Annotated in this window: 46 protein-coding genes and 2 pseudogenes; 24 read left to right on the forward strand and 24 right to left on the reverse strand. The window is 67.9% G+C overall.

Translation table 11 applies throughout. The features are described 5' to 3' along the window. Positions 1–1625 (reverse strand): type VI secretion system Vgr family protein (locus tag ACCC97_RS16870; RefSeq protein WP_413333986.1); only part of this gene is annotated, 1625 nt, incomplete at its 3' end. Between the two features lie 268 nt (positions 1626–1893). Beyond that, complete coding sequence (locus ACCC97_RS16875; protein WP_413333988.1) at positions 1894–2847, reverse strand: SMP-30/gluconolactonase/LRE family protein; 954 nt, start codon at positions 2845–2847, stop codon at positions 1894–1896. A 132-nt stretch (positions 2848–2979) separates the two neighbouring features. On the opposite strand from ACCC97_RS16875, the gene ACCC97_RS16880 reads away from it, so the two are divergent. Next, positions 2980–3753 (forward strand): SDR family NAD(P)-dependent oxidoreductase, encoded by a 774-nt coding sequence (locus ACCC97_RS16880; protein ID WP_413333990.1) that lies wholly within the window; start codon positions 2980–2982, stop codon positions 3751–3753. A gap of 108 nt (positions 3754–3861) precedes the next feature. On the opposite strand, the gene ACCC97_RS16885 is transcribed toward ACCC97_RS16880, so the two are convergent. After that, a complete protein-coding gene (locus ACCC97_RS16885) occupies positions 3862–4821 on the reverse strand; it encodes a LysR family transcriptional regulator (protein ID WP_007831791.1) in 960 nt (319 codons plus the stop codon). 148 nt (positions 4822–4969) lie between these two features. Between ACCC97_RS16885 and ACCC97_RS16890 the strand changes: the two genes are divergently transcribed. From ACCC97_RS16890 to ACCC97_RS16935, 10 genes are all read left to right on the forward strand, one after another. After that, positions 4970–6424 (forward strand): aldehyde dehydrogenase family protein, encoded by a 1455-nt coding sequence (locus ACCC97_RS16890; RefSeq protein ID WP_007831789.1) that lies wholly within the window; start codon positions 4970–4972, stop codon positions 6422–6424. A 50-nt stretch (positions 6425–6474) separates the two neighbouring features. After that, complete coding sequence (locus tag ACCC97_RS16895) at positions 6475–7440, forward strand: ABC transporter substrate-binding protein (protein ID WP_056509196.1); 966 nt, start codon at positions 6475–6477, stop codon at positions 7438–7440. Between the two features lie 12 nt (positions 7441–7452). Then, positions 7453–8523, forward strand: a complete 1071-nt coding sequence (gene chvE, locus ACCC97_RS16900) for a multiple monosaccharide ABC transporter substrate-binding protein (RefSeq protein WP_007831785.1) — start codon at positions 7453–7455, stop codon at positions 8521–8523. A gap of 26 nt (positions 8524–8549) precedes the next feature. Further along, on the forward strand, positions 8550–10076 hold the full coding sequence (gene mmsA / locus ACCC97_RS16905; protein ID WP_042673160.1) for a multiple monosaccharide ABC transporter ATP-binding protein: 1527 nt from the start codon (positions 8550–8552) through the stop codon (positions 10074–10076). Next, complete coding sequence (gene mmsB, locus ACCC97_RS16910; protein WP_007831782.1) at positions 10063–11274, forward strand: multiple monosaccharide ABC transporter permease; 1212 nt, start codon at positions 10063–10065, stop codon at positions 11272–11274. The genes mmsA and mmsB overlap by 14 nt, the downstream gene beginning before the upstream one ends. Positions 11275–11280: 6 nt before the next feature. Beyond that, positions 11281–12804, forward strand: a complete 1524-nt coding sequence (locus ACCC97_RS16915; protein ID WP_413333993.1) for a sugar ABC transporter ATP-binding protein — start codon at positions 11281–11283, stop codon at positions 12802–12804. A gap of 117 nt (positions 12805–12921) precedes the next feature. After that, positions 12922–13956 (forward strand): ABC transporter permease, encoded by a 1035-nt coding sequence (locus ACCC97_RS16920; RefSeq protein WP_413333995.1) that lies wholly within the window; start codon positions 12922–12924, stop codon positions 13954–13956. Continuing rightward, complete coding sequence (gene yjfF, locus ACCC97_RS16925) at positions 13953–14984, forward strand: galactofuranose ABC transporter, permease protein YjfF (RefSeq protein ID WP_413333997.1); 1032 nt, start codon at positions 13953–13955, stop codon at positions 14982–14984. Before ACCC97_RS16920 ends, yjfF begins: the two co-directional genes overlap by 4 nt. 4 nt (positions 14985–14988) lie before the next feature. Continuing rightward, complete coding sequence (locus ACCC97_RS16930; protein ID WP_007831767.1) at positions 14989–16725, forward strand: IlvD/Edd family dehydratase; 1737 nt, start codon at positions 14989–14991, stop codon at positions 16723–16725. A 23-nt stretch (positions 16726–16748) separates the two neighbouring features. Further along, the gene (locus tag ACCC97_RS16935) at positions 16749–17666 is read left to right on the forward strand and encodes a dihydrodipicolinate synthase family protein (protein WP_007831766.1); all 918 of its coding nucleotides are present in this window, start codon (positions 16749–16751) and stop codon (positions 17664–17666) included. A gap of 94 nt (positions 17667–17760) precedes the next feature. Here the strand turns inward: ACCC97_RS16935 and ACCC97_RS16940 are convergent. Then, positions 17761–18015, reverse strand: a pseudogene (locus ACCC97_RS16940) (LysR family transcriptional regulator); the annotation flags it as partial. 38 nt (positions 18016–18053) lie between these two features. Here ACCC97_RS16940 and ACCC97_RS16945 point away from each other — a divergent pair. After that, a pseudogene (locus tag ACCC97_RS16945) lies at positions 18054–18197 on the forward strand (short-chain dehydrogenase); the annotation flags it as partial. Between the two features lie 26 nt (positions 18198–18223). Here ACCC97_RS16945 and ACCC97_RS16950 read toward each other — a convergent pair. The 5 genes from ACCC97_RS16950 to cphA (ACCC97_RS16970) form a co-directional block, all read right to left on the reverse strand. Next, positions 18224–18478 carry a hypothetical protein gene (locus ACCC97_RS16950; RefSeq protein ID WP_007831762.1) on the reverse strand — a complete coding sequence of 85 codons (255 nt, stop codon included), beginning with the start codon at positions 18476–18478 and terminating at the stop codon, positions 18224–18226. Between the two features lie 133 nt (positions 18479–18611). Then, positions 18612–19091: a hypothetical protein gene (locus ACCC97_RS16955; RefSeq protein ID WP_007831761.1), complete on the reverse strand. Its 480-nt coding sequence runs from the start codon at positions 19089–19091 to the stop codon at positions 18612–18614. 68 nt (positions 19092–19159) lie between these two features. Beyond that, on the reverse strand, positions 19160–19570 hold the full coding sequence (locus ACCC97_RS16960) for a hypothetical protein (protein WP_007831760.1): 411 nt from the start codon (positions 19568–19570) through the stop codon (positions 19160–19162). Positions 19571–19727: 157 nt separating this feature from the next. Beyond that, the gene (gene cphA / locus ACCC97_RS16965) at positions 19728–22295 is read right to left on the reverse strand and encodes a cyanophycin synthetase (protein WP_007831759.1); all 2568 of its coding nucleotides are present in this window, start codon (positions 22293–22295) and stop codon (positions 19728–19730) included. Next, the gene (cphA, locus tag ACCC97_RS16970; protein ID WP_237726067.1) at positions 22292–24544 is read right to left on the reverse strand and encodes a cyanophycin synthetase; all 2253 of its coding nucleotides are present in this window, start codon (positions 24542–24544) and stop codon (positions 22292–22294) included. Before cphA (ACCC97_RS16970) ends, cphA (ACCC97_RS16965) begins: the two co-directional genes overlap by 4 nt. A 139-nt stretch (positions 24545–24683) precedes the next feature. Between cphA (ACCC97_RS16970) and ACCC97_RS16975 the strand changes: the two genes are divergently transcribed. Together ACCC97_RS16975 and ACCC97_RS16980 are read left to right on the forward strand one after the other, a co-directional pair. After that, a complete protein-coding gene (locus ACCC97_RS16975; RefSeq protein ID WP_042673152.1) occupies positions 24684–26999 on the forward strand; it encodes an ABC transporter ATP-binding protein in 2316 nt (771 codons plus the stop codon). Further along, on the forward strand, positions 26996–27475 hold the full coding sequence (locus tag ACCC97_RS16980) for a DUF1854 domain-containing protein (protein ID WP_007831749.1): 480 nt from the start codon (positions 26996–26998) through the stop codon (positions 27473–27475). The genes ACCC97_RS16975 and ACCC97_RS16980 overlap by 4 nt, the downstream gene beginning before the upstream one ends. Before the next feature lie 3 nt (positions 27476–27478). Here the strand turns inward: ACCC97_RS16980 and ACCC97_RS16985 are convergent, their stop codons facing one another. From ACCC97_RS16985 to ACCC97_RS16995, 3 genes are all read right to left on the reverse strand, one after another. Continuing rightward, positions 27479–28150: a hypothetical protein gene (locus ACCC97_RS16985; protein WP_237726066.1), complete on the reverse strand. Its 672-nt coding sequence runs from the start codon at positions 28148–28150 to the stop codon at positions 27479–27481. 113 nt (positions 28151–28263) lie between these two features. Further along, positions 28264–29784, reverse strand: coding sequence for an alkaline phosphatase (locus tag ACCC97_RS16990; protein WP_042673159.1), 1521 nt, complete (start codon positions 29782–29784; stop codon positions 28264–28266). 44 nt (positions 29785–29828) lie between these two features. Beyond that, the gene (locus ACCC97_RS16995) at positions 29829–31307 is read right to left on the reverse strand and encodes an alkaline phosphatase (protein WP_007831746.1); all 1479 of its coding nucleotides are present in this window, start codon (positions 31305–31307) and stop codon (positions 29829–29831) included. 233 nt (positions 31308–31540) lie between these two features. On the opposite strand from ACCC97_RS16995, the gene queC reads away from it, so the two are divergent. Further along, a complete protein-coding gene (gene queC, locus ACCC97_RS17000; protein ID WP_007831740.1) occupies positions 31541–32245 on the forward strand; it encodes a 7-cyano-7-deazaguanine synthase QueC in 705 nt (234 codons plus the stop codon). Here queC and ACCC97_RS17005 read toward each other — a convergent pair. Beyond that, the gene (locus tag ACCC97_RS17005; protein WP_413334001.1) at positions 32227–34017 is read right to left on the reverse strand and encodes an ABC transporter ATP-binding protein/permease; all 1791 of its coding nucleotides are present in this window, start codon (positions 34015–34017) and stop codon (positions 32227–32229) included. The genes queC and ACCC97_RS17005 overlap by 19 nt on opposite strands. Before the next feature lie 108 nt (positions 34018–34125). Beyond that, on the reverse strand, positions 34126–34686 hold the full coding sequence (locus ACCC97_RS17010) for a phosphonate degradation HD-domain oxygenase (protein WP_413315394.1): 561 nt from the start codon (positions 34684–34686) through the stop codon (positions 34126–34128). 187 nt (positions 34687–34873) lie between these two features. Between ACCC97_RS17010 and ACCC97_RS17015 the strand changes: the two genes are divergently transcribed. The 6 genes from ACCC97_RS17015 (at position 34874) to ACCC97_RS17040 (ending at position 42219) form a co-directional block, all read left to right on the forward strand. Then, positions 34874–35908, forward strand: coding sequence for a putative 2-aminoethylphosphonate ABC transporter substrate-binding protein (locus ACCC97_RS17015; protein WP_413334003.1), 1035 nt, complete (start codon positions 34874–34876; stop codon positions 35906–35908). Positions 35909–36026: 118 nt separating this feature from the next. Beyond that, a complete protein-coding gene (locus tag ACCC97_RS17020; RefSeq protein WP_007831736.1) occupies positions 36027–37109 on the forward strand; it encodes an ABC transporter ATP-binding protein in 1083 nt (360 codons plus the stop codon). Positions 37110–37112: 3 nt separating this feature from the next. Continuing rightward, positions 37113–38828 (forward strand): putative 2-aminoethylphosphonate ABC transporter permease subunit, encoded by a 1716-nt coding sequence (locus tag ACCC97_RS17025; protein WP_413334005.1) that lies wholly within the window; start codon positions 37113–37115, stop codon positions 38826–38828. Beyond that, positions 38828–39958: a TIGR03364 family FAD-dependent oxidoreductase gene (locus ACCC97_RS17030; protein WP_413334007.1), complete on the forward strand. Its 1131-nt coding sequence runs from the start codon at positions 38828–38830 to the stop codon at positions 39956–39958. The genes ACCC97_RS17025 and ACCC97_RS17030 overlap by 1 nt, the downstream gene beginning before the upstream one ends. A gap of 49 nt (positions 39959–40007) precedes the next feature. Next, complete coding sequence (phnX, locus tag ACCC97_RS17035; protein ID WP_413334009.1) at positions 40008–40841, forward strand: phosphonoacetaldehyde hydrolase; 834 nt, start codon at positions 40008–40010, stop codon at positions 40839–40841. A gap of 112 nt (positions 40842–40953) precedes the next feature. Continuing rightward, the gene (locus ACCC97_RS17040) at positions 40954–42219 is read left to right on the forward strand and encodes an MFS transporter (RefSeq protein ID WP_007831727.1); all 1266 of its coding nucleotides are present in this window, start codon (positions 40954–40956) and stop codon (positions 42217–42219) included. Here ACCC97_RS17040 and ACCC97_RS17045 read toward each other — a convergent pair. Further along, positions 42167–43585, reverse strand: a complete 1419-nt coding sequence (locus ACCC97_RS17045) for a PLP-dependent aminotransferase family protein (RefSeq protein WP_413334011.1) — start codon at positions 43583–43585, stop codon at positions 42167–42169. The genes ACCC97_RS17040 and ACCC97_RS17045 overlap by 53 nt on opposite strands. Before the next feature lie 99 nt (positions 43586–43684). Here ACCC97_RS17045 and ACCC97_RS17050 point away from each other — a divergent pair, with 99 nt between their 5' ends. Genes ACCC97_RS17050 through ACCC97_RS17060 form a run of 3 tightly spaced genes read left to right on the forward strand, consistent with a single transcriptional unit; the run spans position 43685 to position 45883 of the window. Continuing rightward, complete coding sequence (locus tag ACCC97_RS17050) at positions 43685–43873, forward strand: DUF2970 domain-containing protein (protein ID WP_042673158.1); 189 nt, start codon at positions 43685–43687, stop codon at positions 43871–43873. Further along, positions 43870–44586, forward strand: a complete 717-nt coding sequence (locus ACCC97_RS17055; RefSeq protein WP_413334013.1) for a c-type cytochrome — start codon at positions 43870–43872, stop codon at positions 44584–44586. The genes ACCC97_RS17050 and ACCC97_RS17055 overlap by 4 nt, the downstream gene beginning before the upstream one ends. 13 nt (positions 44587–44599) lie before the next feature. Beyond that, positions 44600–45883, forward strand: coding sequence for a c-type cytochrome (locus tag ACCC97_RS17060; RefSeq protein ID WP_413334015.1), 1284 nt, complete (start codon positions 44600–44602; stop codon positions 45881–45883). Between the two features lie 18 nt (positions 45884–45901). Here ACCC97_RS17060 and ACCC97_RS17065 read toward each other — a convergent pair whose 3' ends face one another. From ACCC97_RS17065 to ACCC97_RS17105, 9 genes are all read right to left on the reverse strand, one after another. Further along, positions 45902–47911, reverse strand: coding sequence for a lipoxygenase family protein (locus tag ACCC97_RS17065; protein WP_413334017.1), 2010 nt, complete (start codon positions 47909–47911; stop codon positions 45902–45904). A gap of 174 nt (positions 47912–48085) precedes the next feature. Continuing rightward, a complete protein-coding gene (locus ACCC97_RS17070; RefSeq protein WP_413315403.1) occupies positions 48086–49480 on the reverse strand; it encodes an 8-oxoguanine deaminase in 1395 nt (464 codons plus the stop codon). A 20-nt stretch (positions 49481–49500) separates the two neighbouring features. Further along, positions 49501–51771, reverse strand: a complete 2271-nt coding sequence (locus ACCC97_RS17075; protein ID WP_007831714.1) for a phosphocholine-specific phospholipase C — start codon at positions 51769–51771, stop codon at positions 49501–49503. Between the two features lie 20 nt (positions 51772–51791). Further along, positions 51792–51989 carry a hypothetical protein gene (locus ACCC97_RS17080; protein ID WP_413315404.1) on the reverse strand — a complete coding sequence of 66 codons (198 nt, stop codon included), beginning with the start codon at positions 51987–51989 and terminating at the stop codon, positions 51792–51794. 206 nt (positions 51990–52195) lie between these two features. Next, a complete protein-coding gene (locus ACCC97_RS17085; protein WP_007831710.1) occupies positions 52196–53095 on the reverse strand; it encodes a 5'-nucleotidase in 900 nt (299 codons plus the stop codon). Between the two features lie 15 nt (positions 53096–53110). After that, positions 53111–53686, reverse strand: coding sequence for a hypothetical protein (locus tag ACCC97_RS17090; protein WP_413334019.1), 576 nt, complete (start codon positions 53684–53686; stop codon positions 53111–53113). Positions 53687–53702: 16 nt separating this feature from the next. Then, positions 53703–54941, reverse strand: a complete 1239-nt coding sequence (gene gspF, locus ACCC97_RS17095; RefSeq protein ID WP_007831708.1) for a type II secretion system inner membrane protein GspF — start codon at positions 54939–54941, stop codon at positions 53703–53705. A 14-nt stretch (positions 54942–54955) separates the two neighbouring features. After that, a complete protein-coding gene (locus ACCC97_RS17100; protein ID WP_413334021.1) occupies positions 54956–56347 on the reverse strand; it encodes a GspE/PulE family protein in 1392 nt (463 codons plus the stop codon). Between the two features lie 5 nt (positions 56348–56352). Next, positions 56353–56550: hypothetical protein (locus ACCC97_RS17105; protein ID WP_413334023.1), on the reverse strand; the 198-nt coding region annotated here is incomplete at its 5' end.

Raw genomic sequence — 56550 nt, forward strand, 5'->3', positions numbered from 1 at the left:
GCGCGCACCGCGCCGTGCCCGTCGGTGCGCAGTTCGAAGCCCTGGCCCCGGTCGTCCTTGCGGCCTGCCACGTCCTCGATGCGCGCGATGTGCCCCAGGCTCAGGCTGGAGCTTTGATGGTCGCTCTTGAGCTGGGCCTGGATCTTCCCCGCAAAGTCGTCGAGCACCACATGGTTGCTGCGCCCGCCGCCGAGTTCGCGGCTGCGGAGGCCGGTGAGGTGCTTCTGGCCGGGCAGCTGCCAGGCCGGCATCTCGTCGGCGTTGTGCACACGCCCGGTGACGATGGGGCAGTCCGGATCGCCATTGAGGAAGTCGACGATGACCTCCTGCCCGATGCGCGGCAGCGCGGCCATGCCGAAGGTCGAACCCGCCCAGGCCGTCGACACGCGTACCCAGCAGCTGGCGTGCTCGTTGTCCTCGCCGATGCGGTCCCAGTGGAACTGGACCTTGATGCGGCCGTACCGGTCGGTCCAGATTTCTTCGCCGGCCGGGCCGACCACCTTCGCGGTCTGCGGTCCCTCGGTCCACGGCTTGGGTGTCGTGCGCCGCGGGCGCCAGGCGAAGCTCGTGGGCTGGGCATCGAAGGTGAAGCGCTGCACGGAGCCCTCGGCGCCGTTCTGTCCTTCACTGGCCTGGATGGTCTCTTGCAGGTGATAGCCGACACCGAGCAGCAGGTGCTGCCGGTTCTGGTCGTCGCGCGGGTGGCCGGCGAGGCGGAAGGTGTGGCCCGGCGCCAGTTCGCGCAGGTTGGAGCGGCCCCTGGCCCGGCGGCGTTCGCTCAGTTGCTCCTCCGTGCGGAGGCGCGCGTAGTCCTCGCCGTCGCCGTGCTGGATGAAGCCACCCGGCCACTCGTAGGCTTCATGGCTGTCGTGGTCATGGCCGGGCGGCATTTGCTGGCGGCTCGCCAGGTCGGCCCTCGGCTTTTCGAAGTCGTAGTCGTCGGTGTAGTGGTGGCCGGAGCGAATCTCTTCGGCCTGCTCCCATGCATGAATGCGCTCGCCGGGCTCCAGGCCTCCCGTCATGCCCGAGTGTTCGTGGGGGTGGTAGCGCACCGTCTCGCCGCCAGGCAGGGGGCCGTGCGAGCTGGCGATGTCGTCGGCGAAGACCAGCACGTGCTGCTCGGCTTCATGCCGGAAGAAGAAATAGATGCCTTCGTGCTCGCACAGGCGCGAGACAAAATCGAAGTCGCTCTCGTGGTACTGAACGCAGTAGTTCCAGGTGCGGTAGCTGCGGCTGAGCTTCTGCTCGAGCGGGTGGCCGTAGCGCCCGAGCACCGCGGCAAGGATGTCCGGGACGGTCTGGTCCTGGAAGATGCGGAAGTCGCTTCGGCGGGTGGCGAGCCAGAGCCAGGGACGCAGCCGCATCTTGTAGAAGGACTGTCGCGCGTCTTGCTGCGAAAGGCCGAAGCGCGTGACGATGCCGGCAAGGTGGCGCAGGGCGCCGCTCTCGGTTTCCATCGCGACGGTGGCGGCCTTGCCCAGCAGGGTCTTGGGATCGATGGCGTTGCTGCTGCCCAGCAGATCGATTTCAAAAACGTAAGCCTGGCTGAGTGTCTCTCGACCGACGAGGCGGTGGAATTGCAGTGCCTCGCCCAGAGGCGTCTGGATCGTGACGCGGCGCTTCATGGCTGCCGCAGGCGTGCGAGCACGCCTTCGAAGTTGGACATGGGACTCCCTGAATGCGCCTGCCGCTACGGATGAGGGCAAGCTTTTTCCGGGGATTATGTAAGCCCTTGTACTGGCGCCGTAAGTACACGAAAGTAACAGCGCCCGGAACTAGTGCGCAGTTGATGCTTGGCGCTAAGGGCTTGAAACAAGCGTGATCTCCGCGGCATCGTCCAGTTCTACGGCGCGGGTGCGCACCTGCGTCTCGCGGGCGAGTCTGGCAGCTTCTTCAGCCCGCGAACAGCGCCGCCGGCACCCCCGGGCTGCCGATGCGCACCCTGAACAGCCCACCCGCCAGCGGCTCGGCCGCCTGCTGTTCGGCCGTGAGTCCGTTGCGCGCGGTCGTGATGTAGAGCGTGCACAGGTCGGCGTCGCCGAAGGCGCAGTCGGTGACGTGGCTCGCGGGCAGCGGGATGCGGCACAGCTCGGCCGCGCTCACCGGGTCATGGCAGGTCACGCAGGAGCCGCCCCAGTGCGCGATCCAGAGACGGCCGGCCGCGTCGGTGGTCATGCCGTCGGGCAGGCCATCGGGCTTCGGGAAGCGGTGCCACAGGCGCCGGTTCGACACCGTGCCCGCCTCCACGTCGAAGTCGTAGGCGTAGAGGTTGTTGCGCGCCGTGTTGTTGAAGTACATCGTGCGCCCGTCGGCCGACCATGTCGGGCCGTTGGTCACCTCGAAGCCGTCGTCGTGCCTGGTGCAGCGGCCGTCGGCGTCGTAGCGGTAGAGCGCGCCGGTCGGTGCCTGGCAGTCGAAGTCCATGCTGCCGCCCCAGAAGCGGCCGCGGCTGTCGCACTTGCCGTCGTTGAAGCGGTTGCCGGTGCGCTCGGGCTCGGGCTGGTGCAGGTAGCGCGGCTTCGCGTCGTCGCCGGGCGCGGTGGTGTCGAACAGCGCGAAGCCGCGGCGCAGCGTGACGATGAGGCCTGGCGCCAAGGCGCGCTCGGCGATGGCGGTGATCTCCTCGTCGAAGGTCCAGGTTCGCTGCGCGCCGCTGGCGGGGTCGTAGCGGAACAGGCGCGGCGTGAGGATGTCGATCCAGTAGAGCGCCTGCTCGCGCTGCGACCACATCGTGCCCTCGCCAAGGTTGGCGCCGGCGGCCCAGATGCATTCGAGCTCGCCTGCGACCGACGGCACGGATGCAGATGCGGATGAAGGGGGGAGGACGCCTGTCTCTTGCTTGTTCATTTGTTTTTCCTCGTCATGTCTTCTTGACTCGGCGGATCGTATCAAGGCATATTGATAACGGAAATTTAAAATTCAGGCATTGATTAATATGCATTTTGCAATGTCAGTTGCCGAGCACCCTGGAGACTTTTCTTGAATTCCCCCCCGCATTCCATTTATCCCAGCCTGAAAGACCGCGCCGTTTTCGTCACCGGTGGCGGCAGCGGCATTGGCGCTGCCATCGTCGCAGCGTTCGCAGCCCAGGGTGCGCGCGTCGCCTTCATCGACATTGCCGAGGGTTCCAGCGCGGCGCTCGCACGGCAGATCGAGGAGGCCGGCCACGCGGCGCCGTGGTGGCGCGCCTGCGATGTGCGCGACATCGCCGCGCTGCAAAAGGCCATTTCCGATGCGGCCACCGAACTCGGCGACTTCGCGGTGCTGGTCAACAACGTGGCGAGCGATGACCGCCACACGCTCGAATCGGTCACGCCCGACTACTACGACAACCGCATGGCCATCAACGAGCGGCCGGCGCTGTTCGCGATCCAGTCGGTGGTGCCGGGCATGAAGCGCCTGGGCTTCGGCTCGGTGGTCAACCTGGGCTCCACGGGCTGGCAGACGAAGGGCTCGGGCTACCCCTGCTACGCGATCGCCAAGTCGTCGGTGAACGGCCTCACGCGCGGGCTCGCGGTGGACCTGGGCCGCGACCGCATCCGCATCAACACTGTGTCGCCCGGCTGGGTGATGACGGAGCGCCAGGTGAAGCTGTGGCTCGACGACGAAGGCGAACAGGCGCTCAAGCGCAACCAGTGCCTGCCCGACAAGCTGATGCCGGAAGACATCGCGCGCATGGTGCTGTTCCTGGCATCGGACGACGCGAAGATGTGCACGGCCCAGGAGTTCACCGTGGACGCCGGCTGGACCTGAACGGAATTGCTGTGCGTGGAATGCCGCGGAACCGGCTTTGCCGGGCCGCTGGCGTTGCCCCCTGCAAGGGGGTTGGCGAAGCGACACGAAGTGCGCGAAGACTGGGGGTTAGTCCAGTTCCAGCTTCCGCCCGTACACGCTCACAGCCGCCGTCTTCAGCGCCTTCATCATCACCTTCGCCGCCGGCGACGGCAGCCGGTCGGTGCGCGTGATGATGCCGAAGGCGTCCATGTGGCAGGGCATGTCCAGCGGCAGCAGCGACACGATGCCGTGCGCGGCGTAGTAGCGCGCCACGTCGGTCGCCAGCACCGCCACCATGTCGCTCTGCTGCAGCATGCGCGTGATGAAGAGCAGCGCGGGGCTCTCGATGGTGTTGGTCGGCGGCGCCAGGCCTTCTTCCTGGAACATCAGCTCGAAGCGATGCCGCAGCACGCTGCCCGCGGGCGGCACGATCCAGCCTGCGCTCACCACGTCGCGCAGCGTGAGCCCGCTCACGCCCAGCAGTGGATGGCCCGGCCGCACCAGCGCACACACCGGCTCTTCGCTCAGTGCTTCGTAGCGCAGCTGCGACTTGTCGTGCTCGGCGAAGAGGCGCGCCACCAGGATGTCGAGCTTGCCCTGCTCGAGCCGCTCGATCAGCACCGGGCTGGTCTCGATCTCCAGCGACACGCGCAGATCGGGCTGCTCGCGCTTGACCATGGCCACGGCCGGTGGCAGCAGCGTGAGCCCGGGCGCGGTGATGGCGCCCACGCTCACCTGGCCGAAGCGCCCGGCCTTGAGCGCGGTGAGCTCGTCGTGCGCCTGGTTCAGGCTCGCGAGCGCCACACGGGCGTGGCGGATCATGGTCTCGCCGTACCAGGTGGGGCGCATGCCGCGCGGCAGGCGGTCGAACAGCGGCACCTCCAGCACGTCTTCCAGGTCCTTCAGCAGCTTGGAGGCGGCGGGCTGCGTCATGTTGAGCACCTGCGCCGCGCGGTGGATGTTGCCTTCCTCGGCCAGGGCCACGAGCAGCAACAGCTGCCGGGTCTTGAGGCGGGCGCGGATGAACCAGTGGTTGTAGTTGGTCATGTCTCTTTGACTTGAAACGAAGGACTGATCGGGTTTTCCAGAATCCAATGATCGATATCCATTTTGCTTAAAAAACAATTGGATTGATATCATTTTTGTTTCTAGACTCGCCGCACATCCAGAACTACAGAGACAAGGCCCCCGCCCGGTGATTCACGGCGAGCTCCATCAGAACGTGCGGCAGTACATCAATGGCCGCTGGGAAACCAGCGCGACCACGGGTGTGAGCGCCAATCCCTCGGACACCAGCGAAGTGGTGGCCGAGTACGCACGCGCCGATCGCCGCCAGGCCGAGGCCGCCATCCGGGCGGCCACCGAGGCCTTTCCTCATTGGAGCCACAGCACGCCGCAGCGGCGCGCCGACGTGCTCGACCGCATCGGCGCAGAACTGCTCGCACGCAAGGACGACCTGGGCCTGCTGCTGGCACGCGAGGTGGGCAAGACCCTGCCGGAGGCGGTGGCCGAAGTGGCGCGGGCGGGCCAGATCTTCAAGTTCTTCGCGGGCGAGGCCCTGCGTGGCGGCGGCGGCGAGAACGTCGCCTCGGTACGCGCGGGCGTGCAGGTCGACGTCACGCGCGAGCCGGTCGGCGTGGTCGGGCTCATCACGCCGTGGAACTCGCCGTTCGTCATCCCGGCATGGAAGATCGCGCCCGCGCTGGCCCACGGCAACAGCGTGGTGTTCAAGCCGGCCGAACTGGTGCCGGCCTGCGGCTGGGCGCTGGCCGAGATCATCAGCCGCGCCGCCTTGCCGGCCGGCGCCTTCAACCTCGTGATGGGCAGCGGCCGTGAAGTGGGGCAGGCGCTGGTCGACAGCGCGCTGGTCGATGCGCTGAGCTTCACAGGCTCGATGGCCAACGGCGAGCGCATCCTGCAGGCGGCAGCTTCGCGCCGCGCCAAGGTGCAGCTCGAGACCGGCGGCAAGAACGCGCTGGTGGTGCTGGCCGATGCCGACCTCGACCGCGCCGTCGACTGCGCGGTGCAGGGCGCCTACTTTTCCGCCGGCCAGCGCTGCACCGCGTCGAGCCGGCTCATCGTCGAGGCAGCGGTGCACGACGCCTTCGTGGCCAGGCTGCGCCAGCGGCTCAGGACGCTGAAGATCGGCCATGCGCTGGAGCGCGGCGTCGACATCGGCCCGGTGGCCGACGAGGAGCGCCTCGCGCAGAACCTCGCCTGGGTCGAGGTGGCGCGCGAAGAGGGCGCCGAGCACGTGTGGGGTGGCGAAGCGCTCGAACGCGCCACCGCCGGCCACTACATGAGCCCCGCGCTGTTCCTGGCCAAGCCGGCGCACCGCATCGCGCGCGAGGAAATCTTCGGCCCGCTGGCCTGCGTGCTGCGCGCCGACAACTACGATGAAGCACTCGCGCTGTGCAACGACACGCCCTTCGGCCTGTGCGCGGGCATCTGCACCAATTCGCTGAAGCACGCGATGCATTTCAGGCGCCATGCCGTGGTCGGCATGACGATGGTCAATCTGCCGACCGCAGGGGTGGATTTCCACGTGCCCTTCGGCGGCCGCAAGGGGTCGGGCTACGGGCCGCGCGAACAAGGGCGCCACGCCGCGGAGTTCTACACGACGGTGAAGACCGGCTACATGCTGGCCTGAGCCACAAAAAAACCGTTCTCAACAAGCAAGTCAACAGAAGGAGACATCCCATGACGATGAATCGCCGCACGCTCAACACCGCATTGGCCGCCGCCGCCCTCGGCGGGCTGCTGCCCGTTTCTGCGCTCGCGCAGAAAAAACTCGTGCTCGGCTTCGCGCAGGTGGGCGCCGAGAGCGAATGGCGCACTGCCAACACCGAGTCGATCAAGTCGTCCGCGAAGGACGCCGGCATCGAGCTCAAGTTCTCCGATGCGCAGCAGAAGCAGGAAAACCAGATCAAGGCCATCCGCTCGTACATCGCGCAGAAGGTCGACGTGATCGCGTTCTCGCCCGTGGTCGAGTCGGGCTGGGAAACCGTGCTGCGCGAAGCCAAGGCCGCCAAGATCCCGGTGGTGCTGACCGACCGCTCCGTCAACACCAAGGACGACTCGCTCTACGTGACCTTCATGGGCTCGGACTTCACTGAAGAAGGCCGCAAGGCCGGCCGCTGGCTGGTCGAGAAGATGAAGGACCAGAAGGGCGACGTGAACATCGTCGAGCTGCAGGGCACCGTGGGTTCGGCGCCGGCCATCGACCGCAAGAAGGGCTTCGAGGAAATCATCAAGGCCGACCCGAAGTTCAAGATCATCCGCTCGCAGACCGGCGACTTCACGCGCGCCAAGGGCAAGGAGGTGATGGAAGCTTTCCTGAAGGCCGAGGGCAAGAAGATCAACGTGCTCTTCGCGCACAACGACGACATGGCCATCGGTGCGATCCAGGCCATCGAAGAGGCCGGCCTGAAGCCCGCGAAGGACATCACCATCATCTCCATCGACGGCGTGAAGGGGGCGTTCGAAGCGATGATCGCGGGCAAGCTCAATGTGTCGGTCGAATGCAGCCCGCTGCTCGGCCCGCAACTGATGAGCGCCGTGAAAGACATCAAGGCAGGCAAGACGCTGCCCAAGCGCATCGTGACCGAAGAAAGCATCTTCCCGATGGAAGTCGCTGCCAAGGAATTCCCCAACCGCAAGTATTGAGAGCCCACACCCATGAAACGCAAATTCCTCAAAGCATCGCTCGCGGGCATCGCATTCGCCATCGTCGGCTTCACGCCGCTGGCCAATGCGCAGGACAAGGGCCTGATCGCGATCTCGATGCCCACCAAGTCGTCGGCCCGCTGGATCGCCGATGGCGCCAACATGGTCAAGTACTTCAAGGACAAGGGCTACAAGACCGACCTGCAGTACGCCGACGACGACATCCCCAACCAGCTCGCGCAGATCGAGAACATGGTGACCAAGGGCTCGAAGGTGCTGGTCATCGCGGCCATCGACGGCACCACGCTGTCCGACGTGCTGCAAAAGGCAGCCGACAAGGGCGTGAAGGTCATCGCGTACGACCGGCTCATCAAGGGCTCGAAGAACGTCGACTATTACGCCACCTTCGACAACTTCCAGGTTGGCGTGCTGCAGGCGCAGTCGATCGAGAAGGCGCTCGACCTGAAAAGCGGCAAGGGCCCGTTCAACATCGAGCTGTTCGGCGGCTCGCCGGACGATAACAACGCCTTCTTCTTCTACAACGGCGCGATGTCGGTGCTCGACCCGTACATCAAGAGCGGCAAGCTCGTGGTGCGCAGCAAGCAGATGGGCATGGACAAGGTCGGCACGCTGCGCTGGGACGGCGCGGTGGCGCAGGCGCGCATGGACAACCTGCTGTCGGCCTACTACACCAAGGACCGCGTCGACGCGGTGCTGTCGCCGTACGACGGCCTCTCCATCGGCATCCTCTCGTCGCTCAAGGGCGTGGGCTACGGCTCGGGCTCGCAGCCGATGCCGGTGGTGTCGGGGCAGGACGCCGAGGTGCCTTCGATCAAGTCGATCCTGCGCAAGGAGCAGACCTCGACCGTGTTCAAGGACACGCGCGAGCTGGCCAAGGTGACGGTGGCCATGGCGGACGCCATGCTCTCGGGCAAGCAGCCCGAGGTGAACGACACCAAGACCTACAACAACGGCATCAAGGTCGTGCCCTCGTACCTGCTGAAGCCGGTGAGCGTGGATGCGTCGAACTGGAAGCAGGTGCTGGTCGACAGCGGCTACTACAAGGAAAGCCAAGTCAAGTGAGTCAAGGCGAACGCACGATCCTCGAAATGCGCGGGATCACCAAGACGTTTCCGGGGGTGAAAGCCCTCAGCAACGTCAACCTCGCCGTGCGCGCGGGGGAGATCCACGCGGTGGTCGGCGAGAACGGCGCGGGCAAGTCGACGCTCATGAAAGTGCTGAGCGGCGTCTACCCGTGCGACTCGTACACCGGCGAGATCCATTTCGAGGGCGAGCTTCGCCGCTTCAAGGGCATCGCCGACAGCGAGAAGCTCGGGATCATCATCATCCACCAGGAGCTTGCGCTGGTGCCGCTGCTCTCGATTGCCGAGAACATCTTCCTCGGCAACGAGATTGCGAACGGCGGCGTGATCGACTGGTTCGCCGCCTATGCGAAGACGCGAGAGCTGCTTGCCAAGGTGGGCCTCAAGGAGTTGCCCACCACGCTCGTGACCGACCTCGGTGTCGGCAAGCAGCAGCTGGTGGAAATCGCCAAGGCGCTGGCCAAGGAGGTCAAGCTCCTGATCCTCGACGAGCCGACCGCGAGCCTGAACGAGAACGACAGCGATGCGTTGCTGATGCTGCTGCTGGAGCTCAAGCGCCAGGGCATCGCGTCGATCCTCATCTCGCACAAGCTCAACGAGATTTCCAAGGTGGCCGATTCGGTCACCGTGCTGCGCGACGGCGCGACGGTCGAGACCATGGACTGCCGCGGCCAGCCGATCAGCGAGGACCGCATCATCCGCGGCATGGTGGGGCGCGACATGGCGCACCGCTATCCGCAGCGCCATCCGAAGATCGGCGAGACCGTGTTCGAGGTGCGCGACTGGCGCGTGCACCATGCGCTGCACGCCGACCGCGAACAGATCAAGGGCGTGAACCTGAACGTGCGCAAGGGCGAGATCGTCGGCATCGCGGGCCTCATGGGCGCGGGGCGCACCGAGCTCGCCATGAGCGTCTTCGGCAAGTCCTACGGCCAGCGCATCAGCGGCTCCGTGCTCATGCACGGCAAGCCGGTGGACGTGGGCACGGTGCGCAAGGCCATCGACCACGGCATCGCCTACGTCACCGAGGACCGCAAGGGCCTGGGGCTGGTGCTGGAGGAAGACATCCGCAAGAACATCAGCCTGGCCAACCTCGATGCGATCGCCGATTCGTCGGTCATCGACAACGGGCGCGAATTCAAGGTGGCCAACGAATACCGCAAGGCACTCAACATCCGCTGCTCGGGCATCGAGCAGCTGGTGGTCAATCTGTCGGGGGGCAACCAGCAGAAGGTGGTGTTGAGCAAGTGGCTCTTCACCAAGCCGGAACTGCTGATCCTCGACGAGCCCACGCGCGGTATCGACGTGGGCGCCAAGTACGAGATCTACACCATCATCGACCAGCTTGCGAGCGAGGGCAAAGGCATTCTCATGATTTCTTCGGAACTGCCGGAACTGCTCGGCATGTGCGACCGCATCTACGTAATGAACGAGGGGCGCTTCGTCGCCGAATTTCCGGTGGCCGAGGCCTCGCAGGAACGCATCATGCATGCCATCGTGAGCTCGGGGAGTTCGATCCATGTCGCAGCCTGAAGTCAACGCGGTGAAGGCCGCCGTTCCCGCCTCCGAGGCGCCGAAGCTGCATGTCGGCTTCCTGAAGAACAACCTGCGCGAATACGGCATGCTGATCTCGCTGGTCGCGATCATGGTGCTGTTCCAGGTGCTGACCGACGGCACGCTGCTGCGGCCGCTGAACCTCACCAACCTGCTGCTGCAGAACAGCTACGTGGTCATCATGGCGCTGGGCATGCTGCTGGTGATCGTGGCGGGGCACATCGACCTGTCGGTGGGCTCGGTCTGCGGCTTCATCGGGGCGCTTGCAGCGGTGCTGATGGTCGAGTACGAATGGCACTTCGTGCCGACGGCGATCGTGAGCATCCTCGCGGGCGCCGTCATCGGCGCCGCGCAGGGCTGGTTCGTCGCGTTCCGCAAGATCCCGTCGTTCATCGTCACGCTCGCGGGCATGCTGGTGTTCAAGGGGCTCACGCTGGCGCTGCTGGCGGGGCAGTCGGTGGGCCCGTTCCCGGTGGAATTTCAGCGGCTCAGCTCGGGCTTCATTCCCGATCCGCTGGGCGGCGACGCATTGCGCACCACCTCGCTGGTCGTGGGCGCGCTGGCCGCCGCGGCGCTGGTGTTCTTCAAGCTGCGCGGGCGCGCCAAGCTGGCGGCGCACGGCATGGAGCAGGAGCCCTACGCCTTCTTCCTCGTGAAGAACCTGTTCTTCGCGGCCATCATCCTGTTCTTCAGCTACCTGCTGTCGACCTACAAGGGCCTGCCCAACGTGCTGATCGTGATGGCGGTGCTGATCGTGGTGTACGACTTCGTCACCAACCGCACCACCGTCGGCCGGCGAATCTATGCGCTGGGCGGCAACGAGAAGGCGGCGCGGCTGTCGGGCGTGAAGACGCAGCGGCTCGCGTTCCTGACCTTCGTGAACATGGGCGCGCTGGCGGCACTGGCCGGGCTGGTGTTCGCGGCGCGGCTCAATACCGCGACGCCGAAGGCCGGCCTGGGCTTCGAGCTCGACGTGATCGCGGCCTGCTTCATCGGCGGCGCCTCTGCCTCGGGCGGCGTGGGCCGCGTGATGGGCGCGGTGATCGGCGCCTTCATCATGGGCGTGATGAACAACGGCATGTCGATCCTGGGCATCGGCATCGACTACCAGCAGGTCATCAAGGGCCTGGTGCTGCTGGCCGCGGTGTTCATCGACGTCTACAACAAGAACAAGTAGCCGCGCATGACAGACGGCAGCCTCAGCCCCGTGCTCGAGCTTCGGGGCATCCACAAGCAGTTCGGCAGCATCCAGGTACTGCGCGACGTACGGCTCAACCTGTACCCGGGCGAGATCCATGCGCTGATGGGGCAGAACGGCGCGGGCAAGTCGACGCTGATCAAGGTGCTGACGGGCGTGCTGCCGTCGAGCGGCGGCGAGATGTTCCTCGACGGCCAGCCGATCCAGCCGCACTCGCCGCTCGACGCGCAGAAACTGGGCATCAGCACGGTCTACCAGGAGGTGAACCTGTGCCCGAACCTGTCGGTGGCGGAGAACGTGTTCGCGGGGCGCTATCCGCGTTGCGGCGCAGCGCAGGGCTTTCGCATCGACTGGGCTGCGGTGAACCGCCGCGCCGAAGAGCTGCTGGGGCGCATCGGGCTCGACATCGACGTGACGCGGCTGCTGTCGAGCTACTCGGTGGCGGTGCAGCAGATGGTGGCGATTGCGCGTGCGCTGGGCGTGTCGTCGAAGGTGCTGATCCTCGACGAGCCGACGTCGAGCCTGGACGACGACGAGGTGGAAAAGCTGTTCGAGGTGCTGCGGCGCCTGCGCGGCGAAGGGCTGGCCATCGTCTTCGTGACGCACTTTTTCAACCAGATGTATGCGGTGTCGGACCGCATCACGGTGCTGCGCAACGGCAGCTGGATCGGCGAGTGGCGTGCCGCAGACCTGGGGCCGCAGGCGTTGATCGCAGCGATGCTCGGGCGTGAGCTGGCGGCGCAGTCGGCGCGGCCCGCCGCCTTGCCTTCGTTCGACGAGGCCGCACCCGCATTGCTGCAGACCGAAGGATTGGGGCAGGCGGGCCAGCTGCAGGCGACGGATTTGCGTGTGCGTGCCGGCGAAGTCGTCGGCATCGCGGGCCTGCTGGGCGCGGGCCGCACGGAACTCGCAAGGCTGCTGTTCGGACTGGAGTTGCCGGACCGCGGCGTGCTCAAGGTCGATGGCCGCACCATGAGCTTCTCGAACCCGGCCGATGCCATTCGCGAAGGTCTTGCGCTGTGTCCCGAAGAACGCAAGACCGATGGCATCGTTGCCGAGCTGTCGGTGCGCGAGAACATCGCGCTGGCGCTGCAGGCGCGCCTGGGCACTCGGCGCTTCCTGTCGCATGCCGAGCAGACCGAGATGGCCGAGCGCTTCGTGAAGTCGCTCGGCATCAAGGCCGCGAGCGTCGAAACGCCCATCGGGCTGCTGTCGGGCGGCAACCAGCAGAAGGCCATGATCGCGCGCTGGCTCGCGACCGAGCCGCGCCTGCTGATCCTCGACGAGCCCACGCGCGGCATCGACGTGGCGGCCAAGCAGGAGATCATGGAAGAGATCCTGCGGCTCGCGAAGGCGGGCATGGCGGTGATCTTCATCTCGTCGGAAATGAGCGAGGTGGTGCGCGTGGCGCACCGCATCGTGGTGCTGCGGGATCGGCAGAAGGTGGGCGAGCTGCCCGGTGGTTCGAGCGAGGACGAAGTCTACGAAATGATTGCAGCGACAACATGACTCTCCCCCAGTCTTCGCGCACTTCGTGTCGCTTCGCCAACCCCCTTCCGGGGGCGACACCAGCGGCCCGGCAAAGCCGGTTCCGCGGTATCTCCCGCATCAAAGAAGCGCTTTGACATGAACCGCCTTTCATCCTTCATGAGCCACCGCCTCGCCTGGCCTCTCGTCACATTGTTCCTGCTGCTCGCGGTGAACATCGCCTTCAACACCAGCTTCCTGCATCTCGAATGGCGCGAAGGCCATCTCTACGGCAGCCTGATCGACATCCTGAACCGCGCGGCGCCTCTGGTGCTCGTGTCGCTGGGCATGACGCTCGTGATCGCGACGCGCGGCATCGACATCTCGGTGGGCGCGGTGGTGGCCATCGCGGCGGCGCTCGTGGCCTGGATGATCGGCGGCTCGGTGGCCAATGACGTGAGCCGCTTCCCGATGCCGCTCGCCATCCTCGCGGCCATCGGCATCGCATTGCTGTGCGGGCTGTGGAACGGGCTGCTGGTCGCCAAGGTCGGCATGCAGCCGATCATCGCGACGCTGATCCTCATGGTGGCGGGGCGAGGCATCGCGCAGCTCATTGCCGACGGGCAGATCATCACGATCTACTACAAGCCCTTCTTCTTCCTCGGCAGCGGCTACCTTCTCGGGCTGCCGTTCTCGCTGTTCATCGTGGCGGCGGTGTTCGTGCTGCTGTACCTGGCGATCACGCGCACGGCGCTGGGCCTGTTCATCCAGGCAGTGGGGATCAACCCGACGGCGGCGCGCGTGGCGGGCGTGCAGGCGCGGCGGCTGATCGTCGGTGCGTATGCGTTCTGCGGTGCCTGCGCGGGTGTGGCGGGCTTGCTCATCAGCTCCAACGTGAAGAGCGCGGACGGCAACAACGCGGGGCAGCTCATCGAGCTCGACGCGATCCTGGCGGTGACGCTGGGTGGCACGGCGCTGACCGGCGGGCGCTTCAGCCTCGTGGGCAGCGTGATCGGCGCGCTGATCATCCAGACGTTGACCTATGCGATCTATTCGCTGGGGGTGCCGCCGGAGATCAACCTTGTCGTGAAGGCGGGCGTGGTGTTTGCCGTGATGCTGCTGCAGTCGCCGGAGTTCAGGTCGCAAGTGCGGGCACTGGCGCAGCGGCCGGTGCATGAAGAGGGGCGGGCATGAGCGCGGTGATCGATACGGGACCCTCACCACAGCCCTCTCCCGCCAGCGGGAGAGGCGGCAAGAGGGGAGGGCTCAATCCAAAGTACCTGCCATTGGCGGCGACGATTTCGCTGTTCGTGCTGGTGGCTACGCTGGGTTCTGTTTTCTACGATGGCTTCTTCTCGGCGCAGGTGTTCCTCAACCTGCTGATCGACAACGCCTTCCTGATCGTCGTGGCCGTGGGCATGACCTTCGTGATCCTTTCGGGCGGCATCGATCTGTCGGTGGGCTCGGTGATCGCGCTGACCACCATGGTCTCGGCCACGCTGGTCGAGAAGCACGGCTGGAGCCCCGGCATCGTGATTCCGCTGGTGCTGGTGATGGGCACGGCTTTCGGCGCGTTCATGGGGCTGCTCATCGAGCGCTTCCGGCTGCAGCCTTTCATCGTCACGCTGGCCGGCATGTTCCTGGCGCGGGGGCTGTGCTACCTGATCAGCATCGACTCGATCAGCATCACCAACGAGTTCTACTCGGAGGTCTCGCAGATCCGCATTCCGATCTGGGGCGAGGCCTCGGTGTCGATCAGCGCGGTGATCGCCGTCGTGGTGCTGCTGGCGGCGATCTTCATCGCGCATTGCACGCCCTTCGGCCGCGCGGTGTACGCCATCGGCGGCAGCGAGAACTCGGCGATGCTGATGGGCCTGCCGGTGCGCCGCACGCTGGTCGGCGTGTACACGCTCTCGGGCTTCTGCTCGGCACTGGCGGGCGTGATCTTCACCTTCTACATGCTCTCGGGCTACGGGCTGCATGCCATCGGGCTGGAGCTCGACGCCATCGCGGCGGTGGTGATCGGCGGCACGCTGCTCACGGGCGGCGTGGGCTATGTGGCGGGCACGCTGTTCGGCGTGCTGATGCTCGGGATCATCCAGACCCTCATTTCATTCGACGGCACGCTGAGCTCGTGGTGGACCCGCATCGTGGTCGGCGCGCTGCTGTTCGTTTTCTGTTTGTTGCAACGCTTTTTCACCTCGCGCACTCCGCGCCGCTGACTCAATGACAAAAAAACTGCGCTCGACCGAATGGTTCGGCTCCGCCGACAAGAACGGCTTCATGTACCGCAGCTGGATGAAGAACCAGGGCATCCCGGACCATGAGTTCGATGGCCGCCCGATCATCGGTATCTGCAACACCTGGTCGGAACTCACGCCGTGCAACGCGCACTTCCGCAAGATCGCCGAGCACGTGAAGCGCGGCATCTCGGAGGCGGGCGGCTTTCCGGTGGAGTTCCCTGTTTTCTCCAACGGCGAGTCGAACCTGCGGCCCACCGCGATGCTCACGCGCAACCTCGCGAGCATGGACGTCGAAGAAGCCATCCGTGGCAACCCCGTCGACGCGGTGGTGCTGCTCACGGGCTGCGACAAGACCACGCCCGCGCTGCTGATGGGGGCGGCGAGCTGCGACATCCCTGCCATCGTGGTCACGGGCGGGCCGATGCTCAACGGCAAGCTCGAGGGCAAGAACATCGGTTCGGGCACGGCCGTGTGGCAGCTGCACGAGTCGCTGAAAGCGGGCGAGATCAACCTGCACCAGTTCCTCTCGGCCGAGGGCGGCATGTCGCGCTCGGCGGGCACCTGCAACACGATGGGCACGGCCTCGACGATGGCCTGCATGGCCGAGGCGCTCGGTACCTCGCTGCCGCACAACGCGGCGATTCCGGCGGTCGATGCGCGGCGCTACGTGCTCGCGCAGATGTCGGGCATGCGCGCGGTGGAGATGGCGAAGGAGGGGCTCACGCTGTCGAAGATCCTCACGCGCGAGGCCTTCGAGAACGCCATTCGCGTGAACGCGGCCATCGGCGGATCGACCAATGCAGTGATCCACCTGAAGGCGATCGCGGGGCGCATCGGCGTCGAGCTGGAGCTGGAGGACTGGACGCGCATCGGCAGCAATACGCCGACCATCGTCGACCTGATGCCTTCGGGGCGCTTCCTGATGGAAGAGTTCTACTACGCCGGCGGCCTGCCCGCCGTGCTGCGCCGGCTCGGCGAGAATGGTCTGTTGCCGCACCCCGCTGCGCTCACCGTCAACGGCCAGTCGATCTGGGACAACGTGCGCGATGCGCCCAGCCTCGACGACGAGGTGATCCGCCCGCTCGACAAGCCGCTGATCGCCGATGGCGGCATCCGCATCCTGCGCGGCAACCTGTCGCCGCGCGGCGCGGTGCTCAAGCCCTCTGCCGCATCGCCGGAGCTGCTGAAGCACCGTGGGCGCGCTGTGGTGTTCGAGAACCTGGAGCACTACAAGGCACGCATCGTCGATGAAGACCTCGACATCGACGCAAGCTGCGTGATGGTGCTGAAGAACTGCGGTCCCAAGGGCTACCCCGGCATGGCCGAGGTCGGCAACATGGGGTTGCCGCCCAAGCTGCTGCGCCAGGGCGTGAAGGACATGGTGCGCATCTCCGATGCGCGCATGAGCGGCACGGCCTACGGCACGGTGGTGCTGCACGTCGCGCCCGAGGCGGCCGACGGCGGGCCGCTGGCGGCGGTGCGCGACGGCGACTGGATCGAGCTCGACTGCGATGCGGGGCGATTGCACCTCGACATCAGCGACGAGGAACTGGCGGCGCGCCTCGCTTCGCTGTCTTCTTCGGATGCACAACCGATGAGCACGCGCGGCGGCGGCTACCAGAAGCTCTACGTCAACCACGTGCTGCAGGCCGACGAAGGCTGCGACTTCGACTTTCTCGTCGGCTGCCGCGGCTCGGCCGTGCCGCGCCATTCGCATTGAACCCACGCAAGCAACGAAACATCATGACCCCCAGATACCGCGGCATCTTCCCGGTGGTGCCTACCACCTTCACCGAACAGGGCGAACTCGACCTGGAGAGCCAGAAGCGCTGCGTCGATTTCATGATCGACGCGGGTTCGGACGGCCTGTGCATCCTTGCCAATTTCTCGGAGCAGTTCGTGCTGTCCGACGAGGAGCGCGAGGTGCTCACGCGCACCATGCTCGAACACGTGAAGGGCCGCGTGCCGGTCATCGTGACCACCACGCACTACAGCACCAAGGTGTGCGCCGAGCGCAGCCGCCGCGCGCAGGACATGGGCGCGGCCATGCTGATGGTGATGCCGCCCTACCACGGCGCGACCTTCCGCGTGCCCGAGCCGCAGATCTTCGAGTTCTACGCACGCCTGTCCGATGCGGTGGACATCCCGATCATGATCCAGGACGCGCCGGCCAGCGGCACAGTGCTGTCGGCGCCGTTCCTCGCGCGCATGGCGAAGGAGATCGAGCAGGTCGCGTATTTCAAGATCGAGACGGCCGGTGCGGCCGCTAAGCTGCGCGAGCTGATCCGCCTGGGCGGCGAGGCCATCGAAGGCCCGTGGGACGGCGAAGAGGCGATCACGCTGATGCCCGACCTGGACGCCGGCGCGACCGGCTCGATGACCGGCGGGGGCTATCCGGACGGCATTCGCCCGATCATCGAGGCGCACCGTTCGGGCGACCGCGACAAGGCCTTCGCGCTGTACCAGCAGTGGCTGCCGCTCATCAACTACGAGAATCGGCAGGCGGGCCTCCTGGCCTGCAAGTCGCTCATGAAGGAGGGCGGCGTGATCGCTTGCGAGGCGCCGCGGCATCCGCTGCCCGCGATGCACCCCGCGACGCGCGCCGGCCTGATCGAGACGGCGAAGCGGCTCGATCCGCTGGTGCTGCGCTGGGGGAGATAGCCGGTTCGCCGTCCCGGGCGAAGTAGGCCGCGAGGATCTCGGTCAGCCAGTTCATCACGGCGAGCACGCGCGGCGCGAGGTGGCGGCGGTTGACGTACACCAGCGACACCGGCATTGCGCGGGCGGTGAACGCCGGCATCACCTGCACGAGCGAGCCGGCCGCAAAGCACGGCAGGAGGCCGCCGATCGGCGCCTGGATCAGCCCGAGGCCCGCGACCGCCGCGGCGTTGCAGGCGTCGGTGCCGTTCACCGAGACGATGGAGCGCATCGGCTGTATCCGGTAGCGGCCCTGGGCGTCGAAGTGTTCCCAACCCGCGTCGTGCGGCGAGAGGGTCTGTGCGAAGTGCACGATGCGGTGCTGCGCGCGTAGGCATGCACACGAACTTCGACGCGATGGTCGCGGGCTTTACGGCGCTCGGACGCGCGGGCAAACCCGACGACATCGGCGGTGTGATCGCGGGCTTGCTCGGGGAGGGGAGTCGCTGGGTGAATGCCCAGCGCATCGAGGTGTCGGGTGGGATGCTGATCTGAACACGCGGGGGGTGCCCCCGCGGACTTCAGCTTTTCTCGAGTTCGGTGACTTGCAGCGACAGGTCGAACAGCTTGGACTTGCTGGCGTAGTAGCGGTCGAGCCGCCATTCCTTCAGGATGTCCATCGCGAGCTCGAAGCTCTTGTAGTCGAGGTTGTAGAGCGTGACCAACTCGAAGCTGCGTTCGGACTCGAGAGCCAACACGAGCTGGGCCAGGATCTTGGCCGATTCGTTGGCCGGGTCCGTTTCGATGAATCGGCGAGCGACCTTGATGGCATTCATGGGAAAGGATTCCTCGGTAGGCAGGGACCGAGAACTATAGCTAGCAGGCCTGCGCCTTTTATGACAGTACTGTGACAGTAAGGGCATCGCCAGCCGCCGGCAGCGCCTGGCGATGCTTCTTCAGCGAAGACGCTCAGCGCAGGGGCGCGGGCATCGGCCGGGGCATGGGCATCGGCTCGGGCATCGGGGCCGGCATCGGTTCCGGCGCCATCGCCGGTGCGGGCATCACGATGGTGGTGACCGATTCGCGGATCACGCCCCCACCCATCACGCTGCCGTCGACGCTGGCCGTGCTGTTGCCGCTGCTGCCGAGCACGCGGGCCTCGCAGGCGCTGCGGTCGGCCGGCTGCTGCAGGCCGCAGCGGGCGAGCGCATTGGCGCGGTAGTCGGGTGCGCTGGTCAGGCCCCCGCGCGCGGCTTCCAGGCGCGCAGCGCCGGCTTCGCGGATGCAGGCGGCGCGGTCCTGCTCGTTGTGGCCGCAGACAGCCAGTTCCTGCTGGTAGGTGCCCGAGGCTGCTGCGCCGCGCGGCGACGCTGCCGAGGCGATGCTGCCGGCTGCAAGCCCGCCGGCGGCGAGCATGGTGAAGATGATTGAGCGAGTGGTGCTTTTCATGGATGGCTCCTTGAAGCGAGCTTGAAAACCTGGGAAATATTGGAAGCGCCCGAGGAGGGCGGGTTCCTTCAGCGTGCCGGCATGGTCTGTGGCGCCAGCGGCGTCACGGTTTCGCGGATCACGCCGCCGCCCATCACGCTGCCGTCGGTGGTGGTGCGTGCGCCGCCCTCGATGCGGGCTTCGCAGTCGGGCCGCTCGGCGGCCGGCAGTTCGCCGCAGCGGGCGAGGGCGTTGACCTGCTCCCGGACCGGGCTCGGACTGGTAAGGCCGCCGCGGCTCGCTTCCTGGCGGGCCGCGCCGGCTTCGCGCAGGCAGGCGGCGCGGTCCTGCTGTACACCGTCGCAGGTGGCGCGTTCCTTCTGCATGCGGGCGTCAGACCCCGGCGCCTGCGCGCCGGCGGTCTGTGCGCCGAAGGCCATGAAGCCGCTGGCGGCGAGGCATGCCGCTGCGGACAGGATGGAACGAACTGTTGTTGTCATGCGGGCTCCTTGGTGAAAGCACGCCCTCCCTGCAATGAGGTGCGTGACAGGAGCCTTAGTCTGGCGTGGCCGGGGGCTGCGGGTCTGTGGGACAGCCGCGCCCGTCGACCGGGCCGGACGCGCCCCTGCATGTGGGACGTGTCCGGCAAGAGGGGCTTCAGCCCGCTGCGATGCGCTGTGCCAGGTGAGCGAGCGCTTCCTCGACCTGGTCCACCAGGATCAGGGACAGGTCGCCCGGCTGCAGGCGGGCCAGCGCGGCGTCGATCGCGACGAACTCGCCGCGGATCTCGTCGATCTGGCGGGTGCGGGCCGCACCCTGCAGGCCCTGGCGCAGCAGTGCCATCACTTCGCCGTCGGCGCGGCCGCGCTGTGCAGCATCCTGATAAAGGATCACGTCGTCGAAGGCTTCGCCGAGGATGGCCGTCTGGTCGCGGATGTCCGAGTCGCGCCGGTCGCCCGCGCCGCTGATCACCACCGAGCGCTTCTTCGCCGGCATCGTGTCCACCGCCGACACCAGTGCGCGCATGGCGTCGGTGTTGTGGCCGTAGTCGGCGATCACGGTGGCGCCGCGGTAGTCCATGACGTTGAAGCGCCCCGGCACGCCGGCCGCGTCGTTCATGAAGCTCGCGAGGCCGCTGCGGATGGTGTCCCAGTCGAGGCCCACGGCCCAGGCCGCGGCCACGGCGGCCATCACGTTGTCGACCTGGAAGCCGATGGTGCCGCCGCGCGTGATGGGCACGTCGCGCAGCGCAATGCGCTCGCGCCACGAGCCTTCGGCCGCGACCAGCGTGTCCTGGTCGACGTACACGGTGCGCTTACCCTGCGCGCGGTGCGTGGCCATCACCGGGTGCATGCGGTCGGCGGTGAAGAAGATCACGTGGCCGGGGCAGCCGGCCGCCATGGCGGCGACGTTCACGTCGGCCGCGTTGAGCACCGCGTAGCCGTCGGCGGCCACATTGCGCACGATCACGCGCTTCAACACCGCGAGGTCTTCGACGGTGGTGATGTAGTTCAGGCCCAGATGGTCGCCGCTGCCGATGTTGGTGACCACTGCCACCTGACAGCGGTCGAAGCCGAGGCCTTCGCGCAGCACGCCGCCGCGCGCCACTTCGAACACGGCCGCGTCGACATCGGGGTGCATCAGCACGTTGCGCGCGCTCTTCGGGCCGCTGCAGTCGCCACTGTCGGTCTGGCGGCCGTCGACGTACACGCCGTCGGTGTTGGTCATGCCGGTGCGCAGGCCGCTCGATGCGAGCAGGTGGTTGATGAGGCGCGCCGTGGTGGTCTTGCCGTTGGTGCCGGTGACGGCGACCACGGGAATGCGGCCGTCGTCGCCGTGGGCGTACAGGGTGTCCATCACCGCTTCGCCGACCGCGCGGCCGCGGCCGAACGAGGGCGAGATGTGCATGCGCAGGCCGGGCGCGGCATTCACCTCGACCACGCCGCCGTGCTGTTCCTCGAGCGGGCGCAGCACGTTCTCGCAGACCATGTCGACGCCGCAGATGTGCAGGCCGACCATCTGCGCCGCATCGACGGCGCGCGCCGCGACTTCGGGGTGCACCGTGTCGGTCACGTCGGTGGCGGTGCCGCCGGTCGACAGGTTCGCGTTGTTGCGCAGCACCACGCGCTGGCCGCGCGCGGGCACGCTGTCGGGCGTAAGGCCCTGGGCCTCGAGCCGGCCGATGGCGATGTCGTCGAGGCGGATCTTCGTGAGCGAAGTGGCATGGCCCTCGCCGCGGCGCGGGTCGAGGTTCACGGTGTCGACCAGCTGGCGCACCGTGGCGCTGCCGTCGCCGATCACCTGTGGCGGATCGCGCCGCGCGGCGGCCACGAGGCGGTCGCCCACCACCAGCAGGCGGAAGTCGAAGCCGGGCAGGAATTTCTCGACCATCACCTCGCCGTAGACGGCGGCCGAGTCGTAGGCCGCGAACAGTTCTTCGCGCGAGTTGATGTTGACGGTGACGCCCTTGCCCTGGTTGCCGTCCTGCGGCTTCACCACGACCGGCAGGCCGATCTCGTTGGCAGCAGCCCAGCCGTCTTCGGCGCTGGCCACGGGGCGGCCCAGCGGCACCGGCACGCCGGCGGCGTTGAGCAGCTGCTTGGTCAGTTCCTTGTCCTGCGCGATCGATTCGGCCACGCCGCTGGTGCTGTCGACTTCAGCGGCTTGAATGCGGCGCTGCTTGGAGCCCCAGCCGAACTGCACCAGGCTGCCGCTGGTCAGCCGGCGATACGGAATGCCGCGCGCCACGGCGGCATCGACGATGGAGCCGGTGCTCGGGCCCAGGCGCTCGGATTCGTCGAGGTCGCGCAGCTCGGTGATGGCGGCGTTGGCGTCGAAGGCAGTGTCGGCCAGGGCGGCCTCGATCAGCTGCTCGGCCAACTCGATCGCACGGCGGCCGACGGCTTCTTCGCTGTACTGGAACACGACCTGGTAGACGCCTTCTTCCACGGTGGGCGAGGTGTGGCCGAAGTTGACGGCGCAGCCGGCCTGCGCCTGCAGCGCCACGGCGGCGTTCTCAAGCACATGGGCCAGCGCCAGCGGTTGACCCAGCACCATCGGGTGCAGTTCGCCGATGGTCGGGAAGCGCGCGCGCAGGCGGGCTTCGAAGCCGGCCAGCTTGCTGATGGCGTTCTCGTCGCCTTGGCAGGCAACCACCGCTTCGATGGCAGTGTGGCGGCTCCAGAGATTGGGGCCGCGAAGGGCTCGGATGCGGGTGACTCTCATGCGAATTGCTGTTGGGGGTGTTGCGACGAGAGCGGCTGGGTCTGCGACAGCTGCAGCGAGGCGAGCGCCGCCTGCAGGTCGGCCTCGAAGGCCTCCACGCCGGCGCCGATCAGGTTCAGCGGAATGCCCATTGCCCAGGCGGCGGCCACGGCGGCCAGCAGGCTTTCGAGGCTCACGCCGGCATGGGTGGCGCGCCACACGGTCAGCCGGCCGAGGCCGGGCAGGAACGATTCGCTGTTGCCGTTGGCCAGCACCACACGGTCCTGCCGCACCAGCACGGCCTTGCCGCCGGCGCGCTGATGCGCCGTGAGTTCGGCGGCCTGCGGGTCGGCCGAATAGAGGATGACGGCGCCGTCGCACAGCGGCGCGAGGCCGGCCACGCGCGGGTCGCCCGCATTCAGCACGGCCGTGCCTTCGGACAGCACCACGTCGACCTGCGTGCGCAGCACCTTCACCATCTGGTCGCTCTCGGTGATGTCGTAGTCGGCCAGGGCTTCGAAGCCATCGAGATCGGTGACGATGCCGACTTCGCAGCGGTCGTAGGGGAGACCGTCGCGCAGGATGGTTTCGGCGCCGTTCTCGATCACCACGGCCTGCACGGCGCGGTTCACGAGCAGGCGGTGGCCGGCGTCCCAGTTTGCGCTGTCGCGCGCATCGACGCGGCGGCGTTCGAGGAACAGGCCGTCGCGGCAGGCGAGGCCGGTCTGGCGCCCGCCCAGGCCGATCAGCCAGGCCACGAGGCGCGCCAGCACGGCGGTGTCGCGCGAGCCGGCCACGCCGACCACGGGAATGCGCCCGGGCGCGTCGTTGGGGAACAGGTGGTCGCAGATGGCGCGGCCCACCGGGCGCGGCGAACCGACGGCCGGCTTCAGGTGCATCAGCAGGCCGGGTCCGGCATTGACTTCGACGATCGCACCGCGTTGCGGGCCCAGCGGCTTGGAAATGTCCTGCGCCACGAGATCGATGCCCGCGATGTCAAGGCCCACCACGCGCGCGGCGAGCACGGCGGCGTGCGCGACTTCGGGGTGGACCTGGTCGGTGCAGTCGTTGGCCATGTTGCCGTTGCGCTGGATCGTGACCACGCGGCCGGCGGCCGGCACGGCGTTGGCGTCCAGCTCCTGGCGCTTGAGCTCGAGCTGCAGCTTGGCGTCGCTGTCGATCACGATCACGTCGAGCGGAAACTCTTCCTCGGCGCCGCGGCGCGGGTCGCTGTTGAGCTGCTTGTCGATCAGGTCGCGCACGCTGCTCTGGCCGTCGCCGGTCACGGTAATGATCTCGCCGCGCGCGGCCGCCACCACTTCGCCGCCCACCACCAGCAGACGGTGCTCGTGGCCGCGGATGAAGCGCTCGACCATCACGTCGCTGCCCTCGGGCTCGGCGACCGCAAAGGCGGCCATGACTTCTTCACGCGTTGTCAGTTCGAGCGACACGCCGCGGCCGTGGTTGGCGTCGGAAGGTTTCACGGCCACCGGCAGGCCGATGTCCTCGGCGGCTTCCCAGGCTTCTTCGGCGTTGGCGACCACCTGGCCTTCGGGCACCGGCACGCCGCAGCTCGCGAGCAGGGACTTGGTCAGCTCCTTGTCGCTGGCGATCGATTCGCCGATGGCGCTGGTGTAGTCGGTCTCGGCGGTCCAGATGCGCTGCTGGTTGGCGCCGTAGCCCAGCTGCACGAGGTTGCCGCTGTTCAGGCGCATGTGCGGAATGCCGCGGTCGGTGGCGGCGGCCACGATGGCCGCGGTGCTCGGACCGAGGTAGCAGTCTTCCACCTTGGCCTTGACCGCGTCGACGGCCTTCTGCACGTCGGCGGCGCTGAACGGGTCGTTGTTGATGGCCGCCATCAGCAGGCGGTGGCCCTCGGCCAGCGCCACGCGGGCGACCTGCTCGTCACGGGCGCGGAACACCATGCGGTAGACGCCGTGCTCGGAGGTGCTGCGGGTCTGGCCGAAACCGGTCGGCATGCCGGCGAGGTTCAGCAGTTCGATGACCACGTGCTCCAGCACGTGGCCGGACCACGTGCCCTCGGTCAGGCGCTGGATGAAGCCGCCGCGCTCGCCGACGCCGCAGTGGTGCTCGATGAGCGCCGGCAGCAGGCCGGTCAGGCGGTCGGTGAAGCCGTCGATCTTGTTGGAGGGGAAGTCTTCCAGCTGGCCCAGGTCGAGCCAGACTTCGAGTACCGGACGGTAGGTCCAGAGGTTCGGACCGCGCAAATAGTTGATGCGCAGCAGGCGGATGTCGTCGAAACGGGTCATGCAAACGTTCGAAGTGCTTTGGCCGAGCACCACGGCGCCTTCAGGCGCGCCCATGGCAATCGGTCAGAATCGGCGCCCGACCAAGGGCGCCATGACGCGGTCCATGCGGCCCGCGACGGGCAAGAGTCAGAGAAACACAATGCAACATCACGATCCAGTCGGCACCCGGGAGGGCGAAACAGAGGCGGCTTCAGACGCGCTGAAAAACCGGCTCGCAGTCGCGGAAAACGTTCTGGTAATACTGTCGGTTGACCTCGACGACCAACTTCGCTTCGCTTGCGGCCTAGTCGCGCTGACTGACCAGAGGCTGATCGCGCTCGAACCGGGCGGCGAATGGCGTGAGTGGCCGCTAACCGATGCAGCCCTGGAACTGCGCCTGTCCGACCACTCGGGGGTGGGAACCCTCGATTTGACGGGGCCTTCGGGCCGTTTGGCCCGCTGGCGCTACACCCTGGCCGGACAGGTCGCGGCGCTGCGCCTGCTCAAGTTGTTCGGCCAGCGAACGGCCGGTGTCGCCAAGGAGACAGCGGGGGCCGTCGAGGTTGCCGACGGCGAAGAGGGCACCCCCGACGCCGAACTCCAGACCCCGCCATCGACCTGGGTGCTGCTGCGCCTGGGCCGTTTCGCCGGCCCGTACCGCAAGCAGCTGATCCTGGGATTCGTACTCACCCTGATCTCCACCGCCGCCACGCTGGTGCCGCCGTACCTGACCATCCCGTTGATGGACGACATCCTGATCCCGTTCCAGAACGGGCAGAAGATCGACACCATGCGCGTGGGCCTGTACCTCGGCGGCCTGCTGATCGCGGCGCTGGTCGGCTGGGGGCTGGGCTGGGCGCGCACCTACCTGCTGGCGCTGGTGTCCGAGCGCATCGGCGCCGACCTGCGCACCACCACCTACGAGCACCTGCTGACCCTGCCGCTCGACTATTTCGGCGGCAAGCGCACCGGCGACCTGATGGCGCGCATCGGCTCCGAAACCGACCGCATCAACGTCTTCCTGTCGCTGCACGCGCTCGATTTCGCCAACGACGTGCTGATGATCGTCATGACGGCGGCCATCCTGATCTCCATCAACCCGCTGCTCGCGGTGGTTACGCTGGTGCCGCTGCCCTTCATCGCCTGGATGATCCACGTCGTGCGCGACCGCCTGCGCACCGGCTTCGAGAAGATCGACCGCGTCTGGTCCGAGGTGACCAACGTGCTGGCCGACACTATTCCCGGCATCCGCGTGGTCAAGGCCTTCGCGCAGGAGCGCCGCGAGGCCGAGCGCTTCCGCGTCGCCAACACCTACAACCTGCAGGTCAACGACAAGCTCAACCGCACGTGGTCGCTGTTCACGCCGACCGTGTCGCTGCTCACCGAAATCGGCCTGCTCGTGGTGTGGGCCTTCGGCATCTGGCAGGTGGCGCGCGGCAGCATCACGGTGGGTGTGCTCACGGCCTTCATCGCCTACATCGGCCGCTTCTACACGCGGCTCGACTCGATGAGCCGCATCGTCTCGGTCACGCAGAAGGCCGCCGCGGGCGCCAAGCGCATCTTCGACATCCTCGACCACGTGAGCAATGTGCCCGAACCGGCAAAGCCGGTTCCTGTCGGCCTTCCGGCCAAGCCGGGGGAGGTGCCGCGCGTGCAGGGCCGCATCGAGATGAGCGGGCTGGGCTTTCGCTACGGCTCGCGCGCCGTGATCCACGACCTCGACCTGACCATCGAGCCCGGCGAGATGATCGGCCTCGTGGGCCACAGCGGCTCGGGCAAGAGCACGCTGGTCAACCTCATCTGCCGCTTCTACGACGTGACCGACGGCGCCATCAAGGTCGACGGCACCGACATCCGCCGCTTCGCCGTGGCCGACTACCGGCGCCACGTAGGGCTGGTGCTGCAGGAACCCTTCCTGTTCTTCGGCACCATCGCGCAGAACATCGCCTACGGCAAGCCCGACGCCACGCGCGAAGAGGTGGTTGCCGCGGCCCGCGCGGCCCATGCGCACGACTTCATCCTGCGGCTGACGCACGGCTACGACTCGCTCGTGGGCGAGCGCGGGCAGGGCCTGTCGGGCGGCGAGCGCCAGCGCATCAGCATTGCGCGCGCGCTGCTGATCGATCCGCGCATCCTGATCCTCGACGAGGCCACCTCGGCCGTGGACACCGAGACCGAGAAGGAAATCCAGAAGGCCTTGGACAACCTCGTGCAGGGCCGCACCACCATCGCCATCGCGCACCGGCTGTCGACATTGCGCAAGGCCGACCGGCTCGTGGTCATGGACCGCGGCGAAGTGGTCGAGGTCGGGCCGCACGATGCCTTGATGGCGAAGCAGGGCGCCTACTGGCGGCTCTACCAGGCGCAACTGCGCCAGGGCGACGACGATGCGAGCGAAGGCGCCGCCAATGAGCGCGCCAGTGCGCAAGCCCCCCTGGCCATCAGCCACGCAGCACATCCGGCGGGCGACGCATGACCGAACTCAACACCCCATCTTTCGAACTCGAACGCGACGCCTTCGGCCGCCTCGTGCTGACCGACGCGCAGGGCGAGCGCCATGTGGGCGTCACGCCCGTGCGGGCCTTTCCGCTGAGCGCGCCGGGCCATGGCGTGTCGCTGGTCGGCAGCGAAGGCCGCGAGCTGGTCTGGATCGACAGCGTCGACCAACTGCCGGCGCAGGCCAGGGTGCTGCTCGCAGAAGAACTCGCGGTACGCGATTTCGCGCCCACGCTGCTGCGCCTGCACGGCGTGTCGAGCTTCGGCGTGCCCAGCACCTGGACCATCAGCACCGACCGCGGCGACACCAGCTTCGTGCTCAAGGCCGAGGAAGACATCCGCCGGCTCGAAGGCGGCGCGCTGCTCATTGCGAGCGCGCACGGCGTGCAGTTCCGCATTCCCGACGTGAAGACGCTCGACCGCGCGTCGCGCAAGCTGCTCGAGCGTTTTCTCTAGCGCTCAGTCCAGCAAGTCGGAATACTCGCCGCGCTCGTAGGCGTCGGCGGTCTTCCACGGCAGTGTCTTCGGCGCCGCGATGGCCGAGGCGGTCATCACGTTGAGCGAGGTGCCGTGCGCATTGCGTTGCTCGATCTTGCGCGCATAGCGGCCGACCGTGTCCCACTCGATGCGCAGCGTGCTCTCGCCCTGCTGCACTTCGTAGCGCTGCACGCCCCTGCCAGCCGCGCCGAGCGGCTTCATGCGCGGCAGGCTCGCCGGATCGACCAGCCAGTAGGCATTCGCCCACGAGCCGCCATAGCCGACGTTGCCGTAGTCGGCGGCGTCGACCTCGATCACCTTGCGCTGCTCGCGCAGCACCATGCCCACCTGCACCTTGCCGGCCGCATCGCGGCGCAGCCACAGCGGCGCGGCCGTGTTGTCGGCGTGCGAGTGGCCGATGTGCACCTTGCCTTCGCGGGCCTCGTGGTCATGGTCGGCGCGCAGCACGGGCGGCAGCTCGCGCTCGACCCACACGGTGCCGGCGCGGCGGAACATCAGGTCGGCATAGCGGCTGTCGCGCTGCACGCCGTCCTTGCCGATCGACATCACGTGGTGCTGGATGCGCAGGTTCTGGTCGGGCGCCTCGGCATCGCCGGCGGCGCTGGCCGCCAGCGGAAGGCTCAGAGCGGCCATCAGCACCATGCCAGGGATACCGCGGAACCGGCTTCGCCGGGCCGCAGGTATCGCCCTCTGCAAGAGGGTTTCCGAAGCGACACGAAGTGCGCGAAGGCTGGGGGTGTGCTTGATCACAGTCCGGCCGCTTCCTTGACCTTGTTGAACACCTTGATGTTCTCCATGGTGCCCTTGAAGCTCTTCGAGCCCGCGCCGCCGGCGAACAGCATCACGTCGCCGCCGCCGTGCGTTTCCGCGCCGGGCGTGCCGAGGTTGATGCCGACTTCCTGCAGGAAGTTGTCGTCCGTGGTGTCCATCGCGGTCTGGTCGTCGCGATCCGTGTCGCGTTTGGGTGCAATCCACGGCCTGTTGCCGTCCTCGGGGTTGGTCTGGCTGGCGAGCGTTGCATTGGGGCGGCCGCCGTTACCGAACACCAGCGTGGTGTAGGGCTTGCCATCGGCCGCCTTCAAGGGCTTGCCGTCGGCGTAGCCATTGACGAGGCCGAGGATCGGGTTGCCGATTTTCGGGTAGCCGTTGAAGGCGATCGCATGGTCATGGTCAGCCGTGACCACCACCAGCGTGTTCTGCAGGCCCGGGTCCTTCCTGTTCATGTAGTCGAGCGCCGTCTGGATGGCCGCGTCGAAGGCCAGCGTGTCTTCCAGCGCGCGCTTGGCATTGGTGCCGTGCAGCGCGTGGTCGATGCGCCCGCCTTCGACCATCAGGAAGAAGCCCTTGTCGTTCTTGCTGAGCACGCCGAGCGCTTTCTCGGTCATGTCGGACAGGCTCGGCTGGTCGAGGCTCTGCTTGACGCGGTCCAGCTCGTAGGCCATTTCGCTCTGCGAGAACAGGCCCAGCAGCTTGCCCGTGGCGGCCGTGTCGACGGCCTTGAGCTTGGTGCCCGTGTCGACGTAGGTGTAGCCCTTGGCCGTCATCGCGGCCACCAGGTCCACGTTGTCGGTGCGCTTGCTTTGCGCATTGGTCGACTTCGGCAGGTAGTTGCGCTGGCCGCCGCCGAGCAGCACGTCGACGCCGTCGAGCAGCTTGGGGTTGTAGTTCGGGTGGCCCGGAACGCTCTGCTCTGCGATGGTGTTGTAGCCGTTGCGGTTGCAGATGTGCGCGTAGGTGGTGGCCGGCGTGGCATGGCCGACGCGCGTGGTCGACACGGCGCCGACCGCGCGGCCCTTGGCCTTGGCGAGCTCGAGCAGCGTGTCGGCCGCCTTGCCGTTGGTCGACGGGCAGGTGGTGTCTTCGCCGTTGATGTACTGCTTGCCGGTGCTGTCGACGGCGGTGGTGTCGCTCGACATCGAGATCACCTCGTTGCGCATCTTCACACCGGTCATGTAGGCCGCCATCGAGGGCGCGCTGTCGGTGGTCTGGCCGTCGAGCGAGAAGGTCTTCACGCGCGCCGCGTAGGGCAGCGACTGCATGACGAGGTTGGCGCGCTCGGGGCTCACGAGCGAGCCGGGCTTGGCGGCCAGTTGCTTCTCGCCCTTGTAGATGCGCGCGGCGGTCACGGTGACAGGGCCCATGCCGTCGCCGAGGAAGAAGATGACGTTCTTGGCTTCGCCGGCGGCGTAAGCGTTGCCGGCCAGGGTGCCGGCGGCGGCGCAGACGAGGGCGGCGGCCAGACGGGTTTTGCGAGTGATGCGGTTCATGGTCGTGTTCATGGTTGTGCTCATCGGTGCGTGCGGGGTGCCCCTCACAGGCCGACCGCCTTCTTGATCAGGCCGAACACGTCGGTGTTGGTGATGACGCCGGAGAAGTTGTCGGCGCCCAGGCCCTGAGCACCGAGGAAGACGTCGGCGCCGCCATGGGTTTCGGAGTCGCTGGCCGCATCCATCGGCACGACGGCTTCCTGCTTGTAGTCCTTGCTTTCCAGTTCGGCGTCGCTGATCGGGCCGCGCGTGGCGAGACGGCGCGGGCCATTGCCGAAGCCGATGATGGTGTAGGGGTTGCCGCCCACGTCCTTGCTGGTCTTGCTGGTGTCTACATAGTCCTTCACCAGGCCGAGCACGCCCGGCTTGCCGGCCTCGGTCTTGCCGGTGCGCGCGGCATAGCCGTTGAGCTGCAGCGTGTGGTCGTGGTCGGCCGTGACCACCACCAGCGTGTTCTTCAGGCCCGGATCGATCGCCTGCATCTTGTCGAGCGCGAGCTTGATGGCGTCGTCGAAGGCGCCGGTGTCCTGCAGCGCACGGCGCGCGTTGGTGGCGTGCAGCGCGTGGTCGATGCGGCCGCCCTCGACCATCAGGAAGAAGCCCTTCTTGCGCGCCGCCAGTGCATCGATGGCCTTGCCGGTCATCTCTGCCAGGCTCGGTTCCTTGGTGGCGTCACGGTCCAGGTCGTAGGCCATGTGGCTCTTGGTGAAGAGGCCGGCGATCTTGGTGGCGCCGTCTGCAGGCAGCTTGTCGAACTCGCTCTTGCTGCCGGCATAGCTGTACTTGGCAGCCTTCAGTTCGGCGATCAGGTTGCGCTTGTCGTTGCGCTTGCCGCCGTCTTCCTTGGCGGTGAAGTAGTCGGTGCCGCCGCCGAAGAACACGTCGACGCCGTCACCGAGCTTGCCGTTGTAGCCCGCGCCGCCCGGCACCAGCGCCGCGGCGATGGTGTTCTCGGCGTCGCGGTGGCACACATGCGAGTAGGTGGCGGCGGGCGTGGCGTGCGTGATGCGCGTGGTGGTCACCACGCCGGTCGCATAGCCCTTGGCCTTGCTCTGCTCGAGCAGCGTCTCGACGGCCTGGCCGTTGCCCGAGGGGCAGGTGCTGTCGAAGCTGACGTGGTAGGCCTTGCCCGAGGCGTCGGTGGCCTTGGTCTCGGGGCTCATCGAGATGACTTCGTTGTTCATCTTGACGCCGGTCATGTAGGCCGACATCGAGGGGGCGCTGTCGGTCACCTGGGCGTCGTTCGAATAGGTGTGGACGAAGGCCGTCTCGGGCAGTGTGTCCATTGTCAGGTCGCCGTCCTCGCCGACCTTGTAGATGCGCGCGGCGGTCATCGTGGTGATGCCCATGCCGTCGCCCAGGAAGAACAGCACGTTCTTCTGGGGTTGCGCGGCCGGGGGCGCAGTGGTCGGCGGCGGGATCAGCGGCAGCAAGGAAAAGCCGTTGCTGTTGCCGCTGCCGCCGCAGGCGGTCAGCAGCAGCGAGAAACCCAGCAGTGCTGGGGCAATGAAGCGTTGGGTCATGCGACTCCCTCAGGTGGTTGTTCGACCGGTGCGCATGACGCGCACCGTTTCTGGGAGTGAAATCTAAAGACGTCAGATGACTCGGCGGTGACGATGCACATCCGCCGAGAAAGTTCAGCCCATTTCAAAAAAGAAAGGCGGCGGAATTCGCCGGCGTGTCATGCCCGGCTGCCAGCGGGCGCGGCCTGCGAAAATCGCGTCTTTGGACTACAGCGGCCTCGCCGTTGACGGATATGCCCCTGCACACCACCGCCCTCGTTCTGTTCTCCGGCGGCCAGGACTCGGCCACCTGCCTCGCCGATGCGCTCTCGAAGTACCAGCGCGTCGAAACCCTGGGCTTCGACTACGGGCAGCGCCACCGCGTCGAGCTCGACGTGCGCGGCACCGTCCTCGCGAAGATGCGCGAGCGTTTCCCCGTCTGGGCGCCCCGCCTCGGCGAAGACCACGTACTCACGCTCGCGGCGCTGGCGCAGCTCGGCGGCTCCTCGCTGACCGAAGAGGTCGCCTTCGCCATGCAGGCCGACGGCCTGCCCAACACCTTCGTGCCCGGGCGCAACCTGCTGTTCCTCACGCTGGCCGGCGCGCTGGCGTACCGGCGCGGGCTGCAGGTGATCGTCACCGGCGTCTGCGAGACCGACTTCTCGGGGTACCCCGACTGCCGCGACGACACCATGAAGGCGATGCAGCTCGCGCTCTCGCTCGGGCTGGAGCGCCGCCTCGTCATCGAGACGCCGCTCATGTGGATCGACAAGGCCGAGACCTGGGCCATGGCCCACCGCCTGGGCGGCGAGCCGCTGGTGGAGCTGATCGTGGAAGAGACGCACACCTGCTACCTGGGCGACCGCGTGCACCGCCAGGCCTGGGGCTACGGGTGTGGCGAATGCCCCGCCTGCGAGCTGCGCAAGAAGGGCTGGGAGCGCTACGCCGCGGCGGGTTGAGCCGCCGAGATGTTCAGCCGGTAGCGCGCGCCGCCCGCCGTTGCTTCTTCCTGCGGCACCAGCGTCCAGCGCTGGTTGTGGAAGTCTCCGACGGCTGCGCGGTGCGCGATCGACACCATCGCGCCGCCCGCTGCATGGACCATGTCCGACAACCGCTTGTAGAGCACACCCTCGGCCTGCGCATCGAGTGCGCTGGTGACCTCGTCGGCGAAGAGCCATGCCGGTTTCTTCAGCAGCACGCGTGCGATGGCCAGGCGCTGCTGCTCGCCGCCGGAGAGTTTCTGGCTCCATGAATCGCTGTCGTCCAGGCGGCTGGCCAGGTCGGGGAGGAGGGCGTCGGTCAGAGCCTTGCGAAGCTGCTCGTCGGTGAAATCGGCGGCGGGGTTCGGGTAGGTCAGCGCGTCGCGCAGCTTGCCGTCGGGCACGTAGGGGCGCTGCGGCATGAACACCGCGCCGTCTGGCATCTTCACGTGCCCGCTCGCGAACGGCCAGATGCCGGCGAAGGAGCGGAACAAGGTCGACTTGCCGCTGCCCGAGGAGCCCTGCAGCAGCACGCTGTCGCCGGGTTTCACGGCCAGCGCGGCGCCGCTCAGCAGCGAAGTGCCGTTTGGCAGCGCCACAGAGAGGTCGTCGCTGCGCAGATCGGCCGCCTCCCCGCGTTGCAGCGGCATGGCCTGCGCAGCGTGGGCGCGCATCGCGTCGTCGAAGCTGGTCAGACGGTCGGTGGTGGCGCGCCAGACCGCGACCTTGTCGTAGTTGTCGACGAACCAGCTCAGCGAGTCCTGCACCTTGCCGAATGCAGACGAGATCTGCATCAGCTGGCCCAACTGGATCGCGCCGCTGAAGAAGCGGGGCGCGGCCACCACGAACGGGAAGATCACCGCAGCCTGCCCGAAGAACGAGGTGAAGGTGATCAGGTTCTTCTGCTGCTTGATGAGCAGCAGGTAGTTGCGCAGCACGCTGCCAAAGCGCATGTCGAGCTGGCCGTGCTCGACCTTCTCGCCCCTGTCCAGCGCGATCGCCTCGCTGTACTCGCGCACCCGCACCAGGTGATGCCGGAAGTCGGCCTCGAAGCGCTGCTGGCGGAAGTTGGTGCCGATCAGCGGGCGGCCGATGAAATGCGTGATGACGGTCCCGACCACGCAGTACGCGATCGCCAGCCACACCATGGCGCCCACGATCTGGTAGGTGGTGCCGCCCATTGAGAATTCGACGCTGCCCGACAGCCCCCAGAGGATGCCGACGAAGCTCACCAGCGTGACCACCGCATTCAGCAGGCCCATCGACAGCGTCATCGTGTAGTCGGTGAAAAGCTGCATGTCTTCCTGGATGCGCTGGTCGGGGTTGTCCGGTGTCTGGCCGTCCTTGTTCGCGTAGCGCGCGAGTTCGAGGTGATAGAAGGCGCGGTTGGCCATCCAGCGCGTCATGTAGTCGCGCGTCATCCAGCTGCGCCAGCGCAGCTGCAGCAATTGCGTCACATAGAACTTGAGTACCTGCAGCGCGATGTTGAAAAAGGCCAGCACGACGAACACGCGGATCTCGCGCCAGAAGACCGCCGCATCCTTGTTCTGCAGCCCGTCGTAGAAGCGCCCGTACCACTGGTTGAAGAGCACCAGCGCGTAGACGTAGGCCAGGTTGAGCGCGACGATCGCCGCGAACATGGTCCTCGCGCGCCATTTCTCCTCGGACCTGAAATAAGGCGCCGCGAGCGCAAAGACGCGCCTCAGAACCTGGGTGAACGTGGCGGCTCGCGCCGTGACGGATGAAGACATGCAGGTTTCCTCGCAGGCGCAGGTGCGCCGGACATCATGAGGAAACCATAGTAGACAAATGTTTCTTAAATGGACCTGAAACCCGGCCGCCGGGCAAAAAAAGTACCTTCAGCGCAGAAGGACCCGCGCAGCCGTCGAAAGGAAATACGCCAGCGGCGGTGTCTTCAACCCCTCGACCTTCGCCTCTTCGTCCCAAAGCCTCAGCCGCACCGCATCGTCGGCCCAGCGATGCTCGGCAAAACGGGCCGCCGCTGCCGCATCCATCACGCCGCCCTGCAGTGCAAGGCTGCGCACGGAATCCGGCGAGAGCTTCGAGAAATAGTCCGGCCGCATCGCGCACAGATAGCGCTTGGCATCCACGTGCAGCCGTATCGGCTCGCGCACTTCCACGTCGAAGGCGCCGCGCAGCAGCGGCAGCGCGATGTATTGATGGCGATCGTCGATGCCCAGCTCGGTGGGCGATTGCGCGAGCGTCTGGTGCTCGGCGATCAGCAGGTGTCCAAGGTCGTGCAGCAGTGCGGCCGTGACCAGCGCGTCGCTCGCACCCGCCTGCTCGGCGAGCCATGCGCACTGCAGCGCGTGTTCGAGCTGCGAGACCGGCTCGCCCGCGTAGGCCACCCCGCCGCGTTCGGCGAACAGGCGTGCGATCTCGGCGAGGTCGAGTGTCATGGAGTTGAAACGAAGCAAACGCCAAGCGCGTGCGGCAGCCTGTGAAGCGTCGTCCCGCGCCATGACATCCGTGTGACGCATCTGACAAACCCCTGTCACACGGCACTGCGAGCATCGCCGCGTCCACGGCCGAGCCGTGCGTACTTTCGTCCGCGTACTTTCACTCCTTCCCGAGGGATCTCCCATCATGTCGTTCCGCTTCATCCGCCGCGTTGCCGTGCCCGCCGCGTTGTTCTCGCTGGCCTTCGCAGCCTCCGCGCAAGGCCGCACCGAGCTGCTGGTCTACACCGCGCTCGAAGCCGACCAGGTGCAGGCCTACAAGGCCGCGTTCGAAAAGGAAAACCCGACCGTCGAACTGAAGTTCGTGCGCGACTCCACCGGCATCGTCACCGCCAAGCTGCTGGCCGAAAAGGCCAACCCGCAGGCCGACGTGGTGTGGGGCCTGGCCGCCACTTCGCTGATGCTGCTCGACAAGGAAGGCATGCTCCAGCCCTATGCGCCCAAGGGCCTGGACGCCGTGAAGGCCACCATGCGCGATCCGGCCAACCCGCCCAAGTGGGTCGGCATGGACGTGTGGTCGTCGGCCATCTGCTTCAACACCGCCGAAGCCACGAAGAAGAACCTGCCCAAGCCCACCAGCTGGGCGGATCTCACCAACCCGGTCTACAAGGGCCAGATCACCATGCCCAACCCCGCGGCATCGGGCACCGGCTACCTCATGGTGTCGGGCTGGATCCAGATGATGGGCGAGGAAAAAGCGTGGAAGTACATGGACGCGCTGCACCAGAACATCGGTATCTACAGCCAGTCGGGCAGCAAGCCCTGCCGCCAGGCCGGCGCCGGCGAATTCGCGCTCGGCATGTCCTTCGAATACCGCGCCAACAAGACCAAGCGCGACGGCGCCCCCATCGACATCGTGCTGCCCAAGGAGGGCCTCGGCTGGGACATGGAAGCCACCGGCATCATCAAGACCAGCAAGAAGCAGGACGCCGCCAAGGCGCTGGCCGACTGGGCCGTCACCAAGCAGGCCAACGAGCTCTACGCGAAGAACTTCGCCGTGCTCGCGCTGCCGGGCATCCAGGAGAAGCTCGAATTCGTGCCGGGCGACGTCGAGAAGCTGCTCGCCAAGAACGACTTCACCTGGGCCGCCGCGAACCGCGACCGTATCCTCACCGAATGGTCCAAGCGCTACGAATCGAAATCCGAAAAGAAGCCGATGTGATGAGCTCGCCCCCAGTCTTCGCGCACTTCGTGTCGCTTCGCCAACCCCCTACCGGGGGCAACACCTGCGGCCCGGCGAAGCCGGTTCCGCGGTGTTCCTTGACTGACGGGCTTCGACCATGACCAGCTTTCTTTCTCTCCGCGGCATCGGCAAGTCCTTTGGCGCCACCCGCGTGCTCGACGGCATCGACCTGGACATCGAGCCCGGCGAATTCGTGTGCCTGCTCGGTCCCTCGGGTTGCGGCAAGACCACGCTGCTGCGCATCGTGTGCGGCATCGAGCGCGCCGACAGCGGGCAGATCCTGCTCGGCGGCCAGGACATCGCGGGCCTGCCGCCCGCGGCGCGCGGCTTCGGCGTGGTGTTCCAGTCGTATGCGCTGTTCCCCAACCTCACGGCGGCGCAGAACATCGCCTACGGCCTGCATCCCACCGGCGCACTGGCGCGCGAGATGGCCAAGCGCTCGCGCGAGATGCTCGACCTCGTCGGCCTCGCTGCGCACGCCGACAAGTACCCGGTGCAGCTCTCGGGCGGCCAGCAGCAGCGCATCGCACTGGCGCGTGCCCTCGCGCCGAACCCGCGCCTGCTGCTGCTCGACGAGCCGCTCTCCGCGCTCGACGCGCAGGTGCGCGCGAGCCTTCGCAGCGAGATCCGTTCGCTGCAAAAGCGCCTGGGCATCGTCACCATCATGGTCACGCACGACCAGGAAGAAGCCCTCTCGATGGCCGACCGCGTGGTGCTGATGCACAACGGCCGCATCGAGCAGGCCGGCACGCCCGACGAGCTGTACCGCCAGCCGCGCACCCGTTTCGCGGCGGGCTTCGTCGGCCGCATGAACATGCTGCCCGCGACTGTGCTGGCCGAGGGCAAGGTGCGCGTGCGCGACAGCGAACTGTTCTGCACGCCGAGCAACCTCGGCACCCTGAGCGTGGGTTCGCAGGCCACCGTGGGCATCCGCCCCGAGCACGTGGTGGTCAAGCGCTTCGGCACCGAACTGGGCGCCAACAGTTTCGCGGCGCGCCTGCTCGACACGGAGTTCTTCGGCAACCGCACCTCGGCGCGGCTGGCTTGCGAGCCACTGGGCATCGAGATCGAGGCCGAGCTGCCGGCCGACGCGCGCTACGGCGGCGAGGAGCCGCTGGTGCCCAGCAGCATGGTGCACATCCAACTGCCCCTGAATGCGCTGTCCATCCTGGCGCACTGAGCCATGAGCAGTTCTCCCGATGCCATCGCCGTGCGGCCGATGGTGCTGCCGCGTGGCAGCGCGTTCGACCGCGAGCGCTGGCTGACCGGTGCGGCCGTCGCGTTGCTCGTGCTGCTGCTGGCCGTGATCGTCGCGCTGCCCGTCGGCGCGCTCGTGGGCCAGAGCTTCTTCGACCGCGCGGGCGCGTTCGTCGGCCCGGCGAATTTCGCGCGCTACCTCGACAGCCCGGCGCTCGTGCAATCGGCCTTCAACAGCCTGTGGCTCGCGGCGATCAGCGCGGTGGTCTGCACGGCGATCGCCTATGTGTACGCCTATGCGCTGACGCTCTCCTGCATGCCGGCCAAGGGCGCGCTGCGCGCGATGGCGCTCATTCCGCTGCTCGCGCCCTCGCTGCTGCCGGCCATCAGCCTGGTCTACCTGTTCGGCAACCAGGGCCTCTTCAAGGGGCTGATGGGCGAGGCCTCGATCTACGGGCCGCTGGGCATCGTGCTCGGCTCGGTGTTCTGGACGCTGCCGCATGCGCTCCTGATCCTCACGACCGCCATGGCCACGTCCGATGGTCGGCTCTATGAAGCGGCGCAGACGCTCGGTGCCTCGCGCTGGCGCATCTTCCGCACCGTGACGCTGCCGGCCTCGCGCTACGGCCTCATCGTGGCCACGATGGTGGTGTTCGTGCTGGTCATCACCGACTTCGGCGTGCCCAAGGTGGTCGGCGGCCAGACCGGCGTGCTCGCGACCGACATCTACAAGCAGGTGGTCGGGCAGCAGAACTTCCAGATGGGCGCGGTGGTGGGGCTCGTGCTGCTGATTCCGGCGGTGCTCTCCTTTCTCGTCGAGCGGCGCGTGCGCAGCAGGCAGGCGGCGGCGCTTTCGGCGCGCGCCACGCCCTACCAGCCGGAGCCCGTGAAGACGCGCGACCGCGCGCTGCTCGTGTTCTGCGCCCTCACGGCCTGCGCCATCCTCGTGATGATCGGCATGGCGGTGTTCGCATCGCTCGCCACCTACTGGCCGTACAAGCTCGCACCATCGCTGAAGAACTACGACTTCAGCAACATGGACGGCGGCGGATGGGGCAGTTACTTCAACTCGCTGCGCCTCGCATTGTGCGCGGCGGTGGCGGGCGCGCTCGTCACTTTTATCTCTGCCTACCTGGTGGAGAAGCCGCGCCATTTCGGCCTCTTGCGCGAGCTGCTCAACCTGCTGGCGAACCTGCCGCTCGCCGTGCCCGGGCTGGTGCTGGGCGTGGGGTACATCTTCTTCTTCAACTCGCCGTCGAATCCGCTGAACGGCCTGTACGGCGGCATGGCGATCCTCGTCATCTGCACGGTGGCACACTTCTTCTCGGTGGCGCACCTCACCTCGCTCACCGCGCTGCGCCAGCTCGACCGCGAGTACGAGCTGGTGTCCGAGTCGATGGGCGTGCCGTTCTGGCGCACGCTCTGGCGCGTGCACCTGCCGGTGGCGCTGCCGACCGTGCTCAACGTGGGCGGCTACTTCTTCATCAATGCGATGACCACCGTGTCGGCCGTCGTGTTCCTCTACTCGCCGCAGACCACGTTGGCCGCCATCGCCGTGCTCAACATGGACGATGCCGGCGACGTGGCCCCCGCCGCTGCCATGGCCTCGCTGATCATGCTCACGGCCGCCGTCGGCCGCGGCGTATTCGCACTGGCCGGGCACTGGGCGCTCGCGCGCACCCAAACCTGGAGAAACCGGTAATGCCCGGCACCCCCCAAGACAATTTCGACCTCATCGTCGTCGGCGCCGGCATCGTCGGCCTGGCCCACGCCTACACCGCTGCGCAGCGCGGCCTCAAGGTCTGCGTGGTCGAGCGCGATGCGGCCGCCATCGGCGCGTCGATCCGCAACTTCGGCTTCATCACCATCACCGGCCAGGCGCCGGGCGACACCTGGCGCCGCGCGATGCATGCGCGCGAGGTCTGGCAGGCCGTCGCGCCGAAAGCCGGCATCGACATCGTGCACCGCAACCTCTGGCTCGCGGCCTACCGGCCCGAGGCGCACTCGGTGCTCGAGGCCTTCATGCGCACGCCGATGGGCGAGGCCTGCGAGCTGCTCGACGCGGCCGACGCGCAGGCCAAGGCGCCCGCGCTGAGCCTGGCCGACGCGCGCTCGGTGCTGTTCAGTCCGCACGAACTGCGCGTCGAGTCGCGCACCGCCATCGGCCTGCTCGCGAAATGGCTGGCCGAGGTGCATGGCGTCGTGTTCCGCTTCGGCGAGACCGTACACGAGGTGGAAACGCCGCGCGTTCGCACCTCGCGCGGCGTTCTTCGCGGCGAGCGCGTGGCGGTCTGCACCAACACCGAGCTGCACGGCCTCTTCGCCGACCGCATCGCCGCGCACGCGCTCACGCTGTGCCGCCTGCAGATGCTGCGCGTGAAGCCCGAGGCGGGCTTCCGCCTGCCGGGCTCGGTGATGATGGACCTGAGCCTCGTGCGCTACGAGGGCTACAGCACGCTGCCCGAAGCCGCCGCACTGCGCGCGCGGCTGCAGCAGGAAGAGGCTGCGTCGCTCGAACACGGCATCCATCTCATCGTGGTGCAGAGCGCCGACGGCTCGCTCGTGGTCGGCGACTCGCACCACTACGGCGATGCGCCCGAACCCTTCGCGATGGAAGAGGTCGACCAGCTCATCCTGCGCCACCTGCGCAGCACGCTCAACCTCGAAACCGCGCAGATCACCGAGCGCTGGACCGGCGTCTACCCCTCGTCCAGGACCACGCCCTGCGTGATCGACGCGCCCGACGACGCCACCCGCGTGGTGCTGGTCACCAGCGGCAGCGGCGCGAGCACCGGCTTCGGTATCGCGCACGACGTCTTCGACGCATGGTGACGCGCGCGCCGCGCCTTGTCTTGCACCCGATTCTTTCCATCCTCTCGCCATGAACGCCCACAACCGCTCCAAGCTCCAGGCCGTCGTCTTCGACTGGGCCGGCACCATCCTCGATTTCGGCTCCTGCGCACCCATGGGCGCCTTCGTGAAGCTGTTCGAGCAGTTCGGCGTGGACATCACCATCGCCGAGGCGCGCGGCCCGATGGGCATGGCCAAGTGGGACCACATCAAGGCGCTCGGCACGTTGCCGCGCATCGCCTCGCAATGGGAGGCCAGGCACGGCCGCGCCTTCGACGACGCGGACGTCGATCGCCTCTATGAAGTCTTCACGCCCATGAACGCCGCGAGCGCGCGCGACCACGCCGACTTCATTCCCGGCGCGATCGATGCGGTGAATGCGGCCCGTGGACGGGGCCTGAAGATCGGCTCGACCACCGGCTACAACCGCCCGATCATGGAAGTGGTCGTGCCCATCGCTGCGGCCGGCGGCTATGTGCCGGACAACCTCGTGTGTGCCGGCGACCTCGCCGCGGGCCGGCCGTCGCCGCTCATGATGTACCGCTGCTTCGCCGACCTGGGCGTGTGGCCGCCGCACACCGTGGTGAAGGTCGACGACACCGGCGTGGGCCTGCAGGAAGGCCTCAACGCGGGCACCTGGGCCGTGGGCCTCGCGGTCACCGGCAACGCGGTGGGGCTGACGCTCGCCGAGTGGACGGCGCTCGACGAGGCGCAGCAGCAGGCCTTGCGGAAGATCGCGACCACGCAGCTGAAGGCTGCGGGCGCGCACTACGTGATCGACAGCGTGGCGGATCTGCCGAACGTGCTCGAGGACATCGAACGCCGGCTGAAGGGCGGCGAGCGTCCGGTCGTTTCGGTGAGCTGATCCGCGCCTTGCACGCGAAGGCGGCACCGTGCCGCCGGGGTTGCATGATCGGGCGTGATCGGGCGTGCCGGCATCTTCCCGCCGCGGGGTATCCTCGGCGAGGAGAAAAGCAATGAAGACATCCGAGACAACCGTCCACGCGGCGGATTCGCGCTACGCCATGTTTCGCCTCGGCCTCACGCTGCTGATCATGACGGTCGGCAGCAGCGGCATGTACGTGGTCTCGGTGATGCTGCCCGCGGTGCAGGCCGAGTTCGGCATCGACCGTGCCGATGCTTCGCTGCCCTACACGCTGCTGATGCTCGGGTTCGGCTTCGGCGGCGTCGTCATGGGCAAGCTCGCCGACCGCTTCGGTGTGATGTGGCCGCTCCTGATGGGCTCGGTGTTCCTCGGCGCGGGCTACATCGCCACCGGCATGTCGGGCGGCATCGTTTCATTCACCGTCGCGCAGGCGCTGCTGGTCGGCCTGCTCGGCAGCTCGGTCGCCTTCGCGCCGATGGTGGCCGACACCTCGCTGTGGTTCGTCAAGCGGCGCGGCATCGCGGTGGCGGTGTGCGCCAGCGGCAACTATCTTGCGGGCGCGGTGTGGCCGCCCGTCGCGCAGCACTTCGTCGAAACCGTGGGCTGGCGCCAGACCTACATCGGCATCGGCGTCTTCTGCGGGCTGGCGATGGCGCTGCTCGCGCTGTTCTTCCGCGCGCGCCCGCCTGCGCTCGTCCATGTGCCGCCTGTGAATGCATCGAGCGCGGCGGTCGTGCGCGACATGACGCGGCCCTTCGGCCTGAGCATGGGCGCGGCCCAAGGCCTGCTGTGCGTGGCCAGCGTGGCCTGCTGCGTGGCCATGGCGATGCCGCAGGTGCACATCGTGGCCTACTGCGGCGACCTGGGTTACGGGCCGGCGCAGGGCGCGATGATGCTGTCGCTGATGCTGGGCTTCGGCATCGTGAGCCGGCTGGTGTCGGGCGCCATCTGCGACCGCATCGGCGGGCTGCGCACGCTGCTGCTGGGCGGCGTGCTGCAGTGCGTGGCGCTGCTGCTGTTCCTGCCGTTCGACGGGCTGGTGCCGCTGTACGTGATCTCGGCGCTGTTCGGGCTGTTCCAGGGTGGCCTCGTGCCGTCCTACGCGATCATCGTGCGCGAGCACTTTCCGCCGAAGGAGGCGGGCGCGCGCGTGGGCACGGTGCTGATGTTCTCGCTGTTCGGCATGGCGCTGGGCGGGTGGATGTCGGGCAAGGTGTTCGACCTCACGGGCAGCTACCACGCGGCCTTCCTGAACGGCATCGGATGGAACCTGGTGAACGTGAGCATCACGGCGTTTCTGCTGTTCAGGACGCTTCGGCGGCCAGCCGGCCGAGTGTCCGCATCGCCTGCTCGCTGAGCCCGCTCCATGGGTGGCCGTAGTTCAGCCGCAGGCAATTGGTGAAGGCGCGCGTGGCCGAGAAGATCGGTCCCGGCGCGACGCTGATGCCGAGTTCCAGCGCCTTGCGATGGATGTCGAGCGCGTTCACGCGTGGTGGCAACTCGACCCACAGGAAGTATCCGCCCAGCGGCCGCGTGGCGCGCGTGCCCGGCGGAAAGTGGTGGCCCACGGCCTGCGTGAAGGTGGCCTGCTGCATTGACAGCGTCTGCCGCAGCTTGCGCAGGTGCTTGTCGAAGGCACCCTTTTCGAGATAGCCCGCGAGCGCCAGCTGCGCGGGCGCCGAGGTGCTGAGCGTGGTCGTGAGCTTCTGTCGCGCCACCCTGCGCGCGAAGCGCCCGGCCGAGGTCCAGCCGATGCGATAGCCCGGCGCGAGGCATTTCGAGAACGACGAGCAGTGCAGCACCAGCCCCTGCGTGTCGAAGGCCTTGGCCGGTGCAGGCCGCCGCTCGCCGAAGTACAGCTCGGCGTACACGTCGTCCTCGATCAGCGGCAGTTCGTGCCGCGCGAGCAGGGCGACCAGTGCCTTCTTCTTCGCGTCCGGCATCAGGCTGCCGAGCGGATTCTGGAACGTGGTCATGAGCCAGCATGCCGCGGGCTTGTGTGCCGCGACGGCCAGCTCCAGCGCTGCGAGATCGATGCCTTCGCCCGGATGCGTCGGTACCTCGATGGCCCGCAGGCCCATGCGCTCCAGCGCCTGCAGCGCGGCATAGAAGGTGGGCGATTCGACGATCACGGCGTCGCCCGGCCGAGTCACGGCCGCGAGGCAGAGATTGAGCGCTTCGAGCGCGCCGTTGGTGATGACGATCTCGTCGGCCGGCACCGGCATGCCGTCGGCGAGGTAGCGCAGCGCGATCTGCCGGCGCAGCGCCGCGCTGCCGGGCGTGAGGTCGTCCACCGTGCTCCATGGGTCGAGCGACTTGGCGCTGGCGGCCATGAATTGCCCGAGCCGCGCCAGCGGAAACAGCAGCGGGCTCGGAAAGGCCGAGCCGAAGGGCACGACCTTGCGCGACATGCTGGCTTCGAGGATGTCGAACACCTGGTCGCTCACGTCGAGCGACTTCGGCCCGTCCACGGGACGCGAGGTCAGCGTGGATTCGGGGGGCGCATCACGCAGGCCGCCGCCCGCCACGTAGTAGCCCGAACGGTCCCGTGCACGCACGAGTCCGCGCGCTTCCAGCAGGTAGTACGCCTGGAACACGGTGGACGCGCTCACGCCCCGGCTCTGGCCCGTGTGGCGCACCGAGGGCAGGCGGTCGCCGGTCTTCAGGGTGCCGTTGCGGATCGAGGCCTCGATGTCGGCGGCCAGGGCTTCGTATCGCTTCATTGCGGCTTGCTCTTCATTCGGTCGCACTTTATCTGCACCGGTCGAATGGAGCCGATCTGCATCTGTTTTTTTGAGCCCGACTGGGCCACACTCGGCCTCATGACGAATCTCATGCGCGCGGTGCGCGCCGTTCTGTGGAGTTTCATCGGGCTGGGTGGCCGCCGCGCCGATGCCGACAAGCGGACGGCACAGGTCGGCATCCTGCCGCTGATCGGCGTAGCGCTGGTGATGGTGCTGCTGCTGATCGCGGGGTTGCTCGCGTTGGCGCACTACGCTGCCGGCACATGAAGCTGCGCATTCGCTTCGCCGCCATCGGGCTGATGTTGTTCGCCACGCAGGGCATGGCGGGTGCCGCAACGCCCGCCACGGTGCCCGACACCATCGAGCAGCGCGCAGCCGCCTGCATCGCCTGCCACGGCCGCGAAGGCGCGACCACCAACGCCGGCTACTTTCCGCGCCTTGCCGGCAAGCCGGCCGGCTACCTGTTCAACCAGCTCGTGAGCTTTCGCGACGGGCGGCGCTTCAACAGCGACATGGCGTACATGGTGCAGCACCTGTCGGATGCGTACCTGCGCGAGATGGCCGAGTACTTCTCCGGGCTGCAACTGCCTTACCCGCCCATCGCCACCACCAGCGACGCGACGCCCGAGCAGTTGCAGCGCGGCCGCCAGCTCGTGCACGAAGGCGATGCGGCGCGCGGCGTGCCCGCCTGCGTGCAGTGCCATGGCGCGGCCCTCACCGGCGTGCAGCCGGCCATTCCGGGGCTCCTGGGGCTGCCGCGGCTGTACGTGTCGTCGCAACTCGGCGCATGGCTCACGAGCGAGCGGCATGCGCTGCCGCCCGACTGCATGGCCGACATTGGCCGGCGCATGACCACCGCCGACATCAACGCTGTAGCGAGCTGGCTGGCGGTGCAGCCGATGCCGGCCGACACGAAGCCCGCGGCCTCGCTGCCCGCGCCGCTGCCCGTGAACTGCGGCGGCATACCGAAGTCGAAGTGACGGGGCCGCGATCATGAAACTGCGACGCCTGGGCTGGACGCTGCTGACGCTGATCGTGCTGGGGGCCGCGGCAGCGGGCACCATCGTCGCGATGAACCTGCGCGGCGAAGACCCGCTGCCCACTCAGGCCGAAGCCTTCGCGGCCACGCCGCAGCTGATCGAGCGCGGGCGCTATCTCGCGTTGGCCGGCAACTGCGCGGGCTGCCACACCACGCGCGGCGGCCAGCCCTATGCGGGCGGGCTGCCCCTGGAGACACCCTTCGGCACCATCTTTTCGAGCAACCTCACCCCCGACGGCAAGAGCGGCATCGGCAGCTGGAGCAGCGCGCACTTCTGGCGCGCCATGCACAACGGCCGCAGCAAGGACGGGCGACTGCTGTACCCGGCGTTTCCGTATCCCAACTTCACGCAGGTGACGCGCGAGGATTCGGATGCGATCTACGCCTATCTGCGCAGCCTGCCGCCCGCGCCGGAGCCCAACAGGGCGCACCTGCTGCGCTTCCCCTACGACACGCAGGCGGCGCTGGCCGTGTGGCGTGCGCTGTCGTTCAAGCCCGAGCCCTTCGTGGCCAATGCCGGCAAGCCCGCTGAATGGAACCGGGGCGCGTACCTGGTCAACGGCCTCGGCCATTGCATTGCGTGCCACGGCAGCCGCAACTCGCTTGGCGCGACGGAAACGAGGCTTGGCCTTTCGGGCGGCCTGATCGCCGTGGAGAACTGGTATGCGCCCTCGCTCAACGACCCGCACGAAGCCGGCGTTGCCGGCTGGCCCGCGGCCGACGTGGTGTCGCTGCTCAAGAGCGGCGTCGCGCCGCGCGGCTCGGTCATGGGGCCGATGGCCGACGTGGTGTTCCGCAGCACGCAGTACCTGAGCGACGCCGACCTCACGGCCATGGCGAGCTACCTGAAGGACCTGCCCGATGCACCGAAGCCCGAGGCTGCGACCATCGCGAAGGCCCCGATCCGCCGCGACGCCGCCACGATGACGCGCGGCGCGAAGATCTACGACCAGCGCTGTGCCTACTGCCATGGCGACCAGGGGCAGGGCGCCGTGGGCGCCTATCCGCCGCTCGCCGGCAACCGCGCTGTCAACATGGCGCGGCCCACCAACCTGATCCAGGTGGTCGCGCACGGCGGCTTCCTGCCCTCGACGCCCGGCAATCCACGGCCCTACGGCATGCCTCCGTTCGGGCAGACGCTGGATGCCGCCGAGGTCGCAGCCGTGCTCACCTATGTGCGCGGCTCCTGGGGCAACGACAGCGCGCCCGTCACGCAGCTCGACACGATGCGGCGCTGAGCGGCGCCTGCGCTTGCTTCAGATGTTCGTGCTCGAGGGAATGCGGCTCGGCAGCAAGTGCTCGTAGGGCCGCGTGCGCGTGGTGTTGCGCTGGCGGATGGTGGCCTCGATGCCGGCCAGCGCATTGCGGAAGCGCTCCAGCGGCCCGCCCGGTCCTGCGATGGCCGGGTCGATCAGCACCGGCAGGTGCGGGAACACGTTGTCCTTGTACTCGCCCAGCGGCCGGTAGTACACGCCGCCGAGGATGTGGAACAGCAGGATCTGCTCCTGCGCCGCCAGCCGCGACGGCAGCATCTGCGACCAGCTCGCTTCGCTCTGCCCCGCACTGCCCGTCGGTGCCGGCATGCCGCCCGTGCCCGCGCTGAAGGGCGCATACGTCATCACCGAGTACTGCGGAAAGTTCACCGCCGCGTGCTGCGCGCTGGCGTTGAAGATGATCGCGGTCAGCACGTCGACGAGCTGCGCGCGTGTGGTGATGGGGCGCAAGCCGTGCACCTTGCCGCTGGTCGCGAGCTCGGTGGCCCAGGCCTTGAGCTCGTAGTCGCCGGTCACGTCGCCGTCGCTCAAGTAGTAGGTGGCCACGTAGTCGCCGACCCATTGCGCGATGGCGTTCCACACCAGCAGCCCGTCGTCGCGGTACGGGTAGTCGGGCAGCGCCGCCGTGTCGTCCACGCCGCGCGTGCGCAGGTCGTTGGGCAGCATCATGCGGTCCTGGAAGTCGTAGGCCAGCCGGTCGCGGCCGCACGCGCTCTGCAGCGTCTCGATGGGCGCGGCGAGGATCACGTCGCCCGTGGTCAGCGGCGCCATGATGATCAGCGTCGCGGCCTCGTTGATGAACATCGCGCCCTCGAGGTGCGGCGACAGCAGCCGGCTCAGCGGATGCGCGGTCGCGAACTGGCGCTGCGTGGCCATCGCGAAGGCCTCCGACATCAGGTGCGTGCGGCCCAGGTGCACGAACATCTCGTGGTAGTTGAAGTCGGCCACCTGCACGGCGGTCTTCGCCGATTGCCAGGCCCACCAGGCTTCGGCGTTGGCGGTGTCGTCCACGCGCAGGAAGATCGGGGCGAGTGTCGGCTCCTGTGCGCACTGGATCGCGACCGGCACCAGCGAGCGGCCGGTCTTCGGCCGTGCGAACAGCGCGATGGGCGCGTGGATGTAGCCCGTGCCCGTGAGCGGCTTGGCCTGCGGGCCGGCCGGCGCCATGTCGCCCAGGCCTTCGTAGTCGAGGAGGTAGAGGCGGCCCGAGGCCGCCGCGTCGGCGAGGCTGTCGCCGGCGCCCATCACCTGGCGGTACTGGGCGTCGCTCAACGGGAACTTGGCCGGCAGCGCCGTCGCCCGCTGGATCAGCGTCGGGTTGGGGCCGGCCACACGCATGGCCGCGAACAGGTCGTTGTCGTGCAGCAGCGGCGAGATGGCCGGCTTCTCGATGGTGACGAACAGCGCGTCGTACTGCGCCACCGTCTTCGGTCCGTTCAATGCGCCCAGCGGGCCTTGCGAGAGCAGGTCGTGATGGATCTGCCTGAGCTGCGTGCCGATGTCGCCTGCCGTGCTGGTGAGAGTGGCAAGCAGGTTCAACACCGTCGCGGGCAGCGTGAGCAATCCGCCGTTGGCGGCCAGCAGTTGATCGAAGCTGGCCTGAAGCCCCGCGAGGCGCGTGCGCAGGTTGTCGAGCGACTGCAGGCTGCCCGAGGCCAGCGCGCTGGTGGCGAACGAGGCCGCGAAATTGGTGACGGCTTCGACCGCCTTCGAGAGGGTCGCGAGCTGGTGTTCGAGCGCCGGCAGTTCGCCCGGCGGCACCACCGCACCCATTGGTACGCCAGCCAGGTTGATGTGCGATTCGGTCCAGAGGTAGGTCGACTGCCGCCCCACCAGTTCGAGGCGCCGCAGCGTGGCGCTGATCGGGTCGATCTTTTGCGGCAGCGTGGGCTTGGGCACCGGCAGGGCCGCCGAGGCGGTGGAAGGCCTGCCGGCCAGCAGGCCCAGGCCACCCGCCGAGGCCGACCATTTGAGGATGTCTCTGCGTTTCATCGGGAGCGTTCCCTGTTGTAGTGAGTCTGGGGGAAGGCCGAGGAGGGGTTCGGCCACCAAATAGAACGCTCGTTCTATTTGGTGGGCGGATTCTGCGGAGGGGCTCTGGCGCTGGCAATGAGGGTTGGTGCCTAGCCTGGAAGCGCGCTCCCGGTGCTAGCGCGAGCGCCGGCGTCAGGCCGTGTGCGGGTGCCGTGCGGCGTCGTAGAGCGTGCGCGCCAGGTCGCGGTGCCTTGCCAGCAGCGGTGCGAGCGCCATGCCGGTGAACTCTCCGTCGCGGATGCGAACCGCCCCATTGATCACGCTCAGCGACACCGCCCCCGGCGTGCAGAACACCAGCGCCGCCACCGGGTCGTGCCCCGCCCCCGCATGCGCCACGCCGCGCAGGTCGAAGGCCACGATGTCGGCCGACATGCCCGGCGCGATCGCGCCGATGTCGTCGCGCCCGAGCACGCGCGCACCGCCCAGCGTGGCGATCTCCAGCGCCTCGCGCGCCGTCATCGCCGCCGGGCCGTAGCCCACGCGCTGCAGCAGCAGGGCCTGCCGCGCTTCACCGAGCATGTGCGCGCCGTCGTTCGATGCGCTGCCGTCCACGCCCAGCCCTACGGGAACGCCTGCGCGGCGCATCGCACCGATCGGCGCGATGCCCGAGGCCAGCCGCATGTTGGAGCAGGGGCAGTGCGCTACGCCCGTCCCGGTGCGGCCGAACAGCGCGATGCCGGCCTCGTCGAGCTTCACGCAGTGCGCGTGCCACACGTCGCGGCCGACCCAGCCCAGGTCTTCGGCGTATTCGGCCGGCGTCATGCCGAACTTCTCGCGCGAGTACGCCACGTCGTTGTCGTTCTCGGCCAGGTGCGTATGCAGCGACACGCCGCGCTCGCGCGCCAGCTCGGCCGACAGGCGCATCAGGTCGCGCGACACCGAGAACGGCGAGCAGGGCGCGAGCACGATGCGGCGCATCGAATGGCGGCTGGCATCGTGCCAGCGGCCGATGAGCCGCTCGCTGTCGCGCAGGATGGCTTCCTCGGTTTCCACCACCTCGTCGGGCGGCAGGCCGCCGGTGCTGCGGCCCACGCTCATGCTGCCGCGCGCCGCATGAAAGCGCATGCCCATGGCATCGGCCGCCTCGATCGAATCATCGAGCCGCGAGCCGTTGGGAAACAGGTAGAGATGGTCGCTGGTGGTGGTGCAGCCCGAGAGCATCAGCTCGGCCATCGCAGTCTGCGTCGAGACGCGGATCATCTCGGGCGTGAGGCGCGCCCACAGCAGGTACAGGTTGGTGAGCCAGCCGAACAACTCGGCGTCCTGCGCCTCGGGCACAGCGCGGGTGAGGCTCTGGTACATGTGGTGGTGCGTGTTGACCAGGCCGGGCATCACGACGTGGCCGTGCATGTCGATGGCCTCGGCCTGGCCGTTGCGCAGGGCGTCGAGGTAGACGATGGGCAGCTCGGCGGTGGGGCCCACCCAGGCTATCGCGGGGCCATCGCACACTACGGCGCCGTCGGCGATTTCGCGCCGCGCGGCGTCCATGGTGACCAGAACGTCGGCATGTCGAAGGATCTTCAGCATGCCGGCATTCTTGCCCGCGCTCAGAGGTCGGGCAAGCCCATCGCCGGATCGCTCACCGTGTGCCTGCCGGTTTCCACGCGGCCCGCAAAGCGGCGGTAATAGGCCGGGTCGGCATCGCAGGTGACTGCGAAGTCGTACCACTGACCGCTGCTCGCGAGTTCCCAGTGCTGATCGGTGGTGGCGCCGCCGTTCACTGTCGCGGTCCACGGGCCGTCGTTGCGATAGGCCTTGGCAGTGACGGTGAACCTGCAGGCCGCCTTGCCGTCGTTGCGCATGCTCAGGTAGACATTGCCGTTGGTGATGTCGTAGCACACGCGAACCTCGGGCGCCGCGGCGTCGCCGGCGCGCAGCGTGCCGAGGTTGCCTTTGAAGTGGCGATGGAAGCCGCTCGGCCCGAGCACCCACAGGTCGTAGCGCCCGCCATCGTCGGCCATCGCGGCCCAGGTGTCGTCGAGCTGCTTTCCTGCTTCCACCATGTAGCGGCGCGGCAGGCGGTCGAGGTGCAGCTTGTCGTACACGTGGAACACCGCCGCGGCCTTGCCGGTGTTGGCGAACAGCAGCTGCAGCTTGCCGTTGACCGCGTCGGCCTTGGCGCTGGTGTGCAGTTCATACGGCAAGGCGCGCGAGGGGCGCGTGCCCGTGGCCTGCTGCGGCAGCGCGGGCGTGAGCGGCAGCGGCACCTGCGCGAGCGCTTGCTGGTCGGCGCGCAATTGGTCGGCCTGGGCCTTGGTGCGGCGCCCGGCGAGCGTGGGCAGCACTTCGTTGTTGGGCGTGGCGAAGTTGAAGGCGCTCGTGAGGTCGCCGCACACCGCGCGCCGGAACGGGCTGATGTTCTTCTCCACGACGCCAAATCGCGCCTCGAGGAAGCGCAGCACCGAGGTGTGATCGAACACCTGCGAGTTGACCCAGCCGCCGCGGCTCCACGGCGAGATGACGTACATCGGCACGCGCGGGCCCGGGCCATAGACGCGGCCGTCCGCAGGCGCGACGGTGGTGCCCACGAGAGGGTATGTGTGGCGCTCGAAGGCGATGTCGCTGTCGGACAGCGTGGTCTTGCCCGCGGCGCTCTTCGGGTCGGCGGGGTCGGCCAGCGAAGGCGCCGAGGGCGACGGCACGTGGTCGAAGTAGCCATCGTTCTCGTCGAAGTTGACGATGAAGACCGTCTTGCTCCACACATCGGGCGATGCGGTGAGCGCGTCCAGCACCTGCTGGATGTACCACGCGCCCTGCACCGGGCTCGAAGGACCGGGGTGCTCGGAGTAGGTGGCGGGCGCCACGATCCACGACACCTGCGCCAGCTTGCCGTTGAGGACGTCCTGCTGGAACGTTCCCAGCAGGCCGCCGTCGGGCATGGTGTTGGCGATGCCCTTGTAGAGCGGATTGCCGGCATCGTCGCTGGCGGGGTCGTAGGCCGGCAGCGTCACGCCGTCGGGCGGGCTGGCGTCGCCGTCGTAGCGCATGTCGTTCTTGCCCGAGGCCTTGTTGGCCGCACGGTACTGCTGGAAGCCTGCCAGCGGGTTGTCGGTGAAGTTGTCGGGCAGGTTCTGGTAGAGCATCCAGCTGACCTTGGCGTCCTGCAGGCGCTCCGGATATGTCTTCCAGTTGCAGCCGTAGGTGGTCGAGTCGACACCTGGGTTTTTTACCGGGTCCCATGGAAACCGGAGGTTCTCCCAAGTGTTGTCTATCGACGAGAGGCCCGCGAGGCCGGCGCCCGTTTCGCCCGATGGGCCGTTGGTGCCGCTCCAGTGGAACAGGCGGTTCGAGTTGGTGCCGGTGTGCATGCCGCAGTGGTAGCTGTCGCACACGGTGAAGGCGTTGGCCAGCGCGTACTGGAACTGCACTTCGGCTTCCTGGAAGTAGCCCATCGAAGCGGTGGTCTTGTACCTGGGCCATTGGCTGAGGCGGCCGCCGTCCCAGGCGTTCTGCGCGTCGTTCCACGAGTGCGGCGTGCCGCTCACGCGCTGCGCGTTGCCCTTGGTCTGGTCGAGGTGATAGGGCAGCACCAGCTTGCCGGCGGCATCGCTCTGCTGCCACACGCTGCGCCCGCCGGGCAGCGGAATGGTGAAGCGGTCGCCGAAGCCCCGCACGCCCATGAGTGTGCCGAAGTAATGGTCGAAGGAGCGGTTTTCCTGCATCAGGATCACGACGTGCTCGACGTCCATGATCGTGCCGGTCTTGTTGTTGGCGGGAATGGCGAGCGCGCGGCGGATGCTTGGCGGAAAGGCATTGAGCGCGGCGGCGGCGATGCCGGTGGTGGCGGCGCCCGTGAGGAATTTGCGGCGGGTGGTCATGGTGTTGTTCCTGGCAATGCTCACGGTGCGCAGCGCATCTCGGGCTTCACGGTGTTGTCGGGTGGGGTGGGCGTCGTGGGTGTAGGCGTGGCCGGGGTCGTCGGCGTGCCGCCGAAGAAGCCGCCGCCGCCACCGCCACCGCCGCCCCCGCAGGCCGAGAGCGCGCAGGCCAGCAACAGCACGGGCGCAAGCCGCGTGCCGGGGAAAAGAAGTCGCATGGAATCGGTCCTTTGTTATGTGGTTCTGGAAGGCGCGACAGGAGCGCGCATCCGGGCCCACAAGACTAGGGAGAACCCGTTACCGGGCGGTTAACTTGCAGTGACGCAGCGAAGTCAGGCGCGTGACAACGCACCGCCGGGCGGGCGCTTTCGGCAACGGCGGAACGATGGTGTGGCGCGGCCTGGCGCCGCGTTCAAGCCCGGGCTCAGGGCTCGTTGCTGATACCGCTGGACACATGTCCGGCGGGCACGTGCCGCGAGGCCGCGTCGACGTGGCCGGTCTGGTCGTCGAAGAAGAAATCGGGCTCGAACTCGCGCAGGAATTCGCCCTTGGGCAGGCCGCCGAGGAACATGGCCTCGTCGACGCGGATGTTCCACTTCATCAGCGTGCGAATGGCGCGCTCGTGCGCCGGTGCGCTGCGCGCGGTGACCAGCGCGGTGCGAATGCGCATCTGCGCGTTGCCGGCCATCTGCAGCCGGTGCAGCGCCATCAGCAGCGGCTTGAAGGGACCTTCGGGCAGCGGCAGGTCGGCCTTGCTGAGTTCGTGCGCCTGGAAGGCGTCGAGCCCCTCGGCCTGGAACACGCGCTCGGCCTCGTCGGAGAACAGCACCGCGTCGCCGTCGAAGGCAATGCGCACTTCGTTCGGCCAGGCGTCGCTGGCCTTTACCGATTCGACCAACACCCGCGCGGCCGGAAAGCCCGCGATGAGCGCCTCGCGCACGTCCTGACCGTTGACCGACAGGAACAGGTGCGCGCGCAGCGGGCGCAGGTAGCCGAAGGGCGGGCGGCCCTGCGTGAACACGCCGCGCTGCAGCTTGATGTCGGCGGCCGCGCTCGACTTGAAGATGCGCATGCCCGAGACCGGATCGTTGCGCGAAAGAATCACCACCTCGACGCGCTGCACGCCGTCTTCGTTGAAGCGCAGCAGCTTCCGGATCAGCGAGTAGGCGATGCCGGGCGCGGCCGGCACGTCGATGCGGTCGAGCTGCAGCTTCATGTAGCCCTCGTTGTCCCCGGCCTCGAAGATCTTGTTTTCTTCTTCGAGGTTGAACAGGGCGCGCGAGGAGATCGCGACCACGAGCTTGTCTTCGAGGGTGACTGGCATGAGCGTGCGGTGGGTTCAGGTCGCCTGGTCAGGCGCGTAGTAGAGCGTATCCGACCAGTAGCCCAGGCCCAACTCGCGCAGCGGCGCCTCGATGCTCTCCTGGGACGGCGTGAAAACGCGCTGCCAGAAATTCTTCTTCTTCGGCGCGAGCTCGGCCACGGCGGCTTCGATCTCGGCGTCGATGTTCTGCACGTCCTTCAGCAGGTCGGCGGCCTGCTCGCCGAGCGGCGCATCGCCCATGTCGAGGATCTCGGCGCACTCCAGCACGAAGTAGCCGCTGCGGTCGGCGTGGTTGCTCAGAAAGTCGAGTGCCTGCTTGCACAACGGCGCAACCGCCGGATGGTCGATGCGCGCGAGAAGCTGCTGCAGCCGGTCGATGCCCGCGCCGGCGCGGCCCGCGAGCGCGGTGGGTTCGGGCCGGCTCCAGATCATCGAGCGGCACAGCCGCACGTCCGCGGACACCAGCAGCCGGTAGACCAGCGGAATGGCGTAGCTGCGCTCCGAGATGCCCTTGACCTGCCGTGGATCGTCCTTCTCGGGATCGGCTCCCGGCACGAAAGGACTGGCGAACAGGTAGCTTCGATTGGCCATGGCGGCGAGGCTCCCGCTATTTGACGAACTGGTTCAACTGGATGATCGGCAGCATCACGGCCAGCACGATCAGCATCACCACGCCGCCCATTGCCACGATCAGCAGCGGCTCGAGGATGGTGGCCAGGTGCATCGCGCGGCGCTGCACCTCGGCGCCGAGTTGGTTGGCCGCGCGCTGCAGCATCAGCGGCAGCGTGCCGGTCTGCTCGCCCAGTCGCGCGAACATCGACACGAGGCCCGGAAAGCGCTTCTTCTGCGCGAGCGCCGAAGCGAGCGGCGCGCCTTCGCGCACGAGCACCAGCGCGTCGAGCGCGTCGGCGCGCATCGCGCGGTTGCCCAGCGTCTCGGAGGCGGCCTGCAGCGCGCGCAGGATCGGCACGCCGGCGGTGGCCAGCATGGCGAGCGTGCTGGCGAAGCGCGCCGCGTTGTAGCCGCGCGCGAGCTTGCCGACCAGCGGCAGCTTGAGCCAGGCCGCATCGAATTTCAGGCGCAAGGCTTCCTGCGCCAGCGCCAGCCGCGCGCCGACGGCCGCGAGCACCACTGCGCCCAGCATCCACCAGCCGTAGTTGCGAACGCCCGCGCTCAGCGACAGCATCACGGTCGTGAGAAAAGGCAGCGAGCGCTTGGTGCCCGCGAACACCTGCGCCACCTGCGGCACCACGTAGCTCACGAGGAAGATCACGATCACGATCGCCACCAGCGTGACGATGGCCGGGTACAGCGCCGCGCCGATCAGCTTCTGCTGCAGCGCCTGGCGTTCTTCCAGGTCGTCGGCAAGGCGGTCGAGCACGAGTCCGAGGTTGCCGCTTTGTTCACCGGCACCGATCACGGCGGTGTAGATGGGCGAGAACTCGCGCGCGTGCGCCGACAGCGCGCGCGCAAACGGCGAGCCCGCGTTGACCTCGGCGCGCAGCGAGGCGACGAGGTTGCGCTGCGGCTCCGATTCGGCCTCGTCAGTGAGCGCCGTGAGCGCGCGTTCCAGCGGCAGGCCCGACGAGACGAGCCCTGCGAGCTGCCGCGTCCACACAGCGAGGCCGGTGGAATTGAAGACGCGCTTGCCGCCGCCGAGCCAGCGGCCGAGGCCGCTGCGCTGGCCGGTGCCGTTGACGTGGTCGCTGCCGACCGGCTTGACTGACAGCGGAATGAGCGCCTGCGCCCGCAGCAGGCTGCGCGCGCTGCGGGCAGTGTCGGCCTCCAGCACGCCTTCGCGCGACTGGCCGCTGGCGTCGATGGCTTCGAAGGAATAGGCGGGCATGGCGGAACGGGAACCTAGTCCCGTGTGACGCGCAGCAACTCGGCGCGCGAGGTGATACCGGCCTGCACCAGCCGCTCGCCGTCCTCGCGCATCAGGCGCAGGCCGCCGCGCGCGCCGGCCTGCAGCAGCTCGCTCTCGGCCGCCTTGCTGTGGATCAGGCCCTGCACGGTGTCGTCGGCCACCAGCAGTTCGAAGATGCCGGTGCGGCCCTGGTAGCCGGTCTGGCCGCACGCCTCGCAGCCTGCCCCGGCACACACCGTGCAGACCTTGCGCACGAGGCGCTGCGCGAGCACGCCGAGCAGCGAGGAGCTCAGCAGGAAGGGCTCCACACCCATGTCGGTCAGGCGTGTGACGGCGCTGACCGAGTCGTTGGTGTGCAGCGTGGCCAGCACGAGGTGGCCGGTCAGCGAGGCCTGGATGGCGATCTGCGCGGTCTCGAAGTCGCGGATCTCGCCGATCATGATCACGTCCGGGTCCTGCCGCAGGATGGCGCGCAGGGCCTTGGCGAAGGTGAGCTCGATCTTGGCGTTGATCTGCGTCTGGCCCACGCCCGGCAGCTCGTACTCGATCGGGTCTTCCACCGTCATGATGTTGCTGCGGCTCGCGTCGAGCCGGGCCAGCGCGGCGTACAGCGTGGTGGTCTTGCCTGACCCCGTGGGCCCGGTCACGAGGATGATGCCGTGCGGCTGCGCAATGAGCTTCTCGAAGCGCGCGAGCGTGTCGCCCTGCATGCCCACCGATTCGAGCGTGAGCTTCGACTCGCTCTTGTCCAGCAGGCGCAGCACTGCGCGCTCGCCGTGCGCACTGGGCAGCGTCGACACCCGCACGTCGACCGCGCGCGTGCCGATGCGCAAGCTGATGCGCCCGTCCTGCGGCAGCCGCTTCTCCGAGATGTCGAGGTCGGCCATGATCTTCAGGCGCGAGATCAGCGCGGCGTGCAGCGCGCGGTTGGGCTGTACCACCTCGCGCAGCGTGCCGTCGATGCGAAAGCGCACGGACGACGTGCGCTCGTAGGGCTCGATGTGGATGTCGCTTGCGCCGTCGCGCGCGGCCTGCGTGAGCAGCGCGTTCAGCATGCGGATGATGGGCGCGTCGCCCGCGCTCTCCAGCAGGTCTTCGACCGCTGGCAGCTCCTGCATCATGCGTGAGAGGTCGGCGTCGCTCTGCACCTCGCTCACCACCGCGGCGGCGCTCGATTCGCCCTGCGCGTAGGCCGCGCTGATGCGCTGTGCCAACGGGCCGTCGGCCAGCACCTCGAAGGCCTGCACGCCGTACTTGCGCGACACCTCGCCGACCGCGCTGCGCGCCGGGTGGCTCGACATCCACAGCGTGTAGCGGCCGTCGTCGGACTCCTCGAGCAGCAGTTGCTGGGTGCGCGCGAACGCGTAGGGAAGCGGGTAGCGCATGGACATCAAGGCAGTTCGCGTGCGCTGACCGGGTCGGCCGTCGGCGGCAGGGCGCCGCGCAGCGGGCTCGGGGCCAGCTTGCGGCTGTCGGAGAGCGGCTGCGGCGGCGGAATGAGCTGCGTGCCCTCCATGCGGGTGCTGCCGCTGCCGCGGTTGTTCGAGCGCTGCAGTGCGGAGTCGGGCAGCACCGGCGCGGCGTTCAC

It is taken from the genome of Variovorax sp. Varisp85 (assembly GCF_047304045.1).
In the GTDB taxonomy this organism is placed as follows: Bacteria; Pseudomonadota; Gammaproteobacteria; order Burkholderiales; family Burkholderiaceae_C; genus Variovorax.

Bases quoted from the DNA above. Each gene is read 5' to 3' on its own strand.
- chvE (WP_007831785.1), top strand. From the start codon at position 7,453: ATGAAACGCAAATTCCTCAAAGCATCGCTCGCGGGCATCGCATTCGCC.
- cphA (WP_007831759.1), bottom strand. From the start codon at position 22,295: ATGAGAGTCACCCGCATCCGAGCCCTTCGCGGCCCCAATCTCTGGAGC.
- ACCC97_RS16975 (WP_042673152.1), top strand. From the start codon at position 24,684: ATGCAACATCACGATCCAGTCGGCACCCGGGAGGGCGAAACAGAGGCG.
- ACCC97_RS17015 (WP_413334003.1), top strand. From the start codon at position 34,874: ATGTCGTTCCGCTTCATCCGCCGCGTTGCCGTGCCCGCCGCGTTGTTC.
- ACCC97_RS16995 (WP_007831746.1), bottom strand. From the start codon at position 31,307: ATGACCCAACGCTTCATTGCCCCAGCACTGCTGGGTTTCTCGCTGCTG.
- ACCC97_RS17090 (WP_413334019.1), bottom strand. From the start codon at position 53,686: ATGGCCAATCGAAGCTACCTGTTCGCCAGTCCTTTCGTGCCGGGAGCC.
- phnX (WP_413334009.1), top strand. From the start codon at position 40,008: ATGAACGCCCACAACCGCTCCAAGCTCCAGGCCGTCGTCTTCGACTGG.
- ACCC97_RS17020 (WP_007831736.1), top strand. From the start codon at position 36,027: ATGACCAGCTTTCTTTCTCTCCGCGGCATCGGCAAGTCCTTTGGCGCC.
- ACCC97_RS16985 (WP_237726066.1), bottom strand. From the start codon at position 28,150: ATGGCCGCTCTGAGCCTTCCGCTGGCGGCCAGCGCCGCCGGCGATGCC.
- ACCC97_RS17080 (WP_413315404.1), bottom strand. From the start codon at position 51,989: ATGCGACTTCTTTTCCCCGGCACGCGGCTTGCGCCCGTGCTGTTGCTG.
- ACCC97_RS17070 (WP_413315403.1), bottom strand. From the start codon at position 49,480: ATGCTGAAGATCCTTCGACATGCCGACGTTCTGGTCACCATGGACGCC.
- ACCC97_RS17050 (WP_042673158.1), top strand. From the start codon at position 43,685: ATGACGAATCTCATGCGCGCGGTGCGCGCCGTTCTGTGGAGTTTCATC.
- cphA (WP_237726067.1), bottom strand. From the start codon at position 24,544: ATGACCCGTTTCGACGACATCCGCCTGCTGCGCATCAACTATTTGCGC.
- ACCC97_RS16960 (WP_007831760.1), bottom strand. From the start codon at position 19,570: ATGACAACAACAGTTCGTTCCATCCTGTCCGCAGCGGCATGCCTCGCC.
- ACCC97_RS16955 (WP_007831761.1), bottom strand. From the start codon at position 19,091: ATGAAAAGCACCACTCGCTCAATCATCTTCACCATGCTCGCCGCCGGC.
- ACCC97_RS17055 (WP_413334013.1), top strand. From the start codon at position 43,870: ATGAAGCTGCGCATTCGCTTCGCCGCCATCGGGCTGATGTTGTTCGCC.
- ACCC97_RS17100 (WP_413334021.1), bottom strand. From the start codon at position 56,347: ATGCGCTACCCGCTTCCCTACGCGTTCGCGCGCACCCAGCAACTGCTG.
- queC (WP_007831740.1), top strand. From the start codon at position 31,541: ATGCCCCTGCACACCACCGCCCTCGTTCTGTTCTCCGGCGGCCAGGAC.
- ACCC97_RS16990 (WP_042673159.1), bottom strand. From the start codon at position 29,784: ATGAACCGCATCACTCGCAAAACCCGTCTGGCCGCCGCCCTCGTCTGC.
- ACCC97_RS16950 (WP_007831762.1), bottom strand. From the start codon at position 18,478: ATGAATGCCATCAAGGTCGCTCGCCGATTCATCGAAACGGACCCGGCC.
- ACCC97_RS17085 (WP_007831710.1), bottom strand. From the start codon at position 53,095: ATGCCAGTCACCCTCGAAGACAAGCTCGTGGTCGCGATCTCCTCGCGC.
- ACCC97_RS17075 (WP_007831714.1), bottom strand. From the start codon at position 51,771: ATGACCACCCGCCGCAAATTCCTCACGGGCGCCGCCACCACCGGCATC.
- ACCC97_RS16885 (WP_007831791.1), bottom strand. From the start codon at position 4,821: ATGACCAACTACAACCACTGGTTCATCCGCGCCCGCCTCAAGACCCGG.
- yjfF (WP_413333997.1), top strand. From the start codon at position 13,953: ATGAGCGCGGTGATCGATACGGGACCCTCACCACAGCCCTCTCCCGCC.
- ACCC97_RS16935 (WP_007831766.1), top strand. From the start codon at position 16,749: ATGACCCCCAGATACCGCGGCATCTTCCCGGTGGTGCCTACCACCTTC.
- ACCC97_RS16915 (WP_413333993.1), top strand. From the start codon at position 11,281: ATGACAGACGGCAGCCTCAGCCCCGTGCTCGAGCTTCGGGGCATCCAC.
- ACCC97_RS17060 (WP_413334015.1), top strand. From the start codon at position 44,600: ATGAAACTGCGACGCCTGGGCTGGACGCTGCTGACGCTGATCGTGCTG.
- ACCC97_RS17010 (WP_413315394.1), bottom strand. From the start codon at position 34,686: ATGACACTCGACCTCGCCGAGATCGCACGCCTGTTCGCCGAACGCGGC.
- gspF (WP_007831708.1), bottom strand. From the start codon at position 54,941: ATGCCCGCCTATTCCTTCGAAGCCATCGACGCCAGCGGCCAGTCGCGC.
- ACCC97_RS17065 (WP_413334017.1), bottom strand. From the start codon at position 47,911: ATGAAACGCAGAGACATCCTCAAATGGTCGGCCTCGGCGGGTGGCCTG.
- ACCC97_RS16920 (WP_413333995.1), top strand. From the start codon at position 12,922: ATGAACCGCCTTTCATCCTTCATGAGCCACCGCCTCGCCTGGCCTCTC.
- ACCC97_RS17040 (WP_007831727.1), top strand. From the start codon at position 40,954: ATGAAGACATCCGAGACAACCGTCCACGCGGCGGATTCGCGCTACGCC.
- ACCC97_RS17025 (WP_413334005.1), top strand. From the start codon at position 37,113: ATGAGCAGTTCTCCCGATGCCATCGCCGTGCGGCCGATGGTGCTGCCG.
- ACCC97_RS17005 (WP_413334001.1), bottom strand. From the start codon at position 34,017: ATGTCTTCATCCGTCACGGCGCGAGCCGCCACGTTCACCCAGGTTCTG.
- ACCC97_RS16930 (WP_007831767.1), top strand. From the start codon at position 14,989: ATGACAAAAAAACTGCGCTCGACCGAATGGTTCGGCTCCGCCGACAAG.
- ACCC97_RS16895 (WP_056509196.1), top strand. From the start codon at position 6,475: ATGACGATGAATCGCCGCACGCTCAACACCGCATTGGCCGCCGCCGCC.
- ACCC97_RS17030 (WP_413334007.1), top strand. From the start codon at position 38,828: ATGCCCGGCACCCCCCAAGACAATTTCGACCTCATCGTCGTCGGCGCC.
- ACCC97_RS16980 (WP_007831749.1), top strand. From the start codon at position 26,996: ATGACCGAACTCAACACCCCATCTTTCGAACTCGAACGCGACGCCTTC.
- mmsB (WP_007831782.1), top strand. From the start codon at position 10,063: ATGTCGCAGCCTGAAGTCAACGCGGTGAAGGCCGCCGTTCCCGCCTCC.
- ACCC97_RS16875 (WP_413333988.1), bottom strand. From the start codon at position 2,847: ATGAACAAGCAAGAGACAGGCGTCCTCCCCCCTTCATCCGCATCTGCA.
- ACCC97_RS17045 (WP_413334011.1), bottom strand. From the start codon at position 43,585: ATGAAGCGATACGAAGCCCTGGCCGCCGACATCGAGGCCTCGATCCGC.
- mmsA (WP_042673160.1), top strand. From the start codon at position 8,550: ATGCGCGGGATCACCAAGACGTTTCCGGGGGTGAAAGCCCTCAGCAAC.